This is a genomic window from Streptomyces pyxinicus (assembly GCF_024753135.1).
Classification (GTDB): Bacteria; Actinomycetota; Actinomycetes; order Streptomycetales; family Streptomycetaceae; genus Streptomyces; species Streptomyces pyxinicus.
Genome location: NZ_JANUGP010000017.1, coordinates 110713 through 165759, shown reverse-complemented (window position 1 = coordinate 165759; position 55047 = coordinate 110713). Strand labels below are relative to the sequence as shown.

Sequence of the window (55047 nt, the reverse complement as noted above, 5' to 3'; positions counted from 1 at the left end):
CCAGCCGGGCGATCTCCGCGACCGCCTCGTCGTGGAACGAGGACACCTCCACGCGCCCGACCAGGTCCCGCCCGCGCATCACCTCCGCCAGCGCCCGGGCCGCCGCGACGTCCTTGATCTCGGCCTGGAGCGGTGTGTCCACCGCGTCCAGCACCTCCTCGAACACCGGCACCCGCTCCCCGCGTCCCGCGTCGAGTCCGCGCAGCTCGGCGAGGGTCTTCTCGGCGATGGGCCCGGAGCCGTCCGTCGTCCGGTCCACCTCCGTGTCGTGCATGACGACCAGGGCACCGTCCTTGCTCATGTGCAGGTCGAGTTCGATGAGATCGAGGCCGGCGTGCTGCGCGGCGATGAAGGAACGAAGGGTGTTCTCGGGCTCGACACCCATGACCCCGCGGTGACCGATGGTAAGGAAGTTCAAGGTTCGACTCGCTTCCGTCGACGGCGGACCGGCACGCGCGTGACGGGCGAACGCCGTCGTCCGCGCGGGCAGGCTCGCAGCCTAATGGCCGGGACCCGTGATGAACCCGCATGTGCGCGGGTGATAACGCAGCGTCACGATGGACGGATGGCCGGTATCCGACCCGGCCATCGCCCTCGCCCTCGTCCCTGGTCACTCCTTTTCGTGCGCTATGCCCCCTTTCCTTCATGCTTGCGCACAAACAAAGTGAGCGTCGTCACGGTTTCTGACAGGAAAAACATCGGTGACCAAGCGGCTGGGCAGAATAATTTCCCGAGACACCTCTTGCTGGGAGAAACGGGGTATGCATACGGTGTCCATACGCGAGGTTCTCCCGTGGAGGATGGGATCATGACGGAAATTCTTGTGCAGGCGGGCGCGGAGGAGCGGGTTTCTTCGCCGACCAGGGTGATCGAGCACCCGGCCTGGCCCGTGCTCAAGGATGCCGTCGAGCGCATCCGGCCGTGGCAGTCGAAGGACGGCTCGATCGACTTCGAGGGCGAGGGCGCCCCCGAGCGTGCCGAGGCGACGGCCGCCGTCGAGCGTGTCGCCGACGCCGTCGAGCGGCTCGCCCCGCTGCTGCCGCACGACGCCGCCTACCACGAGGCCCTCGTGAAGGATCTGCGTCACTGGGCGGAGGGCGGCTTCGCGGTGCCGGACTTCCTCGACTCGCTGCTGGCCTTCCAGCCCGCCGCGCGCCGCGAGGACGGCCTCCAGCACCTGGTCGTCTTCCCGATGTACACGCAGAACGGCAACCCGGACCGCAACCTGGAGGCGGTCGTGCTGCGCATGGTCTGGCCGGACTGGCTGGCCGAGTTGGAGCGCACCCGCTACGACAACCCGCTGTTCTGCGGCATCACCTTCGAGGACTTCACCTCGGGCTACGACACCAACTCCGCGGTGCTCTTCCCGGAGACCATCGCTGTACGCGAGGCGCCGGAACGTTTCTCCTGGGGTGGCATCTTCTGCGACCGCGAGGCCGCCCGCTTCCGCCGGGTGACCGAGGCGGCCGTCGGCCTGCTGGGGCTGGAACTGCCCGAGGACATCGCCGCGATGGTGCACGACCAGAAGCGCTGCGAAGAGGCCTTCGTGCTGTGGGACATGGTCCACGACCGCACCCACAGCCACGGCGACCTGCCGTTCGACCCGTTCATGATCAAGCAGCGCCAGCCGTTCTGGATGTACGGTCTGGAAGAGCTGCGCTGCGACCTGACCGCCTTCAAGGAGGCCGTCAAGCTCCAGGCCGACGGCGTCCCGCAGGCCCGTGACGTGCAGTACGCGGTGCTCTTCGACCGGATGTTCCGCTTCCCGGTCACCGGCGACCGCGTCCGCAACTACGACGGCCTCGGCGGCCAGCTCCTCTTCGCCTACCTGCACAAGCACGACGTCGTCCGCTGGACCGACAACAAGCTCGCCATCGACTGGGAGCGCGCCCCGCAGGTCACCAACCAGCTGTGCGCCGAGATAGAGAAGCTCTACCGCGACGGCATCGACCGCCCCAAGCTCGTGCACTGGTTCGCCGGCTACGAGCTGGTCTCCGGCTACCTCGCCCCGCACCCCGGCTCCAAGTGGGCCAAGGGTCCCGGCGCCCTGGACCTGGACCAGCCGCCGCGCAAGCTCGTGGACGACGTGCTTCCGGACGAGTTTCCGCTGAGCATGTTCTATGAGGCCCTGTCCAAGAAGCTGAAGAACGTGATCGCCTCGACCAAGGGCATCACGGCGGACGGCGCCGACCGGCTCGCCGCGTGAGCGACGACCGCCGGACGAACACTGCTCAAGCTGCTCAAGAGGGGAAGAACATGGTGGGGAACGGGTCTCTCAGTGGTGCGGTGATCGCGGTGGCCGGCGCGGGCGGTCCCGCCGGGCACGCGACGCTGGTCCGGCTCGCGGAGGCGGGCGCGGTCGTCGTCGGCGCCGACAACAACGCCGAACGCCTGGCGGAGGCCGTGGACGCGGCCCGCTACGCCCGCGGCGGTGCCACCGTCACCGGGGAGACGGTCGACCTGCTCGACCTGGACGACACCCGGGCCTGGGCCGCCCGCATCGAGAAGGACCACGGCCGCGTCGACGGCTTGGTGCACCTCGTGGGCGGCTGGCGCGGCAGCGCGAAGTTCGCCGAGACCGACCTCGCCGACTGGGACCTGCTGGAGAAGCTGCTGATCCGCACCGTCCAGCACACCTCCCTCGCGTTCTTCGACGCCCTCCAGCGCAGCGACCGCGGCCGGTACGTGCTCACCAGCGCCGCCGGCACCCAGAAGCCGACGGCGGGCAACGCGGCGTACGCCGCCGCCAAGGCCGCGGCCGAGGCCTGGACACTCGCCATGGCCGACGGCTTCCGCAAGGCGGGGGGTGAGCAGGGCCCCCGCTCGGCGGCTGCCATCCTGGTGGTGAAGGCGCTGGTGCACGACGCGATGCGCGCCGAACGACCCAACGCGAAGTTCGCGGGCTTCACGGACGTCAAGGACCTGGCCGAGGCCATCGAGGGCGTCTGGAGCAAGCCCGCCGCAGAAGTGAACGGAAACCGTCTGTGGCTGACCGAGAAGCCGTGAACCCTCCCAGGACCGACGCCCGTCGCCATCACGACCCGCAGGTCCGCGGTTTCGCCAGTGACAACTACGCCGGAGCCCACCCGGAGGTGCTGGCCGCCCTGGCCCTGGCCAACGGCGGCCACCAGGTGGCCTACGGCGAGGACGAGTACACCGAGAACCTCCAGCGGGTCATCCGGGGTCACTTCGGGGCCACCGCGGAGGCGTTCCCGGTCTTCAACGGCACCGGCGCCAACGTGGTCGCGCTCCAGGCGGTCACCGACCGCTGGGGTGCGGTGATCTGCGCCGACAGCGCCCACATCAACGTGGACGAGGGCGGCGCGCCCGAGCGCATGGCCGGTCTGAAACTGCTGACGGTGCCCACGCCCGACGGCAAGCTGACGCCCGAGCTGATCGACCGGCAGGCCTGGGGCTGGGAGGACGAGCACCGCGCGATGCCGCAGGTCGTCTCGATCACCCAGAGCACCGAGCTGGGCACCCTCTACACGCCGGACGAGGTGCGCGCGATCTGCGAGCACGCCCACGCGCACGGCATGCGGGTGCACCTGGACGGTTCCCGGATAGCCAACGCCGCCGCCTCCCTGGACGTGCCCCTGCGGACGTTCACCAACGCGGCGGGCGTCGACCTGCTGTCGCTGGGCGGCACCAAGAACGGCGCGGTGTTCGGCGAGGCGGTCGTCGTCATCAACCAGGACGCCGTGCGCCACATGAAGCACATTCGCAAGATGAGCATGCAGCTGGCGTCGAAGATGCGTTTCGTCTCGGTGCAGTTGGAGGCGCTGCTCGCCAAGGACCTGTGGCTGCGCAACGCCCGGCACGCCAACGAGATGGCCCAGCGGCTGGCCGAGGGCGTCCGCGCGGTGCACGGCGTGGAGATCCTCTACCCGGTGCAGGCCAACGGCGTCTTCGCCCAGCTGCCGAACGACGTGAGCGAGCGGCTCCAGAAGCGGTTCCGGTTCTACTTCTGGGACGAGGCCGCCGGGGTGGTGCGCTGGATGTGCTCCTACGACACCACCGAGGACGACGTCGACTCGTTCGTGGCCGCCCTCAAGGAGGAGATGGCCCGCTGACGGCCCCTGCATGGGTATGCGGCCATCCGAAAAGTCATTGACGCTCGGGTGGCCGCGTTCCTCTGCTCTGCGCGCATGCGGCCGATCCGGCGCAGCGCCGGCCTCTCCGCCTACCTGGCCACCGGTCCGGCCGTCGATCACCACCACCCGCTGGTCCGGGAGACCGCCGCCCGGCCGGCCCGCGATGCCACCGACCCGTACGACTACGCGCGGGCCGCCTACGAGTTCGTCCGGGACGCCGTTCCGCACTCCCAGGGCTCCGGCGACCTCCGCGTCACCTGGCGCGCCTCCGACGTCCCCACCCTGCGCACCGGCGTCTACCACGCCGAGAGCCACGCGCTGGCGGCCCTGCTGCGGGCGGAGGACATCCCCGCCGCCCTCTGCTGTCAGCGCCTCACCGACGACGCCGGCGGCCATCTCGTCCGCGGTCTGGTCGCCGTCCGCTGCCACGGCGCCTGGCACCGCCAGGAGCCCGGCGGCACCAAGCCGGGCGTGGACGCGCGGTTCTCCCTCGACGGCGAGCGGCCGGCCTGGGTTCCCGATCCCGCCGCCGGCGAACTGGACCCTCCCGAGTCGTACGCCGCACCGCACCCGGCCGTCCTCGACGCGCCGCGGACCGGCCGGCGCTGTGGAAGAACGCTGACGACCGCTCTGCCCGGGTGACCGGCGAGCCGACGTACCGTCAGTGCACCTCGGCCGTGCGCAGTTGCTCCGCCGTCGGGGCCGAGCCGCCGAGGTGGGACGGGAGCCACCAGGAGTCCTCCGGGCCCTTGGGGCGGCCGGGGTAGGCGCGCTGGGCCGCTTCCAGCAGTTCCTGGACGCGCTCGCGCAGCCGGCGCGTGATGGCGCCCGCGTACTGGTCACGGGGCGCCTCGACGGCCTCGCCGACCCGGATGGTGACGGGCAGGTGGTCGCGTCTGAAGTTGCGCGGGTGCCCCTTCGTCCACAGCCGCTGGGTGCCCCACACCGCCATCGGCACCAGCGGTACGCCCGCCTCCTGGGCCAGCCGGGCGGCCCCGGACTTGAAGCTCTTCAGCGTGAAGGACTCGGAGATCGTGGCCTCCGGGAACACCCCGATGACCTCGCCGGAGCGCAGCGAGTCCAGCGCGTGCGCGTAGGCCGCCTCACCCTGCTTGCGGTCCACCGGGATGTGCTTCATGCCGCGCATCAGCGGCCCGGAGACCTTGTGCCGGAAGACGGACTCCTTCGCCATGAAGCGCACGAGACGCTTCTGCGGCAGAGCGGCGAGACCGTTGAAGACGAAGTCCAGATAACTGATGTGATTGCTCACCAGCACGGCACCGCCCGAGCGCGGGATGTTCTCCGAACCCTTGCAGTCGATCTTCAGATCCCAGGCCTTGAACAAGGTCTTGGCGAAACCGATGACGGGACGGTAGACCAACTCTGCCATGGGGGGACGGGCCCTTTCTGCTCTGCTCGGGAAAGGGGGCTCCCGGCGGGGAAGTTACGCGGCCGTAGGTTTTACGGTGTCTCGCAGATCGTGCCCGAAGAACGGACGGGTAGCCAGCCCTGGTGCCCGGCTGCGGCGAGATCCTCGTCACGTCGGCCTACATCCCGCCTTGGGTCCTTACGTCCCCTTCACTCCACCGGAAACAGTGACCCTCTTCGGAAGCAGGAACATCTCGCAGCCCGGCCGGCGGCCCCGAGCCGCCGCCCGGAATCGCCCTCGGGAGTCGGGAATCTTTGCGGTGCGCTGAATGCTTGTGCTGGTGATGACCGGAGTGGTGGTGTGCGCGGCGGTGCTCGCCGCGCGGGCGCCCACGGAGTGCCGCGCAGGCGGCGGAGCGGGAGGGTGCGGGTGGGCGGGCGGGACGACGGCAAGCGGCTCGGTGCGGCCGAACTGGGCGGCGAACTCGGCGAGCGGGCCACCCTCGTGCAGTTCTCCAGCGCCTTCTGCGCGCCCTGCCGGGCCACCCGGCGCGTCCTCGGCGAGGTCGCCGGGATCGTCCCCGGGGTCACCCACGTCGAGATCGACGCCGAGGCGCGCCTGGACCTCGTACGCGAACTGGAGATCTTGAAGACCCCCACCGTGCTGGTCCTCGACGCCGAGGGCCGCGTGGTGCGCCGCGCCGCCGGGCAGCCCCGGAAGGCCGACGTCATCGCGGCGCTGGGGGAGGCGGTGTGAGAGGGCATCAGCACGCCGCAGGGCCGCTGTCGGCCTCAGGGCCGCACTTGACCGCGCGCACCACCTGTCGTCAGCCTGACCCCATGCCGACCGAACTCCTTCTCTATGGGCGCGCGCACGTCGACCTCGCCCGCAACGCGAGCGCGCGCTGTCCGGGCCGGTGAGCACCGACGGCCCCGCCAGTGACCTACGGCAGAAGGACCCCTCCATGACGGCCACGCCCGATCTCCGCACCCCCCGGCTCGCCTCCCCCGACCTGCTCCGCTCCACCTTCCGCCGGCACGCCGCCGGGGTCGCGGTGGTCACCGCCCGCGGCGAGGGCGGCCCGGTCGGCTTCACCGCCACCTCCCTCACCTCCGTCTCGGCCGAACCGCCCCTGCTCTCCTTCGGCATCGGCACCGGCGCCTCCAGCTGGCCCGCCGTCTCCGAGGCCGGCCATGTCGGCGTGCACATACTCGGCGAGCACCAGAGCGAGCTGGCGGCCACCTTCGCGCGCAGCGGCGCCGACCGGTTCGGCGCGCCGACCGCCTGGCGCGAGGGCCCGGAAGGCGTTCCGGTGCTCGACGACGTGCTGGCCTGGCTGGTGTGCCGGGTCGTGGGCCGGGTACCGGCCGGCGACCACCGGATCGTGCTGGCCGAGGTGGTGCTCGGGGACCCCTCGGGCTCCGGCCGCCCGCTCCTCTACCACCAGGGCCGCTTCAACGGCCTGCGGGATTGATCACGCCGGCCGGCTCTGCACGGTGGTCGGGTTCCGGTTACGCTGCGTTGCGAAGGTCACAGTTCAAAGCGCTTGCTTAGCGGGCATGAACTGAGTGTACTGGCGAGTAATATTTCGGTCGGAGCGCGCGGACGCCCCGACCGGGATCGGCCGCTTCAGGCGCCTATGCTGCCTGCAAGAGGCAGCCCGGAAATGACGATGCAGTAGGAGAGCCGGCGTGAGCTTGAGGATCGTTGTCACTGTGAAGTACGTGCCCGACGCCACTGGCGACCGGCACTTCGCCGATGACCTGACCGTCGACCGCGACGACGTGGACGGTCTGCTCTCCGAACTGGACGAGTACGCGGTCGAACAGGCCCTCCAGATCGCGGAGAACGCGGACGACGCCGAGGTCACCGTGCTGACGGTCGGCCCCGAGGACGCCAAGGACGCGCTCCGCAAGGCCCTGTCGATGGGCGCCGACAAGGCGATCCACGTCGAGGACGACGACCTGCACGGCACCGACGCCATCGGCACCTCCCTGGTCCTGGCCAAGGCGATCGAGAAGGCGGGCTACGACCTCGTCATCTCCGGCATGGCCTCCACCGACGGCACCATGGGCGTCGTACCGGCGCTGGTCGCCGAGCGCCTCGGCGTCCCGCAGGTCACCCTGCTCTCCGAGGTCTCCGTCGAGGACGGCGTCGTGACCGGCCGCCGGGACGGCGACGCCGCTTCCGAGCAGCTCCAGGCGCAGCTCCCCGCGATCGTGTCGGTCACCGACCAGTCCGGCGAGGCCCGCTACCCGTCCTTCAAGGGCATCATGGCGGCCAAGAAGAAGCCGGTGGAGTCCTGGGACCTGTCCGACCTGGACATCGAGGCCGAGGAGGTCGGTCTCGACGGCGCGTTCACCAAGGTCGAGACCGCGACCGAGCGTCCGGCCCGCACGGCCGGCACCATCGTCAAGGACGAGGGCGAGGGCGGCAAGCAGCTCGCCGAGTTCCTCGCGGGCCAGAAGTTCATCTGAGCCCGCAGCCGCCGACCGCACCTCACCCTCTTTTAGCAGGAGAGCAATCCCATGGCTGAAGTCCTCGTCTACGTCGACCACGTGGACGGCGCCGTCCGCAAGCCCACCCTGGAGCTGCTGACCCTGGCCCGCCGCCTCGGCGAGCCCGTCGCCGTCGCGCTCGGCAACGGCGCCGCCGACACCGCCGCCGCCCTCGCCGAGCACGGCGCGGTGAAGGTCCTCACCCACGACGCGTCCGAGTACGCCGACTACCTGGTCGTCCCGAAGGTGGACGCCCTCCAGGCCGCCCACGAGGCCGTCTCCCCGGCCGCCGTGCTGGTCCCGTCCTCCGCCGAGGGCAAGGAGATCGCCGCCCGCCTCGCGCTGCGCATCGGTTCCGGCATCATCACCGACGCCGTCGACCTGGAGGCCGGCGACGAGGGCCCGGTGGCCACCCAGTCGGTGTTCGCCGCGTCCTACTCCACCAAGACCCGTGTCATCAAGGGCACCCCGGTCATCACGGTCAAGCCGAACTCGGCCGCCGTCGAGGCCGCCCCGGCCGCCGGCGCGGTCGAGGCGCTGTCCGTCTCCTTCTCCGCCCAGGCGACCGGCACCAAGGTCACCGGCCGCACGCCGCGCGAGTCGACGGGCCGCCCGGAGCTGACCGAGGCCGCGATCGTGGTCTCCGGCGGCCGCGGTGTCAACGGCGCCGACAACTTCGCGATCATCGAGGCCCTCGCCGACTCGCTCGGCGCGGCCGTCGGCGCCTCGCGTGCCGCCGTCGACGCCGGCTGGTACCCGCACACCAACCAGGTCGGCCAGACCGGCAAGTCGGTCTCGCCGCAGCTCTACATCGCCAACGGCATCTCCGGCGCGATCCAGCACCGCGCCGGCATGCAGACCTCCAAGACGATCGTGGCCGTCAACAAGGACGCCGAGGCCCCGATCTTCGAGCTGGTCGACTTCGGCGTGGTCGGTGACCTCTTCGACGTCGTCCCGCAGTTGACCGACGAGGTCAAGGCCCGCAAGGGCTGAGCCCCCGCCCGCCCGCCGAGGCCCCCGTGACCCGCCCGGTCGCGGGGGCCTCGGCGCATCCTGAAGACGGCGCCCGCCCGCACTCCGAGAGGGTGTTGACCGGCGGGAACCACCCCGGATAACTTCATTCTACGGATTGTTGATTCCGTACAGCGGAAAACTGGAGGGTGTGGGATGGGTCAGCAGGAGAAGGTGGCGACGAGCCTCGCGGGCGCCGTCAGCGAGGAGATCAGCGCCTCCCTCGCACCGGTCGACGCGGAACTGGAGCGCCGCTACCCCGGGGACCCCGGCACCCGCCAGCCCGTCCACACCGTCTACGTCCCCGGCGACGCCTTCGCCGCCGACACCCTGCGCGCCTGGGGCGACCGGGCCCTCGCCGCACTCGACGAACACGCCCCGGACGCAGCCTCCTTCGCCGCCGTCCTCGGGCTCCCCGACGACCTCGCCGAACCGGTGTACTCCCGCGTCCGCGCCAAACTGGAGCGCGAACCGATCGAAGACCTGCGCGTCGACTTCGAGGACGGCTACGGCCCCCGCCCCGACGCCGAGGAGGACGAGACCGCGGCCCGCGCGGCCCGCCTGATCGCCGAGGCCCACCGCGACGGCACGGCGGCGCCGTACATGGGCATCCGCATGAAGTGCATGGAAGCCGGCGTACGCGACCGGGGTATCCGCACCCTCGATGTCTTCCTCACCGGCCTGACGCGGGCCGGCGGTCTGCCCGAGGGCCTGGTGCTGACCCTGCCCAAGGTCACCTACCCCGAGCAGGTGAGCGCCTTCGTCCGGCTCCTGGAGGCCTTCGAGAAGGCGCACGGACTCGACGCCGGCCGGCTCGGCTTCGAGATCCAGATCGAGACCAGCCAGTCCATCCTCGCCACCGACGGCACCGCCGCCGTCGCCCGGATGATCCAGGCCGCCGAGGGCCGCGCCACCGGCCTGCACTACGGCACCTTCGACTACAGCGCCTGCCTCGGCGTCTCCGCCGCCCACCAGGCCGGCGACCATCCGGCCGCCGACCACGCCAAGGCGGTCATGCAGGTCGCCGCGGCCGGCACCGGCGTACGCGTCTCGGACGGCTCCACCAACGTGCTGCCCGTCGGCCCCACCGCCAAGGTCCACGACGCCTGGCGCCTGCACTACGGCCTCACCCGCCGCGCCCTCGCCCGCGCCTACTACCAGGGCTGGGACATGCACCCCGGCCACATCCCCACCCGCTACGCGGCCGTCTTCGCCTTCTACCGCGAGGGCTTCGAGCAGGCCGCCGGCCGCCTCGCCCGCTACGCCCACCACACCGCCGGCGACGTCATGGACGAGCCCGCCACCGCCAAGGCCCTCAGCGGCTACCTGCTGCGCGGCCTGGACTGCGGCGCCCTCGACATCGCCGAGGTCGCCCGCCTCAGCGGCCTGACCCGCGCCGACCTGGCGGCCTTCGCGGCACCCCGCCGCGGCGACCTGACGGCCTCGGCCCGGTAGTCCCCGTCGTCGGACCCGGGTGTGCTTACGGGTTCGGCGCGGCGTCGATGACGGCCGGCCGGCGCAACCGCTCCAGCCGCCCGCACCACAGCCCCCATTCGCCGTTCGACCGCGGCGGGTGGGGGCTGTGGTCGCGCTTGACGGGACGCTCAGGGGCCTCCATATAATGAACACCGTTCACGTGAACGTTGTTCACTAAATAGAGGAGGACATCTCCGATGAACGCCGATGTGATCGTCGTAGGCGCCGGCCCGACCGGGCTGATGCTCGCCTGCGAGCTGGCTCTGGCAGGCGTACGGACCCGCGTCCTGGAGCGCCGCACCGAACCGCAGCGCAATTCGCGGGCGCTGAGCCTGCACCCGCGCAGCGCGGAACTGATGGACCAGCGAGGGCTGCTCGACCGCTTCCTCCCGCTCGGGCGGACCGTGCCGGGCTGGCACTTCGCGGGGCTGCCCACCCAGCTGGACTTCAGCGCCCTCGACTCCCGGCACGGCTACACCCTCTTCCTGGCCCAGGCGCGCACCGAGGCGATCCTTGAGGAGCGGGCACACGAGCTGGGCGTGGAGATCAGCCGGGGATGCGAGACCCTCACCGTGCGCCAGGACGCCGACGGGGTCGAGATGGAGACCCGCGTCCCCGGCGGCGGCACCGAGACCGTACGCGGCCGCTACGCGGTCGGGTGCGACGGCGGGCGCAGCGTCGTACGGCAGGCCGCACGGATCGACTTCCCCGGCACCGACGAGACCCTGACCGGGGTGCTCGGGGACTTCGCGGTCGTCGACCCGCGGCCCGGCGCCCTCGACGCGGCACGCGCCCGCGGCGTGATCGTCGCCCCGCTGGAGGACGGGCTCACCCGGTTCGTCTACCTGGATCCGGAGCGGATCAGGGTGCCGGCCCGGGAACCCGTGACCCTGGAGGAGTTCCGCACGTCGCTCACCCGGATCACCGGCTCCGACTGCGGGATCGCCGAGCCCCGCTGGCTGTCGCGGTTCGGCAACGCCACCCGGCTCGCGGCAAGCTACCGTTCGGGACGCGTCCTGCTGGCGGGCGACGCCGCCCACATCCACTTCCCCGCGGCGGGCCAGGGGCTCAACACCGGGCTCCAGGACGCCGTGAACCTGGGATGGAAGCTGGCCGCCGCGGTCGGCGGCTGGGCCCCGCCCGGGCTGCTGGACAGTTACGACGGGGAACGCCGGCCGGTCGGCCGGTCGATGACCGAGAACACCGAGGTGCAGACCCTGCTGGCGGAGCTGACGCTGGTCCCGCAGTACCAGCGTCCGGCCGCGGCCCTGCGCGAGCTCCTCGACCAACTGCTGGGTATGCCGCAGGTCAACCGTCGGCTCGCCGATCAGGTCTCCGCGCTCGGCACCCACTATCCGCCGGCCGACCCGGACGCCGATCCGCTGGTGGGGCGGCGCATGCCCGATGTCGGGCTGACCGCCGCCGGTTCGGAGGCGACACGGGTGTACGAACTGCTCACCCGGGGCCGCTTCATCCTGCTCGGCCTGGCCGGGGACCCGGCCCTTCGCGAGGCCGTCGACCTGGGCTGGGGCTCGCGGGTCACGGCCGTCACCGTGGACAAGTACGACGAGCACGCGGCCCTCGACGGGGTGACCGAGGTTCTCGTACGCCCCGACGGCCACGTCGCGTGGGCCACCCGTACCACCGACGCCGACGCGCGCGCCGCCGAGCGGGTCCACGCGCTGACAGCTTGGGCGGGCACGCCCTCCTCAAGGAGCTGACCATGCCCGTGAACCGCGTCAGCCCACCCTCCGTGCACAACCCGTCCGACCAGATCAGCCAGATCGTCACCGTCGACGGAACCCGCCTCGCGCATCTCTCCGGACAGGTCGCCTGGGACGCGCAAGGACAGCCCGTGGGGCTCGGCGACCACGAGGCACAGGCGGCACAGATCGCCCGTAACCTCGACGCCGCACTCGCCGCGGTCGGCGCCACCCGCGACGACATCATCGAAGAGACCGTCTACGTCGTCGACTACACCCCCAAGCTGCTGCCCGCGATCTTCGGACCGCTGCGGGCCGGTGTCTCGGAAGCACCCGCGAGCACGCTGGTGGGCGTGCCCGCACTCTTCGCACCGGAATACCTCCTGGAGGTCCAGGTGGTCGCCGCGCTCCCCGGACGAGGCGGCCGCGAGACACCCCCCGCGGGCGAGGACCAAGATCTCGAAACGGCACTCACCCGCCGCGCCTGGGAAGACCCGTCCTTCGCCGCGCGCCTGGAGCGCGAGCCCCTGGAGGCGCTGGCGTCGCTGGGCGTGAGCGTGGCTCCGGGGACCAAGGTGCAGGTCAGGATGCAGAAACGCGACACGCTGTACTACGTCGTCCCACCGGCGAAGCGGCCGGACGAGCCGGACCGCCGCGAGCCCGTGAACCTCATGGACCTGTGGCGCAGCGGGGACAATTTCGTCTGGCTGCTGCCCGAACGGCTCAAGACCGAGCTGCTGGCCATGCGCCGGAGTTTCCACGAGGCCCGGACCGGCACCGATACCACGCGGAGCAGCCATGCATCATGACGCCGGGACCCTCCACACCCTTCGGCTCGTCAACGACAGCGCCTACCGGGAGAGGCTCCTCGCCGACCCGAAAGCAGTGCTGTGCGAGGAGTCGGGCCACCGTCCGCGCGAGGACTTCGCCATCGAGGCGGTGGAACAGCGGGACGACACCATCGTCATCCTGCTCCCCGCGAAACCGGAGGACGGCGAGGACGTCGCGGAGCGGCTCACCGAGGCGTCGCAGCGCGTGTACGACGTACTGTTCTCGTCCGGAGTCGGCGGCTTCCTGATCCCCGACGACCGGCTGAAGTGGATCCTGCGGGACATCCGCTCCTCCTGGGCGGCCAGGACCGAGCCGGAGCGCTGATGGCCACCTTCGTTCTCGTGCACGGTTCGTGGCTGGGCGGCTGGGCGTGGGAGCGGGTCGCCCCCGTGCTGCGGGCGTCCGGTCACACCGTCCTGTGCCCCTCACTCGCCCCGGCCGCTCCCGGCGTCGGACTGAGCACCCACATCGCCGAGGTGGTCGCGCTGATCGACCGGCACGATCTCACCGACGTGGTCCTCGTGGGCCACAGCTACGGGGGCATGGTCATCACCGGTGCCGGATACGAGCGACCGCACCGCATCCAGCACCTCGTGTACCTGGATGCCTACCTGCCCGCGCCGGGCCAGTCCGCCTTCGACCTCCAACCCGTTCTGCGCGACGCGTGTGATGCCGCTGCCGCTCTGCGACCGGCGCGGGAGGCATGGCTGATCCCGCCCTTCGGCTTCGAGGCCATGGGGCTCACATCAGCCGACCTGAAGTGGGTGACCGCGAGGGCCCGGCCGCTGAGCCGCGCCACCCACGAGGAGCCCCTGCCCGGCACCGTCCCCGGCCATCCGCACCCGCCGACGACGTACATCAGGTTCGGAGCGTCGCCCTTCTTCGCCGACGCGGCCCACACGGCGCTACGGCGCGGAGCCCGGGTCCTGACCATCGAAGGCGCCGCCCATCTGGCGCCCATCACCGACCACGAGCGCGTCCGCGCGGCCCTCGTCCGGACCGGCTGAGCGGTCGGGCGTCGCCGCTTCGGCGCGCAGGCAACAGGTCACCGGCTTCCTACGGCCGGCGCTCAGAGGGCGACGGTGTACGGCTCCAGGCCGGACTCCGTCACCCACGCGTGCTCGGCGAACAGCCGCGTACCCCGCGCACACAGCTCGGCGTCCCCGCGCGACCGGGCGCTGAACGTCTCCGGGGTCGTCCCGAACAGCTCCCGCAGCGGCGCCGACTCCCGCAGCAGCCCGGCCAGCAGCTCGCGCTGCCCGGGATGCCGGCGGGGCGCGCCGAGGTCCCCGCGCAGTACGCCGTGCCGGTTGACGTAGCAGAACACCCCGGGCAGCACCCCGCCGTCGGCGAGTTCGACCCGCACGTCCGGCGCGGGCAGCCACGCCCGGCGGAAGTTGCCGTGCGGCAGCGGCACACCCTCGCTGGCGTCGATCACCTCCAGCTGCGCGGGGTCGAGCCAGATCACGAACAGCCGTGTCGTCGTCCGCGGCGCCCTGACGGGCGAGGCCGACACATAGCCCATGCGGCTGACGTGCGCGGAGACCCCCACCTCGACCCCGCTCACCTGAGCCAGTGTCATCGGCACCGGCCCGTCGGTCCCGAACTCGGCCATCTTGTGGCGGAGCTGGGCGGGCGAGGCGTTCGAACCGACGGCGAGCACCGGGGTCCGCCCCGCGCGCGCCAGCTCCTCCAGGGGCAGCAGCCGGTCGCCGTGCAGGAGGACGGAGTCGTCGGGCCAGGCGCCGGGGTACGTCAGCGGATGGTCACGGGGCGCCGCGGCGAGCCCGAGCTCCTCCAGGGTGCGGCCGGTCATACGCGGCTCAGCCGGCCGGCGGCAGCTCGCCCGAGCCGCGGGTGATCAGCCGGGTCGGCAGCTCGATCCGCTCCGGGGCGAGGAGAGAGCCGTCCAGCTGGCGGAAGAGCCGCTCGGCGGCGGTCCGGCCGAGAGCGGCGGCGTCCTGCGCGACGACCGTGACGCCCGGCTGGAGCAGATCGGCCAGCTCGATGTCGTCGAAGCCGACGAGGGCGACCGGCCGGGACCGCTCGGCCAGCACCCGGATCACGGTCACCGTCACCCGGTTGTTGCCGGTGAAGACCGCCGTGACCGGATCCGGGCCGTCGAGCATGTCCTCGGCCGCCCGACGCACCCGCTCGGGACTCGTCGCCCCCAGCGACATCCAGCGGTCCGCGACGGATATCCCCGCGTCCTCCATGGCCGTCCGGTAGCCCCGCAGCCGCTCGGCCGCGGTGTGGATGCGCGGCATGTCACCGATGAAACCGATCCGCCGGTGCCCCCGCGCGATCAGATGGGCGACACCGTCCCGGGCCCCGCCGAAGTTGTCCGACAGCACCACGTCGGCGTCGATCCGCCCGGCCGGACGGTCCACGAACACGGTGGCCACACCCGCCCTGATCTCCGGCTCCAGATACCGGTGGTCGTCGCCGGCCGGGATCACCACCAGACCGTCCACCCGCCGCGCGCACAGGGCCAGCGCCAGCTCCTGCTCGCGGTCCGGGTCCTCCGCGCTGGAACCGTTGATCAGCAGCGCCCCGTGCGCCCGGGCCACCTCCTCCACGGCGCGGCTGAGCGGGCCGTAGAACGGGTCCGCGAGATCCTCCAGGACCAGGCCGATGCTGGCCGTACGGCCCTTGCGCAGCACCCGGGCGCTGTCGTTGCGGCGGAAGCCCAGGGCCTCGATCGCCTCCTGCACGCGGCGCTCGGTGTCCGGGGTGACCCCGGCCTCGCCGTTGACCACGCGGGACACCGTCTTCAGGCCGACCCCGGCGCGCGCGGCCACGTCCTTCATCGTGGGACGGTTGCCGTACCGGCTCGTGAGGTGCTGGTCCGCGCGGCGGGTGGTCTCTGGCACGATGCGCTGTCCTGTCCTGTCGTACGTGCCGCCCAGGAGGGGTACTGCGGCCCTCTCCGGGCGGGTATGAGGATGTGGCGTCGAGCATAGAGCCTGGACAACGTTGTCAGATGCGAGAGAGACTGTCCACCGCTGTCCGCCGGCCCGCGCCCCCACCGCCCGGCCGGTCCGCCTGTCACTGGTTACCGAGCCTTCCCCGGGGAGATCTGACTCTGATGCACACCGACCTCGTCGCGGCCCTGGACATCGGCGGCACCAAGATCGCCGGCGCGCTGGTGGACGACGGCGGACGGATCCAGGCCCGCGCCCAGCGTGCCACGCCCGCCCAGCAGGACGGCGAAACGGTCATGCGGGCCGTCGAGGAGGTGCTCGGCGAACTCGCCGGATCGCCGCTGTGGGGACGCGCCGGCGTGGTCGGCATCGGCAGCGCGGGACCGGTGGACGCCTCGGCGGGCACCGTCAGCCCGGTCAACGTCCCCGGCTGGCGCGACTTCCCGCTGGTCGAGCGGGTCCGCGCGGCCACCGACGGACGCCCCGTCGAGCTGATCGGCGACGGCGTGGCCATCACCGCCGCCGAGCACTGGCAGGGCGCGGCCCGCGGCCACGACAACGCGCTGTGCATGGTCGTCTCGACCGGGGTCGGCGGCGGCCTGGTCCTGAACGGGCAACTGCACCCCGGCCCCACCGGCAACGCCGGGCACATCGGGCACATCAGCGTCGACCTCGACGGCGACCCCTGCCCATGCGGCGCCCGCGGCTGCGTCGAGCGCATCGCCAGCGGCCCCAACATCGCCCGGCGCGCCCTGGAACGGGGCTGGCGACCGGGCCCCGACGGCGACACCTCGGCCGCCGCGGTGGCCGCCGCCGCCCGCGAGGGCGACCCGCTCGCCGTGGCCTCCTTCGAACGGGCCGCCCAGGCCCTGGCCGCCGGCATCGCCGCCACCGCCACCCTGGTCGAGATCGACATCGCCGTGATCGGCGGCGGCGTGGGCAAGGCCGGCGACATCCTCCTCACACCGCTGCGCAAGGCCCTCACCGACTACGCGACCCTGTCCTTCGTCCAGCGGCTGACCGTCGTACCCGCCCAGATGGGCACGGACGCGGGCCTCGTCGGCGCCGCGGCGGCGGCACTGGCCCGTCAGCCGGACGCCACGGCGGCGAGTCTGTGACGGGGCGGCGAGCCTGTGACGGTGGTGAGCGCGTGACCGCCGGTGGCTCGGCATCGCACAGCAGCGGGCGGTAACCGGCGGGCGGCTGTTCGCCGTTGCCGGGTTCGTCACCAGGCACAAGGCGCCAGGCACCACGCGCCGGGCATCGGCCGCCGGCCGCCCGGCTCGCGCAGCCGGAGTCCGCGCCGGCCCGCGCGGTGGTCGCCGCCTCACCGGAACTCGTGGACGACCTCGATCCGGCCGACGATGTGCGCGTTGAACTCGTCCAGCTCCTCGGCCGGCACCCACAGTTCGAGGATCGTCCGCCCGCCGGCCTGCCGCACCGGATAACGGCCGGCGAACTCCGCGTCGATCTCGAAGCCGGCGCCGTCGTGCCGCACGTTCCAGTCCCGGGCGATCCGGATCGCGTAGTCCTCGTTCAGGACGGGATAGAAGATCGGCTGCTCCGGGAGCCGGGGCGGCCACGCGCGCCAGTCCAGTGCGCGCACCAGCTCCAGCTCGACGGAGCCACGCCACAACGGTGCCCGGCAGCCGGTGCGCCGCATGGTCCCACCTCCGCCGGGAACCGTGACCCCCCGGCCGCTTCCGCAGTTGCTCAGGCCATGAAGAAGCGCAGCATGCTCGCCATCGCCAGCCTCGCCACCGGATTCGTCGTGGCCGCCATCACCCCGTCCCACGCCGCCGACAGCGGCCCCCTCGGCGACCTCAACGTCTCGGACACCCTGGACACCGCCGGCAACCTCGTCAGCCACGACAGCTTCTCCATCGACGACCCCGCCCTGGGCCCCGCCCTCGGCCAGGAGTAGCCCCCGGCGTACGGCGTGCGTGCCGGCGTCCCCGCCGCAGGGGCCGCCGGCACTCCCGTGCGGGCACCCTCACCGGTGCGGGGTTTCCATGGCAGGGTGGAGCGGGCAAGCCACAGGGGCCGAACACAAGAGGGGGAGTCCGTGACCGTCGTCTGGATCAACGGCGCGTTCGGTGCGGGGAAGACCACCACCGCACGGGAGCTGATCGAGCTGATCCCGAACAGCACGCTCTTCGACCCCGAGGTCGTCGGCGCGGCGCTCACGCAGCTGCTGCCGGCCAAGCGACTGGCCGAGGCCGGCGACTTCCAGGACCTGCCGGTCTGGCGGCGGCTCGTGGTGGACACCGCGGCCGGCCTGCTCGCCGAACTGGGCGGCACCCTCGTGGTCCCCATGACCCTGCTCCGCCAGGAATACCGCGACGAGATCTTCGGCGGCCTCGCCGCCCGCCGGATCGCCGTCCACCATCTGCTGCTGGCCCCGGCCGAAACGATCCTGCGCGAGCGAATAGCGGGGCGCGAGGTGCCCCCCGACCTCCCCGACGGGGAGATGCGGGTACGCCAGTGGTCCTACGACCGCATCGAGCCCTACCGCACCGCCCTCGCCTCCTGGCTCGCCGCCGACGCGCACCTCGTGGACACCAGCGCCCTCACCCCGTACGAGACCGCCGTGCACATCGCCGAGTCGGTGGGCCGCGGTGCCGCCCCGGTCTGCGACATCGTGCAGACCCCCGAACCGACCGCCGAGACCCTGGCCGCCGGGGTCCTGCTCTTCGACGACCGGGACCGGGTCCTCCTCGTGGACCCCACCTACAAGCCCGGCTGGGAGTTCCCCGGCGGCGTCGTCGAGCGCGGCGAGGCCCCGGCACGGGCCGGCATGCGCGAGGTCGCCGAGGAGACCGGGATAGAGCTGCGGGAGGTGCCCCGGCTGCTCGTGGTCGACTGGGAACGGCCGGTGCCGCCCGGCTTCGGGGGACTGCGGCTCCTCTTCGACGGCGGCCGGCTGGAGTCCGGACAGGCGTCCCGCGTGCTGCTGCCGGGACCCGAACTGCGCGCCTGGCGCTTCGCGACGGAACAGGAGGCCGCCGAGATGCTGCCACCGGTGCGCTACGAGCGGCTGCGGTGGGCCCTGCGGGCGCGCGAGCGCGGGACAGCGCTGTATCTGGAGGCGGGCGTACCGCTCGGCTGACCGCGAGCGCGTCCCGCGTTCTGCGTCCCGCGTCCCGCGTCAGGTGGCGGCCGCGACCTCACGCAGCGCGGCCGAGGCGCCGCCCACCACCGGGTCGCCGTGACCGAAGCAGGCGACCTCGGCACCGAGTCCGGCCAGCCGGCGGATCGAGGCGAGGAGCCGGGGCCGGTCCAGGTTGAACACTCCCGGGATCACCGTGCCGTCCAGCGGAGAGACGGCCACCGTGTCGCCGGTGAACAGCACCCCGTCCTCGGGCAGGAACAGCGCGATGCTGCCGTCCGTGTGCCCGGGGACGTGCAGCACCCGGGCACCCCCGCCGAAGTCCAGCACGTCACCGTCCGACAGCTCCGTGACGGCGTCCGGGCGGACGGGGACGCCCTCGGGCAGATTCCGGACGGCCTCCGCGAAGACCGGCAGCTCCCAGTCCTCGAACCGGGGCGCGGGACCGGGGAGTTCACCGCGCACGAACGGCGCGTCGAGCCGGTGCGCCAGCACCTCGGCCCCGCTCAGCGCGGCGAACTCCCCGGCCCCGCCGACATGGTCCTCGTGGAAGTGCGTCAGCACGATCCGCCGTACGTCCGCGGGTACGTGCCCGAGCGCCGCGACCGCGTCGGCGATCACCGCACCGGCCCCGACCGTGCCCGCGTCGACCAGCGTCAACCCGTCGTCGTCCCGCCAGAGATAGGCCTGACCGACGGCGAAGCGGAGGAGATGAAGACGGGGGAGCAGAGAAATGACGTCCATGCACCGACCGTAGACACGCCGCACGCCCGGGGCGAGGGGACTCTGCCGGGGGCAGAAGGGGCCGCCCAGGAGCCCGGGTGTCACCCCGGTCACCCGTGCCCTGTCCTGCCCTGTCCTGCCCGATGCCCTCGCCCACCGCGACCTGGCGGACCAGGAAGTCGGGATGGCCGGCGGTCGAGGGCGCCGTCCCGAGGCAGGCCGCCGGCGGCGAGCGGCACAACCAGCGCCGCGCGCCCCCGCGTTCAGCTCACGGCCATTCCCGTGAGCGAGGGCCGGATGCCGCCCCGCCTCGGCCGGGACCGACCGAGGAACCGCCCCGCTCAGCTCCCCGCGTAGTTCCGCAGGAACAGCGCCTCCGCCACCGAGAGCCGCTCCAGTTCCTGCGGGGACACGCTCTCGTTGACCGCGTGGATCTGGGCCTCCGGCTCGCTCAGCCCGATGAGGAGGATCTCCGCCTGCGGGTAGAGGCCGGCGAGGGTGTTGCACAGCGGGATGGAGCCGCCCTGGCCGGCGTACTGCATCGTCTCGCCCGGATAGGCGACCGCCATCGCGTCGGCCATCGCCTGGTACGCCGGACTGGTGGTGTCGGCGCGGAAGGCCTGGCCCCGGCCGATCTGCTCGGTGCCGACCCGGGCGCCCCACGGCGTGTGCGCCTCCAGGTGGGCCTGGAGCAGCTTGGTAGCCGCCGCCGCGTCCACACCCGGCGGCACCCGCAGGCTGATCAGGGCCCGCGCGGTGGACTGCACCGAGGGCGTCGCGCCGACGACCGGCGGGCAGTCGATACCGAGGACGGTGACGGCGGGACGCGCCCAGATCCGGTCGGCGACCGAACCGTCACCGATCAGACCGACCCCGTCCAGCACCTTGGCGTCCTGGCGGAACTGGTCCTCCGAGTACTCCAGGCCGTCCCACCCGGCCGCCGCGTCCAGCCCGTCGACCGTGGTCGAGCCGTCCTCGGCACGCAGCGAGTCCAGCACCCGGATCAGCGCCGCGAGCGCGTCCGGAGCGGCACCGCCGAACTGGCCCGAGTGCAGGTTCCCGGCCAGCGTGTCGATCCGTACCCGCACCAGCGTCATACCGCGCAGCGTGGTGGTGACGGTCGGCAGCCCCACCCGGAAGTTGCCCGTGTCGCCGATGACGATGGTGTCCGCCGTCAGCAGCTCGGGGTGGTCCTCGGCGTACCGCTCCAGACCCCCCGTACCCTGCTCCTCCGAGCCTTCCACGATCACCTTGACGTTGACCGGCACACCGCCGTTCGCCTTCAGGGCGCGCAGCGCGAGCAGGTGCATGATCAGACCGCCCTTGCAGTCGGCGGCCCCGCGCCCGTACCAGCGGCCGTCGCGCTCGGTCAGCTCGAACGGCGGGGAGATCCAGCCCGCCTCGTCGAGCGGCGGCTGCACGTCGTAGTGCGCGTACAGAAGGACCGTTTTGGCGCCCGCGGGGCCCGGCAGATAGCCGTACACCGACTGGGTGCCGTCCGGGGTGTCCAGGACGGCCACGTCCACGAAGTCCTCGGCGCGCAGCGCGTCCACGATCCAGCGGGCGGCGGCCTCGCTCTCGCTCTTCGGGAACTGCGCGAAGTCCGCCACCGATTCGAAGGCGACCAGTTCGGCCAGCTCCGCCTTCGCCCGGGGCAGCAGCGAGGCGACGGTCTCGGCGACCGGATTCGACGACATGGGCACGCTCCTCGTGGGTGCGACGTTGAACAGCTGAACAGGGTGAGTACTCCCGATACTCCCACAGTGGCCTGCGAGGACGGCCGCCGTAGGATGCGAGGGACACTACGGCAGCGGCTGGATCGGAGCGGCAGACCATCGTGAGCGGCGAGAACTCTTCGGCGGACGACGTACAGCGGGTGTGGGACGTCGTCGTGGTGGGCGCGGGACCCGCAGGGGCCTCGGCGGCCTACGCGGCGGCGGTCGCGGGACGGCGCGTCCTGTTGCTGGAGAAAGCCGAGCTGCCCCGCTACAAAACATGCGGCGGCGGCATCATCGGCCCGTCCCGCGACGCGCTGCCACCCGGCTTCGAACTGCCGTTCCAGGACCGCGTGCACGCGGTCACCTTCTCCAACAACGGCCGCTTCACCCGCACCCGCCGCTCCCGGCAGATGCTCTTCGGCCTCGTCAATCGGCCCGAGTTCGACCAGCAGTTGGTCGAACACGCCCAGAAGGCCGGCGCCGAGCTGCGTACGGGCGTCACAGTGCAGCGCGTCGAGCAGCACGGCTCGGCGGTCCCCGACCGGCGCACGGTCGCCGTCGTCCTGGCGGGCGGCGAGACGGTGCTGGCCCGCGCGGTCGTCGGCGCCGACGGCAGCGCCAGCCGCATAGGCGCCCACGTCGGCGTGAAGCTCGACCAGGTGGACCTCGGCCTGGAGGCGGAGATCCCGGTGCCGGAGCCGGTCGCCGAGGACTGGAAGGGCCGGGTGCTCATCGACTGGGGCCCGCTGCCGGGGAGTTACGGCTGGGTGTTCCCCAAGGGCGACACGCTCACGGTCGGCGTGATCTCTGCGCGCGGCGAGGGCGCGGCCACCAAGCGGTATCTGGAGGACTTCGTCGCCCGCCTGGGCCTGGCCGGTTTCGAACCGGCCGTCTCCTCCGGCCACCTGACCCGCTGCCGCGCCGACGACTCACCGCTCTCGCGCGGCCGGGTGCTGGTCTGCGGCGACGCGGCCGGCCTGCTGGAGCCCTGGACCCGGGAGGGCATCTCGTTCGCGCTGCGCTCGGGCCGGCTCGCGGGGGAGTGGGCGGTCCGCATCGCCGAGGCCCACGACGCCGTCGACGCCCGGCGCCAGGCGCTGAACTACGCGTTCGCCGTCAAGGCCGGGCTCGGTGTCGAGATGAGCGTCGGCAAGCGGATGCTGGCCCTGTTCGAGAAGCGTCCCGGCCTGTTCCACGCGGCCCTCACCGGCTTCCGCCCGGCGTGGAAGTCGTTCAAGGAGATCACCCAGGGCTCGACCTCGCTCGGTGAACTGGTCCGCGCCCACCCGCTCGCCCAGCGCGCCCTGTCCGTGCTGGACCGCGGCCAGGCCGCCCCGGCCGAGCACGCGGCTTCGGCCGGGGACGCCTCGTCCGGAGACACCTCGGCGGAGGAGCCTGCCACTCCGTGAAGCACGCCGCGAAGTACGCCCCGATGCACGTCAGTTCGTCACGGTGATCCGGAAGACGGGGTGGTCGCCGGCGCAGGCGGTGATCTCCTCGTCCGAGGACCTGGCAGTCACCCCGGCGAAGTACTGGTCGACCTCCCAGCCCCACTTCTCCAGATAGGTCCGCAGGATCGGGAGCTTCTCGGCGTCGGGAAGCTCCACCGCGGTGAAGGCGCGCACCCGGCGGCCGACCCGCAGCTCACCGCCGCCCGCCGCGCGCATGTTCCGCACCCACTGCGAGTGACCGCGCGCCGAGACCAGGTACTGCCCGCCGTCGTGGGTGTGCGGATTGACCGGGATACGCTGCATCTCGCCGCTCTTGCGCCCGCGCACCGACATCTCGGCGGTGCCGGCGAGGCTGAGTCCCTGCCGGGCGAGCCAGCCGATCACCCTGTTCAGACGGACGTTGAGCGGGCTGCCCTTGAGGTAGTACGGCGTGGCGGACGACGGCATGGTGACCCCCAGGTCTTCGTGAGAGCGGTGCTCTCGATGAGTGTCAGTGTGGGGCGGACTGGTGCTCCATAGCAAGAGCGCCGCTCTCATTTTTCCCGCTGCTCTCGCACGCGTGCGCCGATCTCGTGCATGTGCGGTGCTCTCGGCACGTGGCACACTGCCGGTATGACCACCGCTCAGGGCGCCCGCGCACGGGCCAGGGCCGAGATCACCGCCGCCATCAAGGAAGCCGCCCGCAGGCAACTGGCGGACGAGGGCGCGGCCAAGCTCTCGCTGCGCGCCGTCGCCCGCGAGGTGGGCATGGTCTCCTCGGCTGTCTACCGCTACTTTCCCAGCCGCGACGAACTGCTCACCGAGCTGATCATCGACGCGTACGACTCCCTCGGCGAGGCCGCCGAACAGGCGCGGGACACCGCCGAAGACGCCACGCCCCTGGCGCGCTGGACGGCCGTCTGCGAGGCGGCGCGCTCCTGGGCGCTCGCCCACCCGCACGAGTACGCGCTGATCTACGGCTCGCCCGTCCCCGGCTACTCCGCCCCGCAGACCACCGTCCGGGCCGCCGCCCGGGTCGGCCTGGCGCTCATCGGCATCGTCGGCGACGCCCGCGAGGGCACCGGCCTGGCACTGCCCACGCTCCCCGCCGAACTGCGCCCCGAGGCCGAGCGGATGGCCGCCGACTTCGCCCCCGGCCTGCCCGTCGAGGCGGTGCCGGCGATGGCGGCGGCCTGGGCGCAGCTGTTCGGGCTGATCGGGTTCGAGGTGTTCGGGCAGTTCCACCGGGTGGTGGAGGACCGGGAGCCGTTCTTCCGGCACGCGGTACGGGAGCTGGCCCGGAGCGTCGGCATCGAGGAGTGAGAGCGGCCGTACTCCCTGGGGGTTCGGGCTTGAGGTGGGAGACCGGTCGTACTCCAGGGGGAGTACGACCGGTCGCGCCGCCCGACGGACGCCCGCACCGCCCGCCGCCGTCTGGCGTGGCGTACATGGAAGCGGAACACGGGGGCGGCCCCGCGCAAGGGGGGCGGTATGGGCCTCCGCGGTGGACCGGGTTCCCGTGGCGGTACAGATCCCCGGGGCGGTACGGACCTCCGTCGCGCTACGGGCCGCTGTCGCGCTACCGGCCCCCGTGGTGGAACCACCCGGACGACCCCGAGGCGCGGCGCGCCCGGCTGCCCTGGCGCTCCACGCTGGTCGTCACCGCGTTCGTCCTGGGCGGCACCGCCTTCGCAGCCCAGGAGCAGCAGCGCGTTCCACTCGACGGCTGGGGCCATGCGCTGCTGCTGCTCGCCTCGCTCCCGCTGCTGTGGCGCGTGCGGTACCCGGCCGCAGTGGCCCTCGGCACGGCGGCGGTGACCCTCGCCTACCTGGCCCTGGGCTACCCCTACGGGCCCGTCCTCCTCGCCGTCGCCGAACTGGCCCGGGTGCGGCGCGAGCAGTGGTTCCGCGAGCGCGCGGACCGCGCCGCGGCGGCGAAACGGCGCGCGGACGAGGAACGCCTGCGCATCGTCCGCGAGGTGCACGACGTCCTCGCCCACGGCATCTCCGTCATCAACGCCCAGGCGGGCATGGGCCTCGCCCTGCACGACAGCGACCCCGGGACCGGCTCCCCGAACTGGTGGAACAGGCGGCGGCGACCGGCCTGACGGTTGAGACCGAGGGCGAGCCGCCGCAGCTGCCGGCCGGCGCCGATCTGGCCGTCTTACGCATCGCGCAGAAGGCCCTCACCAACGTCGTACGGCACTCCGGGGCAGGGCACGTGCGCGTACGCCTCACCCACGACGGCACCGCCCTGCGCCTGCGCGTCGACGACGACGGCCCCCCGACCGGCGCGGATGCCGGGGGCGGCGGCAACGGGCCGCCGCGCTGGGTGGCACCAACGGGGCGGGCCCGCGCCCCGACTGCGGCTTCCGGGTGCTCGCCGTACTGCCCACGCCGCTCAAGGAGGACCGGTGATCCGGGTACTGCTCGCCGACGACCAGTCGCTGGTGCGGGCCGGCTTCCGGGCGCTGCTCGACGTCTAGCCGGACATCGAGGTGGTCGGCGAGGCGGCCGACGGCGAGGGGACGCTGCGACTCGTAGGCCAACTGGGCCCGGACGTCGTCCTGATGGACATCCGCATGCCGTTGCTGGACGGCCTGGCAGCGACTCGGCGTATCACCGGGGGCCCGGAGCTGAGGGACGTGAAGGTGGTCATGCTGACCACCTTCGAACTCGACGAATACGTCTTCGAGGCCCTGCGCGCCGGTGCCTCGGGGTTCCGCGTCAAGGACACCGAGCCGGACGAACTCCTGCGCGCCGTAAGGGCGGTGGTCGAGGGAGACGCGCTGCTCCCACCCGGTGTCACGCGCAGGCTCATCGCGGAGTTCGCGGCCCGCTCCAAGGAACCGGCCGCCGCGGACGCGCTCTTCCGGCCGGCGCCTGGTGGTCAGCCCGCTCACCGCCAACACCCACGTGAGCCGCACCATGGTGAAACCGGGTGCCCGGGACCGCGCCCAACTCGTGGTCCTGGCCTACGAGTCGGGGCTGGTCCGGCCGGGCTGGCTCGGCTGAGGCTCCCGCTGGAAGCGCACCAGCACGCTCACCACCCGGGCGAAGAAGAGCACCACGGCGAACGCGGTGCCCAGCCACAGCAGGACTCGCGTCGGCAGCGGCGGGAGATCGAGGAACAGTGCCGGCCCGACGACGGCTCCAAACACCACGGCCGCCGCGAAGCCCGCGCTGAGCAGCGCGTATCCGATCTCGACCGTCGCCGCGTCCTGTTGGGCCCTCGTCCGCCGTCCCCCGTATGTGTCCATTCCGCCAGTCTCACAGGCGCGCACCCGACGGAACAAGCCGACTTCCGCAACGGTAGATGTAGGCGCATTTAATGCGAATGCAGCAAATTCGGTTTCTCTGCTACGGTGCGCTCATGGCGGCGGACCGGGCCGAGCAGGCACTAGTGGAGCAGTGGCGCGACATCCTCGCGCGGCACGCCCGCACCCAGTGCGAGCTGGACCGGGTGCTGCACGGACACGGCCTGTGCGCCAGCGACTTCGAGGTGCTCGACCTGCTGGCCGAGGCGGGCGCCGCGGACGGTGGCTGCGCCTACCGGGTGCAGGAGATCTCCGACCGGGTCCACCTCAGTCAGAGCGCCCTGTCCCGCCTGATCGGCCGGCTGGAGAAGGACGGCCTCGTACGGCGGGCCATGTGCCCCGAGGACCGGCGCGGGGTCCGTGTCGCGCTCACCGCGAAGGGGCGCGCGCTGCACGGCGACGTGCGGCCGGTGCAGCGCGCGGTCCTGGCACGGATGCTGGACGGGACGGACTGAATCCGGGCCGGCGGCGCGTCAGCCGATGCCGGACGCCTCCCGCCACAGCTCGGCCAGCGACCGGTCCCCGAGCACCCCGGGCGGCTCCGCGCGGTTCCACAACGCCAGGTACAACTCCTCGGCGGTCCCGTACAGTTCGGCGTCGGCCTCCCCGACCGCGCCCCGCACCGTGGCGGGCGGCCCGGTCGTCAGGCGTACGGTCCACACGGCGCCCGTGCCCGCGTCGGTGGCCCGTACCCGTAGCACGCGGGGCTCCGCGGTGCGCACCCGGCTCCTGGAGCGGGCATGGAAGCCGCACAGCAACTCGTCGATGCCGTCGGCCGCGAAGTCCGGCGCGACCGGGGTCACCGGGCCGCCCCGGGCGGCCTCCGCGTCGTAGCGGTGCACGGTCGTCTCGTGCGCCTGCCGCCGGGCCCAGAACGCGAGCGGCGACGGGCCGGACGAGGGCAGGAACGTCCAGCACCCGACGTCGGCGGGTGCGGCGGCCAGGGTGTCCAGCAGCAGCCGGTGGCTGTCCCGGTACCAGTCCACCAGCGCGGCACCGTCCAGGTCCGGCGGATCGCCCATCGGCCGGGGCGCGGTGTGCGCGTCGGCGACGAAACCGGCGGCCCAGCGGTGCACCACGCCGGTGTGCCGCAGCAGATCACGCACCTGCCAGCCGGGACAGCCCGGCACCTTCGCCGAGGGACCCGCCCCGGCGGCGGCAGCGGCCAGCGCCCGGCCCTCCCGCTCCAACACCTCACAGAACTCGGCAGTCTCCATGCGGTGAGTGTGCCGGACGGGCCGCGCGCACGGTGCCGTGGGCTCAAACTGTGCGTGGAGGGACGGGGCGTTGGTGAGACGGTGCACGTCAACGGCTTGTACCGCCTGGTAACTTCTGCTGGTGATCATTTCGCTTCGTTTAGGCCGTCCGGCCCGTGCCACCCTGATATCCGCGCTCGCCCTGGCCGTCCTGCCCGCCGCGCCCGCCACCGCCGCCGATACGCCGACCCCGCACCTCGACGCCGTCGAACGCACCCTGCGGGAGGTCTCCCCGGGACTCGACGGGGAGGTGTGGGAGCGGACGAGCGGCAACCGGCTCGACTCCGCGCCCGGCGACCCCGCCGGCTGGCTTCTCCAGACGCCCGGCTGCTGGGGCGACGCGAGCTGCACGGACCGGGCCGGCACTCGCAAGCTGCTGGCCCGGATGACCGACAGCATCTCCCGAGCCACCCGGACCGTCGACATCTCCACCCTCGCCCCGTTCCCGGACGGCGCCTTTCAGGACGCCATCGCCACGGGACTGCGCTCCGCCGTGGCCGCCGGACACCGGATCAAGGTCCGGGTCCTCGTCGGCGCCGCGCCCGTCTACCACCTGAACGTGCTGCCCTCGAAGTACCGGGACGACCTGCGCGGCAGGCTGGGCGCGGCGGCCGACGACGTCACGCTGAACGTCGCCTCGATGACGACGTCGAAGACCGCCTTCTCCTGGAACCACTCGAAACTCCTGGTCGTCGACGGGGCGTCTGCGATGACCGGCGGGATCAACGACTGGAAGGGCGACTACCTCGACACCGCCCACCCCGTCACCGACGTCGACCTCGCCCTCACCGGCCCCGCCGCCGGCACAGCCGGCCGCTACCTGGACCGGCTGTGGGCGTGGACCTGCGACAACAAGGCCAACCCCGCCTACGTCTGGTACGCCGCGTCCGGCGGAGCCGACTGCATGGCGGCCATGGAGCGCGACACCAACCCCCGCGCCGTCCCGGCCACCGGGGACGTGCCGGTGATCGCCGTGGGCGGCCTGGGCGTGGGCATCCAGGACACCGACCCGGCCTCCACCTGGCGACCTGCCCTGCCGGCCACGTCCGACACCCGGTGCGGGATCGGTCTGCACGACAACACCAACGGCGACCGTGACTACGACACGGTCAACCCCGAGGAGAGCGCGCTGCGTTCGCTCATTTCGAGCGCGACCGACCACATCGAGATCTCGCAGCAGGACCTCAACGCCACCTGCCCGCCGCTGCCCCGTTACGACACCCGGGTCTACGACGCCCTCGCCGCGAAGCTCGCCGCGGGGGTCAAGGTCCGCATCGTCGTCAGCGACCCCGCCAACCGCGGCGCCGTCGGCAGCGGCGGCTACTCGCAGATCAAGTCGCTCTCCGAGATCAGCGACGTGCTCCGCGCCCGGCTCACCCGCCTCACCGGCGACGACGCCCGTGCCACCGGCGCCCTCTGCGGCAACCTCCAGCTCGCGTCCTTCCGCGCCGCGCCGAGCGCGCGGTGGGCCGACGGCCACCCCTACGCCCAGCACCACAAGCTGATCTCGGTCGACGGCTCCGCCTTCTACATCGGCTCCAAGAACCTCTACCCGGCGTGGCTCCAGGACTTCGGCTACATCGTGGAGAGCCCGGCCGCCGCGAAGCAGCTCGACACGGAGCTGCTGACCCCGCAGTGGACCCACTCGAAGGAGACGGCCACGGTCGACTACACGAGAGGACTCTGCGACCTCTGACCCACCCGCCCCTGTCAGTTCCCCATGACCCGCCGCGTGGACACCCCGATGCCGGCGGCGACGGCGGCCAGTACCGCCACGCTGGTCAGCGCGGCGGGCAGGGAGAACCAGTCGGCCATGAAGCCGATGGCGGGCGGGCCGAGCAGCATGCCGCCGTAGCCCAGGGTGGAGGCGACGGCGACACCGGACGGGCCGGCCAGCGCGCCGGCCCGCTCCACGGCGACCGGGAACAGGTTGGCGAGTCCGAGCCCGGTGACGGCGAAACCCAGCAGCGCCGCCCACACGGACGGGGCGAGCGAGCCGAGCAGCATGCCGGCCGCGGCGACCGTACCGCCGGCGATCACCGTACGGGCCCGCCCGAACCGGGCGAGCAGAGCCGCACCGGTCAGCCGGCCGACGGTCATGGCCAGCGCGAAACACGCGTACCCGGCGGCGGCCGTGCCCGCGGACGCGGCCAGGTCCTGCTGGAGGTGGAGCGCGCTCCAGTCGGCCATGGCGCCCTCCCCGTACGCCGTGCACAGGGCGACGAGCCCGAAGACCACGACCAGCCCCCGTCCGCCCTCACCCGCACCGGAGTCCGCGTGCGGCGAAGGGGTCCGGCGGGCCGGCACCGGCGGCTCGTGCCGCAGCAGGGTGCGCCCGGCGACCGCCGTGACGAGCAGCCCGACCAGCGTGAGCCCGAACAGATGCCGGGCCGGGGACAGCACCCCGGCGACGAGGCCGCCGAACCCGGCGCCGATCATCCCGCCCAGACTGAACGCGGCATGGAAACTGGGCATGACCGGCCTGCGCAGGGCGGCCACGAGGTCGACGGCGGCACTGTTGAAAGCGACGTTCACGCCACCGTAGGCAGCGCCGAAGAGCAGCAGCACCGTGCCCAGCGCCGCTGCCGAGTGGGTCAGCGGCGGCAACGAGACACTCAGCGCGAGCACCACCATGCACACCACGGTCACCAGGTGACTCCCGTAGCGCCGGCACAGCCGCCCGGTCATCGTCATCGTGAGCACGGCCCCGGCCGACACCCCGAGCAGAGCCATCCCGAGCGCCCCGGCGGAGGCCTGCGTCTGTTCCTTGATGTCGGGAATCCGCACGACCCATCCGGCGAAGATGAAGCCGTCCAGCGCGAAGAACGCGGTGATCGCCACCCGCAGCCCGGCCAGACCCTGTCCTCGCCCCGGCACGACACTGTGCGATCGGGTTTTGTTTATCAGCGACACAAACTCAGGGTAGGCCGGGGCGGGGGAGACGGACAAGTGCCCGCGGGAAACCCCGTTCGACAAGCGCCCCCCTGTACGACCCACCGCACGTTGGCCGATACCGGACGGTTAATCCTTGCTCACGAGCTGGTTGCGGGCAGGTGAGCGCGCCATGATGGGCCCATGACGTTGGCCTCGCGCGCATTGGCGCAACTGGCGACCTGGCCGGACCTGAGACAGGCCGTCCCGAGCTGTGGACTGGGGCAGGGGGTGAGTTCGGCGCAGGGCGAGATCGCCCACTTCCACTCGGACCGGGACGTCGACCTGCGGCTGACCGACCGGGCCGTCCGCAGGTTCGCCAAGGACCTGAGGGGCTCGGGGGCGATCAGGATCGTGCCCGGCTCGCAGTGGGTGACCCTGCGGCTGGACGCCGCGAGTGACGTGGACCTGTTGCTGACCCTGGTGAGCGTGGCGCTCCAGGCCCAGCAGGCGTGGCCCGACCCGGCGGACCGGCCGTCGTACGGCTGCAACGACCAGCGCGGCGCCGGGTTCGTGAAGGTCGACCTCGGGGCCTTCTGAGCCTGGTCATACCGTCAGTACCTGGACGCCCGCCTCCTCGAAGGCGCGTACCGTCTCCTGGTCCGCCGCCGTGTCCGTCACGAGCGTGTCGACCAGGTCGGCCCCGCAGATCCGGGCGAACGCGCGCCGGCCCAGCTTGCTGGAGTCGGCGGCGACGACCACCCGCTCGGCGCGCTCGCACAGCAGCCGGTTGATCGCGGCCTCCGCCTCGTCGTGCGCCGCCGCCCCGTGCCCGGCGTCGAAGGCGACCACGCCGAGCACCGCCACGTCCAGGGTGATCTGGCCGAGCACCCCGTCCGCGAGCGGGCCGATCAGCTCGTAGGACTGGGGGCGTGCCACCCCGCCGGTCACCACGATCTTGAACTGGGGGCGCACCGCCAGCTCGTTGGCGATGTTCAGGGCGTTGGTGACCACCGTCAGCGCCGGCGCCCCGGTGGAGAGGTCGCCACGTACGGCGAGGGCGCGGGCCACCTCCGTGGTGGTCGTCCCGCCCGTCAGTCCCACCGCCTCGCCCGGCGCGACGAGATCCGCCACCGCCTTGGCGACCCGCTGCTTCTCGGAGGCGCGGCGGGCGGTCTTGTAGCGCAGCGGGAGTTCGTACGACACCCCGTGCACGACCGCGCCGCCCCGGGTGCGCACCAGCATCTGCTGCTCGGCGAGCTGGTCGAAGTCCCGGCGGATCGTCGCCGCCGAGACCCCCAGGTCGGCCGCCGCCTCCTCGACCTCCAGCCGGCCGTGCTCCACGAGCAGTTCCAGCAGCGCCTTCCAGCGGGCGTCCCGCGACATCCGCGGCCTCCGTTTCCCGGTTCCTCTCCGCGTCTCGGTGGTGATCCGCGTTCCTGGTGACCCTAGCGCACCCATCTCTGCGCACGAATGCTTGATTGTGCTCGAAAGCTCGCTATATCTTGCAGGAACAATCAGCAAGGGGAGGGTGTGGGCATGACCCATGTCGAGGACGAGCTGAACAGCCAGCCGGAGTGCTGGATACGGGCCGCCGAGGAGGCGATACGGCACCGAGCGGCGCTGCCGCGGCCGGGGGAGCGGGTCGCCGTCGTCGGGTGCGGGACCTCGTACTTCATGGCGCAGGCGGTGGCCGCCCTGCGCGAGGGCGACGGGCAGGGCGAGACGGACGCCTTCGCCGCCTCCGAGTTCCCGCGGGGACGGTCGTACGACCGGGTGATAGCCCTCACCCGCTCCGGCACCACCACCGAAGTACTGGAAGTACTCGGTGAGTTGAAGGGGCGTACGCGCACCACGGCGGTCACCGCCGACCCCGCGACGCCCGTCATGTCCGCCGCCGACGACCTCGTCGTGCTGGACTTCGCCGACGAACGCTCCGTGGTCCAGACCCGGTTCGCCACCACCGCCCTCACCCTGCTGCGCGCCCACCTCGGCCTGCACACCGACGCCGTCGTGGCCGACGCGCGCACCGCCCTCGCCACCGCTCTCCCTCAAGGGCTGCTCGGCTGCGCCCAGTTCACCTTCCTCGGACGCGGCTGGACGGTCGGGCTCGCCAACGAGGCCGGGCTGAAGATGCGCGAGGCCTCGCTGTCCTGGACCGAGGCCTACCCGGCGATGGAGTACCGGCACGGCCCGATCAGCGTCACCACCGAGGGCACCGCCACCTGGATGCTCGGCGCGGCCCCCGACGGACTCGCCGCGCAGGTCACCGCCACCGGCGCCCACTGGATCGAGGGCCGGCTCGACCCGCTCGCCGAACTCGTCCGCGTCCAGCGGCTCGCCGTCGCCGTCGCCGCCGCCCGAGGCCTCGACCCCGACCAGCCCCGTCACCTCACCCGCTCGGTGATCCTCGCCCCCTGAGCCCGCCGCCCCGCGCACCGGAAGGACACCTCACGTGCCCCTCGCGACCACCGGCGAGCTGGTCACCCGGGCGGCCCAAGTCCGCTCGGCCGTCGCCGCGTTCAACGTCATCACCCTGGAACACATCGAAGCCGTCATCGCGGGTGCCGAGTCGGCCGGCACCCCCGTCGTGCTCCAAGTCAGCGAGAACGCCGTCAAGTTCCGCTACGGACGGCTGCTCCCGCTGGCCCGCGCCGCCGTCGCCGCCGCCGAAGGGGCCGCCGTACCCGTCGCGTTGCACCTGGACCACGTCCAGAGCGACGACCTGCTGCGGCAGGCCGCCGGTGCCGGCTTCGGCTCCGTCATGTACGACGCGGCCCGGCTGCCCTACGCCGAGAACCTCGCCGCGACCCGCGCCGCCGCCGACTGGGCGCACGCCCAAGGTCTCTGGATCGAGGCCGAGTTGGGGCAGGTCGGCGGCAAGGACGGCCGACGCCCGCTGGACGCGCACGCGCCCGGCGCCCGTACCGACCCCGACCAGGCACGCGACTTCGTCGCCCGTACCGGCGTCGACGCCCTCGCCGTCGCCATCGGCAGCGTGCACGCCATGACCACCCGCACCGCGGCTCTCGACCACGGCCTGCTCAAACGCCTCTCGGCCGCGCTCACCGTCCCGCTCGTCCTGCACGGCTCCTCCGGCGTGCCGGACGACGGACTGGTCGCGGCCGTTACCGGCGGCATCGCCAAGGTCAACGTCGGCACCGCCCTGAACATCGCCATGACCCGGGCGATCCGGGACTTCCTGGCCGCCCACCCGGAGGCCGTCGACTCCCGCAAGTACCTGAGCGTGGGCCGGGAGGCGATGATCCAGGAGGTCGTCCGGATCATCGGCGTGCTGGGCGGGGCGCCGGGATAACCGCACGGCGGGGAGAGGGGGAGGCGGGGGTCCCGGAGGTTCGGAGGTCCCTGCTCCCGGGGACTTCGCCGCGCAGCCGGCCTCGGCTTCCGCCGCCCCCGCCTCCCACCGTCCTACCCCTCCCTGACCGCCCGCAGCACCACGAACTTCGGGTTGCCGGCCACCACTTCGCTGTTCCCGAAGAGCCGCTTCAGCTTCACGTGGTAGCCCAGGTGCCGGTTTCCGATCACCCACAGCTCGCCACCCGGGCGCAGCGCGCGCTTCGCCCCGGTGAACATCCGCCAGGCCGTCGCGTCGGTCGTCGCCTGGTGCGAGTGGAAGGGCGGGTTGTTCAGCACCAGGTCGACGCTGCCCGCCGCGACCCCGGCCAGCCCGTCCCCGACCCGGAACTCGGCGTGCCCCGGCACCCCGTTCGCCCGGTACGTGGCCTCCGCCGAGGCCACCGCCTGGTAGGACTCGTCCACGAAGAGCACCTCGGCCGCCGGATCGGCCAGCGCCACCGCCGTACCGACTACGCCGTTGCCGCACCCCAGGTCCACCACCCGTGCCGCACCCGGCGCGGGCAGGTGCCGGAGCAGGAAACGGGTGCCGACGTCCAGGCGGTCGGCGCAGAAGACGCCCGCGTGGTTGACGACCGTGCGCCCCGAGGCGGCACCGATGCCGTCCGGGAGCGGATACCGGTACGGCCACGGGTTGGCGGGCCGCTCCAGTGCCGGGTCGGGGGTGCTGAAGATCAGCCGGGCCTTCTGCTCGGCGAGCGAGGTGCGGGTCGGGCCGATGATCCGCTCGAACAACCGGAGCGTGGAGGTGTGGATCTCCTTCACCATGCCGGTGCCCACGACGACCGTCCCGGCGTGCACGGCGGGCGCCAGCCGCAGCAACTGGTCCTCCAGCAGGGCCAGACTCTTGGGCACCCGCACGAGCAGCACGTCCACCCGCTCGGGCGGCGTGTCCCGGGTGGTGAGGAGCTGCACGGTGCCGGGTCCGACGCCGGCCCGCGCCAGGTTCGCCCGGGTCGCCTCCTGGCTGAGGAAGGAGTCGGTGATCTGCGTCGGCCCGTGCTCGGCCAGCGCCGTGACCAGCGCGCCCCAGCGGTCGCCGACCACCACGACCGTCCCGGTGAGCGGCACCCGCTGCTCGGCCAGATGACGCAGCAGATAGGCATCGGAGGCGTCCCAGGCACGCAGCCGGTCGCGGGGATCCTCGGGGAAGCGGGTCAGCTCGACCTCGCCCCACGGTGTCGTCATACGGTCGCTCATCGCGCTCCAGGCTAGCGGAGCCGCAGATCAGAGGTGGTGGGGCGGGCCTGGGGCAGTATGGAGCGTATGGATGCGGAGTTGTTCCCCAGGGAGCGCGCGGAGATCGCGCCGGGCGCCGTTCACGCCCCGGACTGGCTGGACCAGGAGCGGCAGCGCGACCTGGTCGCCGCCTGCCGTGAGTGGGCGCGGCCCCCGGCCGGCCTGCGCACCGTCCACACCCCGGGCGGCGGCACCATGACCGCACGCCAGGTATGCCTCGGCTGGCACTGGTACCCCTACGCGTACGCGCGCACCGCCGTCGACGGCGACCTGGCGCCCGTGAAACCCTTCCCCGCCTGGCTCGACGAGCTGGGCCGGCACGCCGTCACCGACACGCTCGGGCCCGCCGCCGTCCCGTCCCGCCCGTACGACATCGCGCTGATCAACTTCTACGACGGCGACGCCCGGATGGGCATGCACCGCGACGGCGACGAACGCGCCGACGCCCCGGTCGTCTCGCTGAGCCTCGGCGACACCTGCGCCTTCCGCTTCGGCAACGCCGAGACCCGGACGCGGCCGTACACCGACGTGGAGCTGCGCAGCGGAGACCTGTTCGTCTTCGGCGGCCCCTCCCGGCTCGCCTACCACGGCGTACCCCGCGTCCAGCCGGACACCGCGCCGCCCTGGCTCGGTCTCACCGGCCGGCTGAACATCACCCTGCGCGTGAGCGGGCTGTAGGCCACGGCAGCCCACGGCACCGGCCACCCCCGGGTGCGGATCATGGGAGACTCGCCCTCATGAGCGGCAAGGCGGATCCCCGGACGGCGGGGGAGAGGACCCCCACGAGGGCACGGCTGGACCGGGGACGCGGCGCGCTCGGCCCCGCGCTGGAGCTGGTGCACACCGGCCGGGCCCCGACCAGGGCCGTGCTCACCGCCGAACTCGGCGTCACCCGCGCCACGGCCGGCGCCGTCGCCGCCGAACTGGAGGCGCTGGGCCTGATCCGGGTGGACGCCCGCCCGGCAGCAGCGGCCGGTTCCCAGGGCCGCCCCTCGCACCGGCTGGAGATCGCCGAGGACGGACCTGTGGCCCTCGCCGCACAGGTGCACGCCGACGGCTTCCGGGCCGCACTGGTCGGTCTCGGCGGCCGGATCGTGGCGACGGCCCCCGGCTGCGAGACCGTCGACGCCGACCCGGCGAAGGTGCTCGGCTCGGTGGTCGAGGCGGGCGCGGAACTGCTGCGCGCCACCGGCCGCCGCTGCGTCGGCGCCGGACTCGCCGTCCCGTCCGCCGTCGCCGAACCCGACGGCCTGGCCCTCAACCCGCTGCACCTGGCCTGGCCGGTCGGCGCGCCGGTCCGCCGGATCTTCGCCGAGTGCGTCCGCGCCGCCGGCCTCACCGGCCCCGCCTTCGCGGCCAACGACGTCAACCTCGCCGCCCTCGCCGAACACCGGCACGGCGCCGGCCGGGGCGCCCGGGACCTGCTGTGCGTGGCCACCGGACACCGGGGCGTCGGCGGTGCCCTGGTCCTGGACGGCCGCCTGCACACCGGCAGTTCGGGCCTCGCCCTGGAGGTCGGCCACCTCACCGTGAACCCCGAGGGGCGGCCCTGCCACTGCGGCAGCCGGGGCTGCCTGGACGTCGAGGCCGACCCGCTGGCGCTGCTCGTCGAGGCCGGCCGGGACCCCGGTCCGGAGGTGTCCCTGCTCCAGCAGGCCAACGACCTGCTCCGCACCCAGTACGCCGACCCGGCCGTCCGCAGGGCCGCCGAGGCCCTGATCGACCGGCTCGGCCTCGGGCTCGCCGGACTGGTCAACATCCTCAACCCGGACCGCATCATCCTCGGCGGACTGCACCGCACCCTGCTGGACGCCGACCCCGGCCGACTGCGCGCCGTCGTCGCCGACCGCAGTCTGTGGGGACAGAGCGGCGGCGTGCCGATCCTGCCCTGCACACTCGACCACAACAGTCTGGTCGGCGCCGCGGAGCTGGCCTGGCAGCCGGTGCTGGACGACCCGCCGGCCGCCCTGCGATGACGGCCGAGCGCAAGGCCCCCACGGCCGTGGACCTCCTGCCGGCCACCCGCGTCCGGCTGGCGGAGACGGCCGCCCCCGCACTGTCACGCCGGCAGCGCGCGGCGATGGACCGGGTCTGGGAGGCGGCCGTCCGGCGCAACCCGGCCCTGTTCGACGGCCCGACGGCGGTACTGACCGGCCTGTGCGCAGACGGCGACGGCGGACTGCTGCTGTCCTGGGCGAGGGCCACCTACCGGTATCTCGCACTGCGCGAGGTACCCGGCGCCCCCGCCTGCGCGTCCCTGTTCGTCTCCGTGCTCCAGCCGTCCGACGACGGGCGTCCGCTGGTCGGCCGCATGTCACCGTCCACCGCCGCTCCCGGTCGCTGGCAACTACCCGGCGGAACCGTCGAACCCCCGGCAGGGAAAGGTGAGTTGGACCTGGCCGGCCTGCGCGCGCACGCCGCCCGGGAACTGGCCGAGGAGACCGGCTCGGACACCCTGGCGACCGCCCTCACTCCTTGGCTGACCACCCGGGGCGCCCACGGCAACGTCGGTCTCCTCTTCACGGCCCCGCCCCGCTCGTGAACTCTGTGAGCGGTACGAGGCGTTGCGGGCCGAGGAGTCCGCCCGCGGCACCGATACCGAGTTCGACCGCATCGAGCTGGTCCACCCGCCGACCGGCCTCGCGGCGCTCGACGGACCGCACGTCGACTACCTCGAACCGGTCCTCCGGCGCCACACCGTCCGCACCTGAGCCTGGTCCTCCGGCGCCGCACCGTCCGCACCTGAGCCCGGTCCTCCGGCGCCGCACCGTCCGCACCTGACCCCGGTCCTCCGGTCCTTTCCGGCCAGCCGGGGGCTGCGCAGGAAGAGGTGGTCGTGCGCGTCCGTGACGCCCAGTTCACCCGGGTCGATGTCACCGAGCACCGTACGGACGGCGCTCACCACTGCCGGCCCCGGGGGAGCCGGTCACGGCCCGGCGCGGACAGGTGCAGCACCTCGAAGACGTCACCCTCGGCCTGCGGCGCGTCGTGCTCCCAGAGGGAGAAGTGGACCAGTTCCCAGCGGTGCGGGTCCACGGCCGCCGCCGCCAGGACGGCACCGTCCGCACCTGCCAGCCGCTCGGTCGCGGCGACCGCCTCCGCCATCAGCTCCGACAGGTCGCGCCGGTCGGGCACCGGCACCCGGCGCCGTACGGCGAACGCGGCGTCCGTGCCCCGGCCCTCGGCGTGGGCGAGCCCGGTCCACTGCCGCACCTCGGGCCTGCCGAAGTCGTCCACCAGCCCCTGGAAGGCGCCGCCCCACAGGAAACGGTTCATGCCCGCCACGGTGTTCCACAGGTAGAACGGCGCGTACTGGTTGACCGGCGAGCCGTACCGGCCGCGTTCGCGCAGCAGGTACGCCTTGATACCCAGGCCGTCCCAGTCGTCCAGACGGCGGCCGACGTGCTCGACCCGGGCACGGATCACGGCGGTGTCGTAGTCGGCGGGGAGTGTCACCTCGTACTGCATGGCGTGCATCAGATGGTCCTTCCGGAAACTCGGGGTGCGAGCAGGGCGAGCAGGCCTCGGACGCCGGCGTCGAAGGCGGCGGGCGAACCGGAGGCGCGGGCCAGGACATAGCCGCCCTGCACGGTCGCGAGGACGGCGGCGGCGATCTCCTGCCCGTCCAGTTCCGGCGCGAACTGCCCCTGCCGCTTGCCCGTTTCGACGATCTCCGCGATCAGCTCCCGGATCCGCGCGATCGTCTCGGCCACCGGAGCCCGCAGCTCCTCGCTCGCGATCACGTCCGGGTCCATGGTGAGGCGCCCGACCGGGCAGCCGCGCAACACGTCGCGTTCACGCAGGAGATACGCCTCGATCCGCTCGTACGGCGTGCCCGGTCCGTTCAGCACGGCCTCGGCGGTGGCCCGCAGTTCCTCGGCGGTGCGCCGGATCGCCGCCAGGGCGAGGTCCGGCTTGCCCGTGAAGTGGTGGTACATGCTGCCCTGCCCGGCGTCCGCGCGCTCCAGGATCGCCTTGGGGCTGGTGCCCACGTATCCGCGCTCCCACAGCAGCTCCCGGGTGGACTCGATCAGACGCTCCGAGGTGTTCACACGATCACTGTACATACTAGTAGTTACAGTTGGCATCAGAGACGTCGAAGTCTTCGCGGTCTCCCGTACTCCCGACGTCGTACGCCCGGTGCCGTCGCCCGCACGACGCCACGCGGGCCCTCCCGGCGGCAGGCTCGACCTGTCACCGAAGACCGCGGCCGACGAGGGAGACGACCCGAGACGCAGACCCTGGCGAACCGGCACGGCGGACCCGGCCCGTGAAGCCTGTTCCTCCCGCTGATCTGGGCGGCCGTCGTGACCGGCGCCGTCACCTTCCTGCGCCGTACCGGCCCGCGCGGACGCGGCGCGCCCTGGCGGCCGGTGGCCGGTGGCCGCCCGGCCGGCGACTCCCCGCTCGCCGTCCTCGGCCGCCACTTCGCCTCCGGCGAGACCGACGAGGAGGAGTACTGGCGCCGGCTCTCCCCGCTGGAAGAGCACTTCGGCCGCCTGGGCAAGGGCGGTACGGCGCGACGGCGACGGCGCCTCGCGTCGTCGCGCGGGCAGGGCGGGGCCGCGCCCTGCGTGCGCCGGCCCGCCTCGCCGCCGTACGCCCGCCATGGTCTCGCTGTACCTTGTCTGCGCCGGCCCGCCTCACCGCCGTACGTCCGCCACGGTCCCGCTCCGCTCCGGCCCCGGCTCACGACCGGCGGCCGGTCCTGCCGGACGCCGGCCCGCGCGCCGTCGGTCAGGCGGGCCCCCGGGTCCGGCCACCGGCCGCCCCGGCGTGGGCCAGCGCACCGGCGCCCAGCGGTGCCGTCGCGCCGACCGGAGCCGCCGCCCTCCCGGGAGCCCCCGCTCCGACCGGAGTCCCGCCGCCCACCGGAGCCCCCGCGTCGAGCGGTACGACGAGGTCGACGGCCGTGCCCGCGCCGACCGTGTCGCCGACCGGCGCTGCGGCGGGGACCTGCGTCGGACGGCGTGTCGGCGCCCGGTGCGGCGCGTACGACACCCGGGCCGGGGCCTGGAGGGACGTGGCCGGCAGGGTGAACCACACCACCTTGCCGTCCTCGCCGACCGGCCGCGCGCCCCAGCTCTCGCTCATCGCGGCGACCATCGCCAGCCCCCGCCCGCACGTGGCCAGCGGGCCGGCGTCCGGCACGTCGGCGGCGTCGGTCAGGACGGGCAGCCGGGGGTCGTGGTCGCGCACGGACACGGTGAGCCGGTCGGGCAGCAGCTCCAGCTCGACGGTGCACGACTTGTCGGGCCTCGCGTGCCGGTGGACGTTGCTGAGCAGCTCCGTCACACCGAGCGCGGCCCGGTCGATCAAGGGGTCCATATGCCAGTAGCGCAACTGCGCAGATACGATTCTGCGGACCTGGCCGATCCGCGACGGCAGGGCTTGCAGCTCCACCGTGCAGTGCCTGCTTGGGTGACTGGTCACGGCTGCGACTCCCCGATGTGAGGTCCGGAGGAACCGGAAGAACACGGAGAACAACGGATCCAGCAGGACTGCACCAGTTCAGACGGCCGCCTGCTGTCGTGGCCGGCGGGCTGGTTCGCAGCGTTATCGCCGGTAAACCCAGAGTGACGTGAGACCAGCGTGGCGCAGTGGACGCGCTCCCGCAACTCGCCGCGACGCACGGCCACGCGGGGTGCGCGCGGGACGCCATCCGTCATGCGCCGCGCCCGGCAGCGCGGCGCACCGCCTCGATGAACCGCCGCGCGGCGGGCGGCCCCGGTTCACCCGGAGCGGGATCGTGCTGGCCGAGCGTCAGCAGGTACCGGTTGCCGTCGAGGTCGGCGAGGGCCCGGTCCTCCGGCGCGAACCACGGCCTGGAGGCCCGTACCGCCCGCAGCGGAGCGCTGTCGATCTCGCTGCCGTAGCTGGTGAGCAACTCCAGCCTGCCGTCGCTGATCCGGACCTGCCCCGCGCGGGTGAGTGAGCGCAGCCGCTTGCCGATCCGCACGCCCGTGGCCGTGAACTCGGGCTCCGCCATCCTTCGCCGCCCCCTCGCGCCTGTTCCCGCGGTTCCGCTGTTCCCGTGAGACATGGTGTGCGCCCCCGTACGGGACGATCGTCCCGCCGCGTGCAGTCTGCCCCGACGCGGCCGTGAGCACCAGTACGCGCGGGGCGGACGCGACGAGCGCCCGGAGCACTCCCGCCAATGCGCCCCCCGCGACCCGGCACACCTGTTCCCCAGGGTGCCTTTGGGTGGCTCAAAGATGCGTTTATGCAGGTGGGAAGCGGTCTGAAAGGTGCCTATGCTCGAAGTGCCGGCCGCGTGCGGCGTCGCCGGCGTCCAGCGTAAGGAGCACCGCCGTGAGCACCATCCCGCAGGCCCGGACCGGCGCCACCCTCGACATCGACCGCAGCGACGCCCACTACCGTGACTGGCTGAAAGAAGCCGTCCGCAAGGTCCAGGCCGATGCCAACCGCTCGGCGGACACGCACCTGCTGCGCTTCCCGCTGCCCGAGCGGTGGGGCATCGACCTCTACCTCAAGGACGAGTCGACCCACCCCACCGGCAGCCTCAAGCACCGGCTCGCCCGCTCCCTGTTCCTCTACGGCCTCTGCAACGGCTGGATCCGCCCGGACCGGCCGGTGATCGAGGCCTCCAGCGGCTCCACCGCCGTCTCCGAGGCCTACTTCGCCAAGCTGATCGGCGTGCCGTTCATCGCGGTCATGCCCCGCACGACCAGCGCCGAGAAGTGCCGTCTGATCGAGTTCCACGGCGGACGCTGCCACTTCGTGGACGACTCCCGGAAGATGTACGAGGAGTCCGCCCGCCTCGCCGCGGAGACCGGCGGCCACTACATGGACCAGTTCACCTACGCCGAACGGGCCACCGACTGGCGGGGCAACAACAACATCGCCGAATCGATCTTCCGCCAGCTGGAGTTGGAGCGGTTCCCGCACCCGGCGTGGATCGTCGCCACGGCCGGCACCGGCGGCACCTCCGCGACCCTGGCGCGCTATGTGCACTACATGCAGTACGACACCCGTATCTGTGTGGCCGACCCGGAGAACTCCTGCTTCTTCGAGGGCTGGACCACCGGCGACACGGACGTCACCTGCGACTGCGGCTCCCGTATCGAGGGCATCGGCCGGCCGCGCATGGAGCCGAGCTTCGTGCCCGGCGCGATCGACCGGATGATGAAGGTCCCGGACGCCGCCAGCGTGGCCGCCGTACGCGCCCTGGAGCGGGCCATCGGCCGCAAGGCGGGCGGCTCGACGGGCACCGGGCTGTGGAGCGCGCTGAAGATCGTCTCGGAGATGGTCGCCGAGGGGCGCACCGGCAGCGTGGTCACCCTGCTCTGCGACCCCGGCGACCGGTACCTGGACAAGTACTACTCCGATGCCTGGCTCGCCGGCCAGGGCCTGGACATCACGCCGTACGCGGCGGCGATCGACACGCTGCTGCTGACCGGCGCCTGGCCCGGCTGAGTCGCGGCGAGGCCGCTCGGCGTCAGCCGCCCGCCCGCTCGCCGACGTGGCGTCAGATGTCGTCGTCCGGGCCGGGCTCCGGCTCCGGTTCGCCCGTCACGATCAGGCGCGCCAGGTGCTCGGAGACCTCCGAGCGGGCCTCGGCGGGCAGTCCCGCGTCGGTGACCAGGGTGTCGACCTGCGCCAGCGTGGCGAACGAACTCAGGCCCACCGTGCCCCACTTGGTGTGGTCGGCGACCACCACGACCCGGCGCGCGGAGTGCACCAGGCGGCGGTTGGTCTCCGCCTCCGCCAGGTTCGGCGTGGACAGCCCGGCCTCCACGGATATGCCGTGCACCCCGAGGAAGAGCAGGTCGAAGTGGAGCGCGGCGATCGCCTGGTCCGCCACCGGGCCCACCAGCGAGTCCGAGGGGGTGCGCACTCCGCCGGTCAGCACGACCGTGGCCGCGCCCTGCCGCTGCCCCGAGGTGCGCTGCGCCGCGTGGAAGACGTCCGCGACCCGCACCGAGTTCGTCACCACGGTCAGGTCGGGCACCTCCAGCAGCTGCTGCGCGAGCGCGTAGGTCGTCGTACCGCCCGACAGCGCGATCGCCGTGCCCGGGGACACCAGGTCGGCGGCGGCGCGCGCGATGTCCTCCTTGGCGGACAGTTCGAGAGTCGACTTCGCCTCGAACCCCGGCTCGTGGGTGCTGGGCTCGACCACCGGCACCGCCCCGCCGTGCACCTTCTCCAGGACCCCCTGGCGGGCGAGGGCGTCCAGATCGCGGCGCACCGTCATGTCCGACACCCCGAGCCTGCGCGTCAGTTCGTTGACCCGCACCCCGCCCCGGCGCCGGACCTCGTCGAGGATCAGGGCACGGCGCTGCTCGGCGAGGAGGTTCTGATTCTCGCTCACGTACGCTCCGGTCCTTTCGCCGCCAACCGTCCGACCCGCCCGCCGCACCGGCTCCGACCAGGATGTTCCGGCGGTCCGACGGCGCGCGGGCGTCCCATCCTTTCACGGGTGGGCACCGCTCGCGCCACCACCCGAGCCGACGCGGACATGCCGTCCGGGCCGTCGCGGTCCCGGCCGCCGTCACCCGGATCGGGGAGATTCCGTGACGGCGCGTGTACACCGGCGCGGAAGCGGAGATGAAGCGCGCACCCGCACAGGCCATCAGGGCGGCACCGGGTGAAGGGCCAGAGCAGTGGACAGCGCGCAGCGACACCCCCACGGACAGCACACCACCGAGCCGGCACACCAGCCGCCGGAAACCGGACCGCCGGACCACGAACCGGACACCGATCTCGAACTCCTCGTGCACGGCGTCGGCGGCACCACCCCCGAGAAGATGCTCGGCGATCCGCGGACCGTCCGGATCACCGGCGACGACACGGCCGCCGTGTTCCGGCGCGCCGCGGACGCCGGACCCGGCCGCCGCCCGGGCCCCGGGCCGGTCCGGGAGGCGTACGTCTGGTGCAACCTGACCTCGGGCGACGGCAGCCGCGCCCTGTGGCTGTTGCTGCTGCCGTTCATGGTGGTCAACCTCGCCCACTGGATGCGGCCCGCCGCGGCCGGCCGCCACCGCACCGTCCGCCTCTACGGCCTCCTCGTCCGGCTCGTCGCCCTCACCCTCACCGCGTTACTCGTGGCCGGGGCCTGCGAGGTCGCCCTGGACCTGGTGGCCTGGCAGTGCGCCGGCGCCGAGCGCTGCGCCCGCCGCCACACCTGGCTCGGCTTCCTCGCCCCCGGCGTGCACGGTGGCTGGTGGAGCGCCCCCGGCCGCCGGCTCGCCCTGGCCGCCCTCATCCCGACCGCGCTCACCGGCCTGCTCTGGTATCTCTCCCACCGCACCTGGAGCGCCTACGAGTCCCACCAGCCGCTCACCCGCGACCCCGAACCGGCCGACGACAGCGCCCTGTCCCGGCCCGGCTTCTGGTACGGCCGCCGCCTGGTGGCCCGGCTGCGTGCCGCGCACACCGCGACCGGGCTGCTCACCGTGGCCGCCGCCGTCGCCACCCCCGCGATCCGCTTCGACCACCGCCCGGGCGGGCCCCCGGCCTTGGACACGCTGGGCCGGCTGCTGACCGCCGGCCTGCTGCTCGCCGCCGGCACCGCCGTCGGCGTGGTCTGCCGCCGGGGCCGCAGCGAGCGGTGCCCCGACCGGCACCTCGACGCGCACCTCGTCCGCGGCCTGCCCCTCGGCGCGCTCGCGCTGCTGCTCCTCACGCTGGTCTACGCCGGCTGGTCCCGGCCCGGCTGGCGGTCCGGCGGCCGGCTGCCCGGCGACCCCGCCTTCGGCGCGCTGATGTCGGCCCAGGGTGTCCTCGTCATCGCCCTCGCCGTCGTCGCCTTGGACCTGCACCGCCGCCGTCCCGACCCGCGTGCCGGGATGCGCGGCCTCGGCGGCCCGGCCGTCGCGCTGCTCGCCTGCGCACTGGGCGGCGTGATGTCCGGCGGGGTCGCCCAGCGCGTCGCCGACTGGCTGGACGGCACCCGCGCCCTGCTGCCGGGGCCGCCCGTCCTGCTCACCTGGCAGGCGTCCACCATCCCCGCCGTCCTCGTCGTCCTGCTCCTGCTGGCCGCCCGGCTCGGCCTGCGCGCCGCGCGCCTGGCCCGCGCCGAACGCGCTCGCATCCGCCACGAGCACCCCGGCGAACCCGAGGACCCGGCCCGCACCCGCGCCATCGCCCACGCCCGGGCCATGGCCACCCTCACCGACCGGGCCCCGCTCGCCCTCGCCGTGCTCACCGCCACCACCCTGGTGCTGGGCGCGGCCGCCCTGACCGGCGCCCTGGCCACCGGCACCACACCGGACGGCGCGGCCGCCCGCGCCGACGGCGTCGTGCGGGGCCTCGCCGGGACCTCGCAGGCGGTGGGCTCCTGGCTGATAGGGGCCGGCTTCCTGCTGTTCGTCACCTGGGGCCGGCGCGCCTACAAGGACGCCTCGGCCCGCCGCACCATCGGCATCCTCTGGGACGTCGGCACCTTCTGGCCCCGCGCCGCCCACCCCTTCGCCCCGCCCTGCTACGCCGAGCGCGCGGTACCCGACCTGACCTGGCGGATGGACACCTGGACCCGGCGCACCGGGGGCCGGCTGGTGCTGTCCGGGCACTCCCAGGGCAGTGTCCTCGCCGCCGCCGCGGCCTGGCAGCTCGCCCCGTCGGTGCGCGGGCGCGTCGCCCTGCTGACCTACGGCTGCCCGCTGGAGCGCCTCTACGGCCGCTGGTTCCCGGCGCACTTCGGGCCGCCGGCGCTCGCCGGGCTGCACCGGGACGTCGCCTGCTGGCGCAACCTCTACCGCCCGACCGACCCCATCGGCGGCCCCGTCCGGGTGCCCGACGACACCGCCCCGGACGTGGACCACGAGCCGCTGCGCGACCCGCTCGCCTACGGCCGTACCGCCGCCCACCCGCTGCCCGCCCCCATCCTCGGGCACTCCGACTACCAGGCGGACCCCGCCTTCACCCGCGAACGCGCTCGCCTGCTGGCCCGGCTGCGCCCGGACCTGCCGGGCCAGCGCCCGGAACCGGGTCCCGGCGAGTGAGCCCCGGGTCACGACCGGCGATGTCACAAGGCGCCGGGCTGCCCCGTCCACAGGGGTGTATCCCGCACGCCGACGAAGGAGCGCACCCCATGGCAGCCCGACTGAACGTCTTCGCCAGCCCGGTCACCGGCGAGTTCTGGAAGCACCTCATCGCCGCGGACCAGGTGCTCGCGGACTCGACACTGCCCCTCGCGACCCGGGAACTGGTGAAGCTGCGGGCCAGCCAGGTCAACGGCTGCGGTTTCTGCGTCGACATGCACTTCAAGGACGCCGTACACGCGGGCGAGAGCGCCACCCGGCTCAACCTGGTCGCCGCTTGGCGGGAGGCCACCGTGTTCACCGAGGCCGAGCGCGCCGCCCTGGAACTCGCGGAGCAGGGCACCCGCATCGCCGACGCGGCCGGGGGCGTCACCGACGAGGCCTGGACGAACGCCGCCCAACACTACGACGAGGAGCAGCTGGCCGCCCTGGTGTGCACCATCGCCCTCATCAACGCCTTCAACCGGGGCAACGTCATCATCCAGCAGCCGGCCGGCGACTACCAGGCCGGCCGGCCGCACGGCCACGCCTGACCGGCGCCCCGCACGACCGCCCCGGCCCGCCGGGGCGGTCCCGGCTCACGGCAGCGGCGGCAGGTCCTCCGCGTACAGCAGGGTCAGCTCGTCGGTCGTCGGGTCGAGGACCTGGGCGACCCGGCTCGCGTGCCGCTCCACCATCGCCTCGAAGGTGCCCCGGGCGGTACGGCCGTTGCCGAACGCCGGGCCCTTCGGCAGCTCGGTGAAGTACTTCAGCAGCGCCTCCGACGCGCCCGGCGTCAGCCGGTACTCGTGCTCGTCGGCCTGCTGCTCCACGATCCGCAGCAACTCCTCGGAGCCGTAGTCGCCGAAGGTGATGGTGCGCGAGAACCGGGAGGCGACACCGGGGTTCACGGACAGGAAGCGCTCCATCTCCGCGGTGTACCCGGCGACGATCACCACCACCGCGTCCCGGTGGTCCTCCATCAGCTTCACCAGGGTGTCGATGGCCTCCTTGCCGAAGTCGCGCCCGGCGTCCTCGGGGGACAGCGCGTACGCCTCGTCGATGAACAGCACCCCGCCGCGCGCCCGTTCGAACGCCTCCTGCGTGCGGATCGCCGTGGACCCGATGTGCTCGCCGACCAGGTCGACCCGGGACACCTCGACCAGGTGGCCCTTCTCCAGCACGCCGAGCGAGGCGAGGATCTCGCCGTAGAGCCGGGCGACCGTCGTCTTGCCGGTGCCGGGGGAGCCGGTGAACACCAGATGCCGTTTGACGGAGGCCGCCTTGAGGCCCGCCCGCTGCCGGCGCCGGCCCACCTCGATCATGTCGGTCAGCGCCCGCACCTCGCGCTTGACGCTCTCCAGGCCCACCAGCGCGTCGAGTTCACCGAGCACGTCCTTCGACGTCCGCACCGGCGCGGCCGGTTCGGCGGCGGCCGGCGGCTCGGCGGCGGTGCCGGGCGGGCCGGGGACCGGGCCGAGCAGACCGGCGGACGCCGGCGCCGTCTGCACGGCCGGTTCCCGGGGCGCCGGCGGGCGCGGACCGCCGCTCTCGTCGCCGGTGCAGTCCTCCACCACCGGGCCCGTCCCGGAACCCGTGTCCGGTCCGGCTTCCGCGAACTCGTAACCGCCGCGCGCGCAGCGCTCCGTACGGCACCTGCGCAGCGTCGCGCGGCAGCCGTCGATCACATGGAAGCCGTAGCCGCCGCTGCCGCTGACCCGGCAGTTCAGGAAGCTGCCCCGGCCGCCCGCCGAGACGTAGAACCCGGCCTCGGCGGGGGAGTCGACCACGCACCGCTCGACGGTGGGGTCGGCGCCCTTGGTGACGATCACACCGGTCTGGGTGCCGGCCAGCGTGCAGTTGTTCAGGGTGCCGCCGCTGCCGTGGTCGCGGAACCAGGCACCGGTGGCGGCCTCCCTGATCCGGCAGTCGTCCAACTGGGCGGTGGCTCCGTCGCTCACCGACACGGCGGTGTTGCGCACCTGGGACAGGTCGCTGTCCACGACGTCGACGCGCGAACCCCGGTCCAGCACGAACAGCGCGTCGGGCACGTCGTGCACCCGGCACGAGTCCAGCACCGCGGTGGCGCCGTCGCTCACCCACACCGCCGGATAGTCGCCGGTGCTGTCGAAGATCTCGCACTGGTTGGCGTCCACCCGGGTGCCCGGGTCCCACACCGACAGGCCGTTGCGCCCGAACTGGCGGACCGTCGTCCGGGTCAGGGTGAGCACCGAGCGCGAGCGCAGGTCGACCGCGTTCTCCGGGATGTCGTGGATACGGCAGTCGGCGAGCGTGAGCACCGCGTCCGTGTCCAGCGTGACGCCGTCCGCGGTGGTGCGGTGCACATCGCAGTCGGTCAGCTGCGCCGTGGCCCGCTGGGTGACCTGCACCCCGGAGCCGCGCACCTCGTAGATCTCGCAGCCGACCGCCTCCAGCGCGGAGTTCTCCCCGGTGGCGGTGAGCCCGGTGCCGGAGGCGTGGTGCACCCGGCAGCGCACCAGGCGGGGACGCGCGCCGCCCCGCACCGCCACGCCCGCCTGCCCGGCCGCGACGATCTCGCACTCCTCGAACACCCCGGCCCCGCCGTCCAGTACGGCGATGCCGATGCCGGCCGGGTTGTCCACGGTGCAGCGGCGCACGGTCGGCCGGGCGCCGCCGCGCACCTCGATGCCGCTGGCGGACCGGGTGACGATCCGTATGTCCGCCAGCTCGGGCGTCCCCTCCTCGACCAGCAGCGCGGGCGCCGCCGCGTCCTGGCCCTCCACGTGCAGGTCCTGCACCACGGCGGAGGCGCGCACGGTCAGCGGCACGCCGTCCACGGGCGCGATCCGCACCGAGCCGGGGGAGCCCTCGGGCCCGCGGAGCGTCACCGCCCGCTCGACGACGAGGTTCTCCCGGTAGGTGCCGGGGGCGATCGTGAGGACGTCGCCCTCGGCGGCGGCCTCCAGGGCGGCGGCGAGCGACGCGTACTCACCCGTGCGGCGCCGCCACCGCGAAGTACCGGTGTGCGTCACCTGGACCGTGCCCTGTGCCATGGCGTTGCTGTGCCCCCACCTCGTCGTACTGATGGCTCGCCCCCGAGGGGCGTGGCCGCGGGTGCCGCGACCGCGAGCGTGCCCGGCCCCTGGGACCCGGGCGCGTTCGCGCTCCCGGGGACCCGCGCCCCGGTCGCGTTCGCGTACCTGTGGGCCGTCGCCGGAAGCGCTCCGGCCGGTCCACCGTAGCGTGTGCGTGCGGGCCGGGTTGACCAGAGCCGCAAGGCCGTCAACTGCCGGTGCCCGCCTTGCCCCAGTCCGGGCCCGCCCGGTCCCAGGCCTGGTCCCAGCGCGTGTACCGCCGGCGGACCAGGCGCCAGACGGCCAGGCGCCGGCCGCCCTCGACCAGGGCCGCGGTCACCAGGGCCGCGCCGATCCCGGCGAGCACCGCGTGCGCCGTCGCCGTGGGGGAGTCCATCGGCCGGGTCGTTATTCGGCCGTGCGGGTCCGTCCAGACCCTGAACCGGGTCCCGGGGTGCGGGGACTTGAGGTCGGCGAGCACCTGGCCGTGCCGCGGGGTGCCGTCGGGCGCGGTCCAGTCGGCGAGGACACGGCTGCGGGACGTGTGCGCGGTGGTGGTCTCGGGATCGGTGTCCAGCGGGGCCTCGCCCAGATCCCGCGTCACGGTGGCGGTGACGAGGTACCGGGTGTGCCGCTGCTCCCGCGCGGAGCGCTGGAGGGAGTCCTGCGCGGCGAACCCGACCAGACAGCCGGCGACGGGCGCGGCCACGGCGACGAGCAGCAGCGCCGTGAGGGCCACCCACGCCTCGGCGACATCGGTCGCACGGCGCAGCGGATTGTTCCGCCAACGCCACAGCCCCGTCAGTGTCCGCATCTCCCCACCCCCCGACGCTCCCGGCCCCCCGGTCCTCATGAATTTCTCATGCCGGCTCAACGATCGGGACGCGACCCGGGTTCCCGGTCCCGCTCCCGTACCCGGACCGGGTCCCCGACCCTGACGGTGCCGGTCGTGAGCGGGACCAGGTTCTGTCCGAAGACGAGCTTGCCGTCGATCCTTCGATGACGGCCCAGGGTACGCAGCGGTTCCCGGCCGCGTACGGCCGTGTCCTGGTCGGTGGTGGTCACCACGCACCGTCCGCAGGGCTTGGCGACCCGGAAGAGCACCGCGCCGACGCGGAGCCGGATCCAGTGGTCCTCGGCCCAGGGCGCGGTGCCGGCGACGACGAGGTTGGGGCGGAAGCGGTTCATGGGCAGCGGGCCCTCGTCGGCGCGGTCGCCCCGCGCGATCAGGGAGTTGAGGGCGTCGAGGGAGGCCACCGTGGTGACCAGCAGGGGGTAGCCGTCGGCGAGGCTCACCGTCTCACCGGGCCGGGCGTACTCCGGGTCGAGGGGACGGCGGGTGGCCGGGTCGTCCATGTGCACCAGCCGGACCCCGGCCCCCAGGTAGGCGCCGCACCAGGCGTGCGCCTCGGGCGCCGCCGGGACGGCCTCGACCTTCGTGCCGAAGACGCTCACCGGCACCGTCGTACCGTGCCGCGGTACCGCGACCGTGAGGGGCTCCCGGCCGGGCGCCGACAGACGGATGCCGCCGCCGGCCTCGGGCTCGGCGGCGGCGGACGCGAGCCGCGGCTGCTCGCGCTGGGTGACGACCTTTCCCCCGTCGTCGATCAGTGCCCAGCGCCGGTCACCGGCCAGACCCCAGGGCTCCACGACGGCCTCGCGGGGCGAGACACCCCGGAACGCCTTGACCGGATGGATGTGGATCGACAGCACCTCGGCGCTTCCCATGACGCCATCGTGCCAGGTGGCGGCGGTGGCGCCGGGGAGCGTCGGTCAGTAGCCGCGGTACTGCTGGCTGTTGTACGGGTCCTGGTAGGACGCCTGCGCGGGTCGCGGGGCGGCCGGACGCATGGCCTCGTAGCCCGCGCTCGGCGCCATCGGGCGCTGCGGCTGCGGAGCCCCCGGGCCGGGATAGCCGCGCGGGGCGCTCGCCTGCTGCGGGATGTACGCCGTCGGCGCCTGCTGCAGCGGTGCGGGCTGCTGCGCCTGCGGGTAGCCGTAGGAGGGGAACTGCGGGGAGGGGGCCGCCGGGAGGGCGGGCAGCGCCGACGGCAGGGCGGGGAGGCTGCTGCCCATGTCGTAGGCGGCGGGGACCCGGATCGGAGCGATCTGCGGGGTGCCCCGCTCGGCCACGAGCGAGTCGTAGATCGGGGTGTCCGGGAAGGAGGCGGAGTAGTAGCCGCCGCCATAAGTGGAGCGGGGGGAGGTCATGGCACATAAGTTAAGCCCACGATGTGCTGGTTGGGGAGACCGATAAGAGGGTTGTTTTCCGTGTCGAGGGTGGCCTGGGATCCCCAATGCGAGCGAACTCGGCAAAAAAGGACGGCGATCGACGTTTGAATCGTGTAAAGGCCGCGTTACCGGCGGTTGGCCGGCGATCTCGTGTCCTGGTCATGGGCGTTCACCGCGCCCGGGAATAGGTTGTCGGGCAGGCCGGGAACGGACCGGCGGAGACACCCGTGAACGACATGCGAGGGGGGCGGACATGAACATGTCCAAGGGATCGAACACGGCGGTGCCGACCACGGCCCTGCGCGTCGAAGTGGGCTGGCGCCCCGGACCCGGCGTACCCGACGCCGACGCCTCGGCGCTGCTGCTCGCCGGCGGAAAGGTCCGCTCCGACGGGGACTTCGTCTTCTACAACCAGCCCGCCCACTCCTCCGGCGCGGTGCGGCACGAGGGCAAGCGGACGGACGGCGGACGCGTCACCGACACCCTCGGCGTCGACCTCGCGCGCGTGGAGAGCGCCGTCGAGCGGATCGTCCTCGCCGCCTCCACGGACGGCGGCACCTTCGGACAGGTCCCCGGCCTCTCCATCGAGGTGACCGACACCGCGACCGGCCAGGTGGTCGCCCGCTTCGACGACCCCGGCGCCACCGTCGAGACCGCCTTCGTGCTCGGCGAGCTCTACCGCCGCCAGGGCGCCTGGAAGTTCCGCGCCGTCGGCCAGGGCTACGGCAGCGGACTCGAAGGACTGGCAACGGACTTCGGCATCACCGTGGACCAGCCACAGCACCCGGCACCGGGCCGCGGCAGCACGCCCCCGCCGCCGCCCGTGACCGCACCGCCGCCCCCGCCGCCGCCCGTGACCGCACCGCCGCCCCCGGTCGTGCCACCCGTGACCGCACCGCCGCCGCCCGCCGCCCCGCCCGCACCCGCGCCCCGGCCGGTCCGGCTGTCCAAGGTCACCCTCACCAAGGCGGCCCCCGCCGTCTCGCTCGCCAAACAGGGCGCGACCTCCGGCGCCCTGCGGGTGAACCTCAACTGGCAGACCACCCAGCAGCCTTCGGGCCGTGGCGGGCTGTGGGGCGCCCGCCGCTTTGAGCTGGACCTCGACCTGTGCGCCCTGTACGAACTCGCCGACGGCCGCAAGGGAGTCGTCCAGGCGCTCGGCAACGCCTTCGGATCGCTGAACCGGCCGCCGTACATCCACCTCGACGGCGACGACCGCACCGGTGCCACGGCCAGTGGCGAGAACCTCACCGTCAACCTCGACCACCTCCACGACCTGCGGCGCGTCCTCGTCTTCGTCACGGTCTACGAGGGCGCCAGCTCCTTCGCCGGCCTGCACGCCACCGTCACCCTCCAGCCGCAGCACGGCGCCCCGGTCGACTTCTCGCTCGACGAGTGCACCGTGCCGTCCACGGTGTGCGCGCTGGCCCTGCTCACCAACACCGGCGGGGACCTCGTCGTCCAGCGCGAGGCCCGGTACCTGGTGCCGGAGCGCGGCGTGAGCCCGCAGCGGACCGTGGACCGCGCCTACGGCTGGGGCATGAACTGGACCCCCGGCCGCAAGTGACCGGGCTCAGGCCTCGTCCGTGACGGCGCCGGGACGGGCGTAGGTGCGGCCCTTCCAGGCCGCCCCGCGCCCCCGGTAGTGCTGCACGGCCGAGTCGACCGTCATCAGCAGGTACAGGAAGGCGGTGAACGGCAGCAGCGGGGCGAGCCACAGCGGCTGACGGTAGTACCGCAGCATCGGCACGTACGTCCCCGTCATCACCGCCCACGCCAGAGTGCCGAGCACCGCCGTCGCCGGGCCGCCCGCGGCCACGCCCGCCACCAGGGCGGCCGGCGGCACCAGGTACACCAGCACGAGCCCCGCGACCGTGCCCACCAGCAGCGGCGGACTGTGCCGCAACTGCGCGTAGGCGCTGCGCGACACCATCCGCCACAGGTCGTGCAGCCGCGGATAGGGCCGCACGCTGTCCACCTTGTCGGCCAGCCCCAGCCACACCCGGCCCCCGGCGCCCTTGACCGCGCGGGCCAGCGCCACGTCGTCGATGACCGCGTGCCGGATGGCGTCGGGGAGCCGCGCCCGCTCCGCCATGGCGGCGCGCAGCAGGACGCAGCCACCCGCCGCCGCGGCCGTACGCGCACCCGCGCGGCCGATCCGGCGGAACGGGTACAACTGCGCGAAGAAGTAGACGAACGCCGGCACCACGAGCCGTTCCCAGAGGCTGTCCACCCGCAGCCGCGCCATCTGCGACACCACGTCGAAGCCGCCGGTGCCGGCCGCCGCCACCAGCTCACGGAGGCTGTCCGGCGTGTGCGCGATGTCCGCGTCGGTCAGCAGCAGGAACTCGGGCTCCCGCGCGCGGGCCAGCGCGATCCCGTGCCGCACCGCCCACAGCTTGCCCGTCCAGCCCGCCGGCGGCTCACCCGGCGACCCCACCGTGAGCGGCAGCCCCCCGTGCCGCCGGGACAGCTCGCGGGCCAGCTCCCCGGTGCCGTCCGTGCTCCCGTCGTCCACGAGGAAGACCTCCGCCCGCCCCGGATAGTCCTGCGCCAGCAGCGACGGCAGGCTCGCCGGCAGTACGGCGGCCTCGTCGCGCGCGGGGACGACCACACAGACGGACGGCCACGCGGCCGGCTCCCGGCGCGACGGCAGCCGCACGTCCGTGCGCCAGAAGAAGCCCTGGCACAGCAGCAGCCAGACCCAGGCGGCCAGGGACACGGCGGTGATCCACAGGAAGGCGCTCACGGCCGCAGTCTGCCCCACCCGGGCGGGCGGCAGCGGGCGATCGTCTATCGTGGCCGGGTGAAGATCGCGCTCATGGACTCCGGAATCGGCCTGCTGGCGGCCACCGCCGCGGTACGGCGCCTGCGCCCCGACGCGGATCTCGTGCTCTCCCTCGACCCCGACGGCATGCCCTGGGGACCGCGCACCCCCGAGGACCTCACCCGGCGCGCGCTGGCCGTCGCCGAGGCCGCCGCCGCGCACCGGCCCGACGCGCTGATCGTCGGCTGCAACACCGCCACCGTGCACGCGCTGCCCGCGCTGCGCGCCCGCCTGGAACCCGGCGTCCCGGTCGTCGGCACCGTACCGGCGATCAAGCCGGCCGCGGCCGGCGGCGGCCGGATCGCGATCTGGGCGACCCCCGCCACCACCGGCAGCGCCTACCAGCGCGGACTCATCCGCGACTTCGCCGACGGCGTGCCGGTGACCGAGGTGCCCTGCTGGGGCCTGGCCGAAGCGGTCGAACACGCGGACGAGGTGGCCATCGCCGCCGCCCTCACCGCCGCCGCCGCGCTGACACCGGCCGACGTGACCACCGTCGTCCTCGGCTGCACCCACTACGAACTCGTCTCGGAACGCATCCGCGCCATGCTCCAGCGTCCCGACGACGGCCTCCTCGTCCTGCACGGCTCGGCCGGCGCGGTCGCCGCCCAGGCCCTGCGCCGCATCGGCGAGCTGCCCGCCCCCGACGCACCGGCCGAGGGCACGCTCACCGTGCTGCTCAGCGGTCGCGAGGGCGAGCTGCCCCCGGCCGCCCTGCACTACGCCGAAGGACGTCTGCTGCCCGCCACCGTCCCGCTCGCCGACCGAGGCTGACCCGGCCCGCCGCCGTTCCCTGGGCCGCACGGGGCAGTCACCGTCCGCCACCGGCTACCCGCGCGGCGAAACCTGAGTAACCTCGTAGGCATGAGGGAGCACCCCCACGCCGTCGACGGCCCGCCCCCGGACGTGTGGACCGGACGCGCCACCAACCGCGTCCAGTGGCTGCTCGCGCTGGCCGGCGCGGCCTGCATGGCGCTCGGCGTCGAACTGGCCGTCGACTCCGCCT

Annotated in this window: 54 protein-coding genes and 6 pseudogenes (2 of these 60 cut by a window edge); 36 read left to right on the top strand and 24 right to left on the bottom strand. The window is 73.4% G+C overall.

Going from position 1 to position 55047, the window contains the following annotated elements:
• Window positions 1–418, bottom strand: partial view of a glycerophosphodiester phosphodiesterase gene (locus tag NX794_RS22260; RefSeq protein ID WP_258780463.1) — the 5' portion only. It extends 266 nt beyond the left edge of the window; only the first 418 of its 684 coding nucleotides appear in the window; its start codon is at window positions 416–418; its stop codon lies beyond the left edge, outside the window.
• A gap of 390 nt (window positions 419–808) precedes the next feature.
• Between NX794_RS22260 and NX794_RS22255 the strand changes: the two genes are divergently transcribed.
• The 4 genes from NX794_RS22255 (at window position 809) to NX794_RS22240 (ending at window position 4736) form a co-directional block, all read left to right on the top strand.
• Window positions 809–2206 carry a DUF6421 family protein gene (locus NX794_RS22255; RefSeq protein ID WP_258780462.1) on the top strand — a complete coding sequence of 466 codons (1398 nt, stop codon included), beginning with the start codon at window positions 809–811 and terminating at the stop codon, window positions 2204–2206.
• Between the two features lie 53 nt (window positions 2207–2259).
• Complete coding sequence (locus NX794_RS22250) at window positions 2260–3006, top strand: SDR family NAD(P)-dependent oxidoreductase (protein WP_258780477.1); 747 nt, start codon at window positions 2260–2262, stop codon at window positions 3004–3006.
• A complete protein-coding gene (locus NX794_RS22245; protein WP_258780461.1) occupies window positions 3003–4073 on the top strand; it encodes a threonine aldolase family protein in 1071 nt (356 codons plus the stop codon). Before NX794_RS22250 ends, NX794_RS22245 begins: the two co-directional genes overlap by 4 nt.
• Window positions 4074–4148: 75 nt before the next feature.
• Window positions 4149–4736, top strand: a complete 588-nt coding sequence (locus tag NX794_RS22240) for a transglutaminase-like domain-containing protein (RefSeq protein ID WP_258780460.1) — start codon at window positions 4149–4151, stop codon at window positions 4734–4736.
• A 19-nt stretch (window positions 4737–4755) separates the two neighbouring features.
• On the opposite strand, the gene NX794_RS22235 is transcribed toward NX794_RS22240, so the two are convergent.
• Complete coding sequence (locus NX794_RS22235) at window positions 4756–5484, bottom strand: lysophospholipid acyltransferase family protein (protein WP_258780459.1); 729 nt, start codon at window positions 5482–5484, stop codon at window positions 4756–4758.
• 322 nt (window positions 5485–5806) lie between these two features.
• On the opposite strand from NX794_RS22235, the pseudogene NX794_RS22230 reads away from it, so the two are divergent.
• From NX794_RS22230 to NX794_RS22190, 9 genes and pseudogenes are all read left to right on the top strand, one after another.
• A pseudogene (locus NX794_RS22230) lies at window positions 5807–6219 on the top strand (TlpA family protein disulfide reductase).
• Between the two features lie 208 nt (window positions 6220–6427).
• A complete protein-coding gene (locus tag NX794_RS22225) occupies window positions 6428–6937 on the top strand; it encodes a flavin reductase family protein (protein WP_258780457.1) in 510 nt (169 codons plus the stop codon).
• 217 nt (window positions 6938–7154) lie between these two features.
• Window positions 7155–7940 (top strand): electron transfer flavoprotein subunit beta/FixA family protein, encoded by a 786-nt coding sequence (locus NX794_RS22220; protein ID WP_258780456.1) that lies wholly within the window; start codon window positions 7155–7157, stop codon window positions 7938–7940.
• Window positions 7941–7991: 51 nt separating this feature from the next.
• Window positions 7992–8954: an electron transfer flavoprotein subunit alpha/FixB family protein gene (locus NX794_RS22215; protein WP_258780454.1), complete on the top strand. Its 963-nt coding sequence runs from the start codon at window positions 7992–7994 to the stop codon at window positions 8952–8954.
• Between the two features lie 174 nt (window positions 8955–9128).
• Window positions 9129–10427: an HpcH/HpaI aldolase/citrate lyase family protein gene (locus NX794_RS22210; RefSeq protein ID WP_258780453.1), complete on the top strand. Its 1299-nt coding sequence runs from the start codon at window positions 9129–9131 to the stop codon at window positions 10425–10427.
• A 218-nt stretch (window positions 10428–10645) separates the two neighbouring features.
• Window positions 10646–12169: a monooxygenase gene (locus NX794_RS22205; protein ID WP_258780451.1), complete on the top strand. Its 1524-nt coding sequence runs from the start codon at window positions 10646–10648 to the stop codon at window positions 12167–12169.
• A gap of 2 nt (window positions 12170–12171) precedes the next feature.
• A complete protein-coding gene (locus NX794_RS22200; protein WP_258780449.1) occupies window positions 12172–12960 on the top strand; it encodes a Rid family hydrolase in 789 nt (262 codons plus the stop codon).
• A complete protein-coding gene (locus NX794_RS22195) occupies window positions 12950–13306 on the top strand; it encodes a hypothetical protein (RefSeq protein WP_258780447.1) in 357 nt (118 codons plus the stop codon). The genes NX794_RS22200 and NX794_RS22195 overlap by 11 nt, the downstream gene beginning before the upstream one ends.
• Window positions 13306–13989, top strand: coding sequence for an alpha/beta fold hydrolase (locus tag NX794_RS22190; RefSeq protein WP_258780445.1), 684 nt, complete (start codon window positions 13306–13308; stop codon window positions 13987–13989). Before NX794_RS22195 ends, NX794_RS22190 begins: the two co-directional genes overlap by 1 nt.
• 62 nt (window positions 13990–14051) lie before the next feature.
• Here NX794_RS22190 and NX794_RS22185 read toward each other — a convergent pair whose 3' ends face one another.
• On the bottom strand, window positions 14052–14798 hold the full coding sequence (locus tag NX794_RS22185; RefSeq protein WP_258780443.1) for a hypothetical protein: 747 nt from the start codon (window positions 14796–14798) through the stop codon (window positions 14052–14054).
• A 7-nt stretch (window positions 14799–14805) separates the two neighbouring features.
• Window positions 14806–15855: a LacI family DNA-binding transcriptional regulator gene (locus NX794_RS22180; RefSeq protein ID WP_258780441.1), complete on the bottom strand. Its 1050-nt coding sequence runs from the start codon at window positions 15853–15855 to the stop codon at window positions 14806–14808.
• Between the two features lie 215 nt (window positions 15856–16070).
• On the opposite strand from NX794_RS22180, the gene NX794_RS22175 reads away from it, so the two are divergent.
• Window positions 16071–17024, top strand: a complete 954-nt coding sequence (locus NX794_RS22175; protein WP_258780440.1) for an ROK family protein — start codon at window positions 16071–16073, stop codon at window positions 17022–17024.
• Window positions 17025–17233: 209 nt separating this feature from the next.
• Here the strand turns inward: NX794_RS22175 and NX794_RS22170 are convergent, their stop codons facing one another.
• The gene (locus tag NX794_RS22170; RefSeq protein ID WP_258780439.1) at window positions 17234–17569 is read right to left on the bottom strand and encodes a hypothetical protein; all 336 of its coding nucleotides are present in this window, start codon (window positions 17567–17569) and stop codon (window positions 17234–17236) included.
• Between the two features lie 57 nt (window positions 17570–17626).
• On the opposite strand from NX794_RS22170, the gene NX794_RS22165 reads away from it, so the two are divergent.
• Together NX794_RS22165 and NX794_RS22160 are read left to right on the top strand one after the other, a co-directional pair.
• Window positions 17627–17830, top strand: a complete 204-nt coding sequence (locus tag NX794_RS22165; protein ID WP_258780437.1) for a hypothetical protein — start codon at window positions 17627–17629, stop codon at window positions 17828–17830.
• A gap of 141 nt (window positions 17831–17971) precedes the next feature.
• Complete coding sequence (locus tag NX794_RS22160; RefSeq protein ID WP_258780436.1) at window positions 17972–19015, top strand: NUDIX hydrolase; 1044 nt, start codon at window positions 17972–17974, stop codon at window positions 19013–19015.
• 39 nt (window positions 19016–19054) lie between these two features.
• Here NX794_RS22160 and NX794_RS22155 read toward each other — a convergent pair whose 3' ends face one another.
• A complete protein-coding gene (locus tag NX794_RS22155; protein ID WP_258780435.1) occupies window positions 19055–19759 on the bottom strand; it encodes an MBL fold metallo-hydrolase in 705 nt (234 codons plus the stop codon).
• A gap of 320 nt (window positions 19760–20079) precedes the next feature.
• The gene (locus tag NX794_RS22150) at window positions 20080–21435 is read right to left on the bottom strand and encodes a dipeptidase (protein WP_258780433.1); all 1356 of its coding nucleotides are present in this window, start codon (window positions 21433–21435) and stop codon (window positions 20080–20082) included.
• A gap of 140 nt (window positions 21436–21575) precedes the next feature.
• Here NX794_RS22150 and NX794_RS22145 point away from each other — a divergent pair, with 140 nt between their 5' ends.
• The gene (locus NX794_RS22145; RefSeq protein WP_258780432.1) at window positions 21576–22865 is read left to right on the top strand and encodes a geranylgeranyl reductase family protein; all 1290 of its coding nucleotides are present in this window, start codon (window positions 21576–21578) and stop codon (window positions 22863–22865) included.
• Between the two features lie 30 nt (window positions 22866–22895).
• Here NX794_RS22145 and NX794_RS22140 read toward each other — a convergent pair whose 3' ends face one another.
• Window positions 22896–23354: a nitroreductase family deazaflavin-dependent oxidoreductase gene (locus tag NX794_RS22140; RefSeq protein ID WP_258780430.1), complete on the bottom strand. Its 459-nt coding sequence runs from the start codon at window positions 23352–23354 to the stop codon at window positions 22896–22898.
• 165 nt (window positions 23355–23519) lie between these two features.
• On the opposite strand from NX794_RS22140, the gene NX794_RS22135 reads away from it, so the two are divergent.
• The 3 genes and pseudogenes from NX794_RS22135 (at window position 23520) to NX794_RS22125 (ending at window position 25901) form a co-directional block, all read left to right on the top strand.
• Window positions 23520–24209: a TetR/AcrR family transcriptional regulator gene (locus tag NX794_RS22135; RefSeq protein ID WP_258780429.1), complete on the top strand. Its 690-nt coding sequence runs from the start codon at window positions 23520–23522 to the stop codon at window positions 24207–24209.
• 125 nt (window positions 24210–24334) lie between these two features.
• Window positions 24335–25304, top strand: a pseudogene (locus NX794_RS22130) (sensor histidine kinase).
• A pseudogene (locus tag NX794_RS22125) lies at window positions 25301–25901 on the top strand (response regulator). Before NX794_RS22130 ends, NX794_RS22125 begins: the two co-directional pseudogenes overlap by 4 nt.
• On the opposite strand, the gene NX794_RS22120 reads toward NX794_RS22125, so the two are convergent.
• Window positions 25862–26146 carry a DUF6332 family protein gene (locus NX794_RS22120; RefSeq protein WP_258780428.1) on the bottom strand — a complete coding sequence of 95 codons (285 nt, stop codon included), beginning with the start codon at window positions 26144–26146 and terminating at the stop codon, window positions 25862–25864. The pseudogene NX794_RS22125 and the gene NX794_RS22120 overlap by 40 nt on opposite strands.
• Window positions 26147–26259: 113 nt before the next feature.
• On the opposite strand from NX794_RS22120, the gene NX794_RS22115 reads away from it, so the two are divergent.
• Window positions 26260–26658: a MarR family winged helix-turn-helix transcriptional regulator gene (locus NX794_RS22115; RefSeq protein WP_258780427.1), complete on the top strand. Its 399-nt coding sequence runs from the start codon at window positions 26260–26262 to the stop codon at window positions 26656–26658.
• A gap of 18 nt (window positions 26659–26676) precedes the next feature.
• Here the strand turns inward: NX794_RS22115 and NX794_RS22110 are convergent, their stop codons facing one another.
• On the bottom strand, window positions 26677–27420 hold the full coding sequence (locus NX794_RS22110) for a maleylpyruvate isomerase family mycothiol-dependent enzyme (RefSeq protein ID WP_258780426.1): 744 nt from the start codon (window positions 27418–27420) through the stop codon (window positions 26677–26679).
• A gap of 121 nt (window positions 27421–27541) precedes the next feature.
• On the opposite strand from NX794_RS22110, the gene NX794_RS22105 reads away from it, so the two are divergent.
• Window positions 27542–29155: a phospholipase D-like domain-containing protein gene (locus NX794_RS22105; RefSeq protein WP_258780425.1), complete on the top strand. Its 1614-nt coding sequence runs from the start codon at window positions 27542–27544 to the stop codon at window positions 29153–29155.
• Window positions 29156–29169: 14 nt separating this feature from the next.
• On the opposite strand, the gene NX794_RS22100 is transcribed toward NX794_RS22105, so the two are convergent.
• Window positions 29170–30336 carry an MFS transporter gene (locus NX794_RS22100; protein ID WP_258780423.1) on the bottom strand — a complete coding sequence of 389 codons (1167 nt, stop codon included), beginning with the start codon at window positions 30334–30336 and terminating at the stop codon, window positions 29170–29172.
• 198 nt (window positions 30337–30534) lie between these two features.
• Between NX794_RS22100 and NX794_RS22095 the strand changes: the two genes are divergently transcribed.
• Window positions 30535–30930 (top strand): luciferase domain-containing protein, encoded by a 396-nt coding sequence (locus NX794_RS22095; RefSeq protein WP_258780421.1) that lies wholly within the window; start codon window positions 30535–30537, stop codon window positions 30928–30930.
• 6 nt (window positions 30931–30936) lie between these two features.
• Here NX794_RS22095 and NX794_RS22090 read toward each other — a convergent pair whose 3' ends face one another.
• A complete protein-coding gene (locus tag NX794_RS22090; protein ID WP_258780420.1) occupies window positions 30937–31716 on the bottom strand; it encodes a DeoR/GlpR family DNA-binding transcription regulator in 780 nt (259 codons plus the stop codon).
• 153 nt (window positions 31717–31869) lie between these two features.
• Here NX794_RS22090 and NX794_RS22085 point away from each other — a divergent pair, with 153 nt between their 5' ends.
• Entirely contained in the window at window positions 31870–32751 is an 882-nt protein-coding gene (locus tag NX794_RS22085; protein WP_258780419.1) for an SIS domain-containing protein, read from the top strand.
• A gap of 34 nt (window positions 32752–32785) precedes the next feature.
• Entirely contained in the window at window positions 32786–33646 is an 861-nt protein-coding gene (locus tag NX794_RS22080) for a class II fructose-bisphosphate aldolase (protein ID WP_258780417.1), read from the top strand.
• Between the two features lie 113 nt (window positions 33647–33759).
• On the opposite strand, the gene NX794_RS22075 is transcribed toward NX794_RS22080, so the two are convergent.
• Window positions 33760–34893 carry a methyltransferase gene (locus NX794_RS22075; protein ID WP_258780476.1) on the bottom strand — a complete coding sequence of 378 codons (1134 nt, stop codon included), beginning with the start codon at window positions 34891–34893 and terminating at the stop codon, window positions 33760–33762.
• 78 nt (window positions 34894–34971) lie between these two features.
• Here NX794_RS22075 and NX794_RS22070 point away from each other — a divergent pair, with 78 nt between their 5' ends.
• Genes NX794_RS22070 through NX794_RS35925 form a run of 4 tightly spaced genes read left to right on the top strand, consistent with a single transcriptional unit; the run spans window position 34972 to window position 37655 of the window.
• On the top strand, window positions 34972–35622 hold the full coding sequence (locus NX794_RS22070; RefSeq protein WP_258780415.1) for an alpha-ketoglutarate-dependent dioxygenase AlkB family protein: 651 nt from the start codon (window positions 34972–34974) through the stop codon (window positions 35620–35622).
• Between the two features lie 59 nt (window positions 35623–35681).
• Entirely contained in the window at window positions 35682–36920 is a 1239-nt protein-coding gene (locus tag NX794_RS22065) for an ROK family protein (protein WP_258780414.1), read from the top strand.
• Window positions 36917–37486, top strand: a complete 570-nt coding sequence (locus tag NX794_RS22060) for an NUDIX domain-containing protein (RefSeq protein WP_309506013.1) — start codon at window positions 36917–36919, stop codon at window positions 37484–37486. Before NX794_RS22065 ends, NX794_RS22060 begins: the two co-directional genes overlap by 4 nt.
• A 22-nt stretch (window positions 37487–37508) precedes the next feature.
• Complete coding sequence (locus NX794_RS35925) at window positions 37509–37655, top strand: hypothetical protein (protein WP_309506014.1); 147 nt, start codon at window positions 37509–37511, stop codon at window positions 37653–37655.
• Window positions 37656–37738: 83 nt separating this feature from the next.
• Here the strand turns inward: NX794_RS35925 and NX794_RS22055 are convergent.
• The 3 genes and pseudogenes from NX794_RS22055 to NX794_RS22045 form a co-directional block, all read right to left on the bottom strand.
• A pseudogene (locus NX794_RS22055) lies at window positions 37739–37849 on the bottom strand (phosphotriesterase family protein); the annotation flags it as partial.
• A complete protein-coding gene (locus NX794_RS22050; RefSeq protein ID WP_258780412.1) occupies window positions 37843–38421 on the bottom strand; it encodes a DUF4865 family protein in 579 nt (192 codons plus the stop codon). The gene NX794_RS22050 and the pseudogene NX794_RS22055, both read right to left, overlap by 7 nt.
• On the bottom strand, window positions 38421–39011 hold the full coding sequence (locus NX794_RS22045) for a TetR/AcrR family transcriptional regulator (protein ID WP_258780411.1): 591 nt from the start codon (window positions 39009–39011) through the stop codon (window positions 38421–38423). Before NX794_RS22045 ends, NX794_RS22050 begins: the two co-directional genes overlap by 1 nt.
• 210 nt (window positions 39012–39221) lie before the next feature.
• Between NX794_RS22045 and NX794_RS22040 the strand changes: the two are divergent.
• Window positions 39222–39464 (top strand): annotated as a pseudogene (locus NX794_RS22040) (SHOCT domain-containing protein); the annotation flags it as partial.
• Between the two features lie 415 nt (window positions 39465–39879).
• On the opposite strand, the pseudogene NX794_RS22035 reads toward NX794_RS22040, so the two are convergent.
• Both NX794_RS22035 and NX794_RS22030 read right to left on the bottom strand, forming a co-directional pair.
• Window positions 39880–40347: pseudogene (locus NX794_RS22035) on the bottom strand (ATP-binding protein); the annotation flags it as partial.
• 262 nt (window positions 40348–40609) lie between these two features.
• The gene (locus NX794_RS22030) at window positions 40610–40933 is read right to left on the bottom strand and encodes a hypothetical protein (protein ID WP_258780410.1); all 324 of its coding nucleotides are present in this window, start codon (window positions 40931–40933) and stop codon (window positions 40610–40612) included.
• A gap of 323 nt (window positions 40934–41256) precedes the next feature.
• On the opposite strand from NX794_RS22030, the gene cds1 reads away from it, so the two are divergent.
• On the top strand, window positions 41257–42381 hold the full coding sequence (cds1, locus tag NX794_RS22025) for an L-cysteine desulfhydrase Cds1 (RefSeq protein WP_258780409.1): 1125 nt from the start codon (window positions 41257–41259) through the stop codon (window positions 42379–42381).
• A gap of 52 nt (window positions 42382–42433) precedes the next feature.
• On the opposite strand, the gene NX794_RS22020 is transcribed toward cds1, so the two are convergent.
• Entirely contained in the window at window positions 42434–43276 is an 843-nt protein-coding gene (locus NX794_RS22020; RefSeq protein WP_258780408.1) for a DeoR/GlpR family DNA-binding transcription regulator, read from the bottom strand.
• A 403-nt stretch (window positions 43277–43679) separates the two neighbouring features.
• Between NX794_RS22020 and NX794_RS22015 the strand changes: the two genes are divergently transcribed.
• Together NX794_RS22015 and NX794_RS22010 are read left to right on the top strand one after the other, a co-directional pair.
• Window positions 43680–45908, top strand: coding sequence for a hypothetical protein (locus NX794_RS22015; RefSeq protein ID WP_428985944.1), 2229 nt, complete (start codon window positions 43680–43682; stop codon window positions 45906–45908).
• 89 nt (window positions 45909–45997) lie between these two features.
• Entirely contained in the window at window positions 45998–46480 is a 483-nt protein-coding gene (locus NX794_RS22010) for a carboxymuconolactone decarboxylase family protein (protein ID WP_258780406.1), read from the top strand.
• 45 nt (window positions 46481–46525) lie between these two features.
• On the opposite strand, the gene NX794_RS22005 is transcribed toward NX794_RS22010, so the two are convergent.
• The 4 genes from NX794_RS22005 to NX794_RS21990 form a co-directional block, all read right to left on the bottom strand.
• Window positions 46526–48961: a right-handed parallel beta-helix repeat-containing protein gene (locus NX794_RS22005; RefSeq protein WP_258780404.1), complete on the bottom strand. Its 2436-nt coding sequence runs from the start codon at window positions 48959–48961 to the stop codon at window positions 46526–46528.
• 229 nt (window positions 48962–49190) lie between these two features.
• The gene (locus tag NX794_RS22000; protein WP_258780403.1) at window positions 49191–49796 is read right to left on the bottom strand and encodes an Rv1733c family protein; all 606 of its coding nucleotides are present in this window, start codon (window positions 49794–49796) and stop codon (window positions 49191–49193) included.
• 56 nt (window positions 49797–49852) lie between these two features.
• A complete protein-coding gene (locus NX794_RS21995; RefSeq protein WP_258780401.1) occupies window positions 49853–50710 on the bottom strand; it encodes an MOSC domain-containing protein in 858 nt (285 codons plus the stop codon).
• A gap of 45 nt (window positions 50711–50755) precedes the next feature.
• Window positions 50756–51193 carry a DUF6643 family protein gene (locus NX794_RS21990; RefSeq protein WP_258780399.1) on the bottom strand — a complete coding sequence of 146 codons (438 nt, stop codon included), beginning with the start codon at window positions 51191–51193 and terminating at the stop codon, window positions 50756–50758.
• A gap of 280 nt (window positions 51194–51473) precedes the next feature.
• On the opposite strand from NX794_RS21990, the gene NX794_RS21985 reads away from it, so the two are divergent.
• On the top strand, window positions 51474–52781 hold the full coding sequence (locus NX794_RS21985; RefSeq protein ID WP_487416679.1) for a TerD family protein: 1308 nt from the start codon (window positions 51474–51476) through the stop codon (window positions 52779–52781).
• A gap of 6 nt (window positions 52782–52787) precedes the next feature.
• Here NX794_RS21985 and NX794_RS21980 read toward each other — a convergent pair whose 3' ends face one another.
• A complete protein-coding gene (locus tag NX794_RS21980; protein ID WP_258780396.1) occupies window positions 52788–53981 on the bottom strand; it encodes a glycosyltransferase in 1194 nt (397 codons plus the stop codon).
• A gap of 39 nt (window positions 53982–54020) precedes the next feature.
• Between NX794_RS21980 and NX794_RS21975 the strand changes: the two genes are divergently transcribed.
• Together NX794_RS21975 and NX794_RS21970 are read left to right on the top strand one after the other, a co-directional pair.
• Window positions 54021–54815, top strand: a complete 795-nt coding sequence (locus NX794_RS21975) for a glutamate racemase (protein WP_258780394.1) — start codon at window positions 54021–54023, stop codon at window positions 54813–54815.
• Between the two features lie 90 nt (window positions 54816–54905).
• Window positions 54906–55047: the 5' end (the start) of a hypothetical protein gene (locus NX794_RS21970; protein ID WP_258780393.1), read on the top strand. It continues 401 nt past the right edge of the window; 142 of the gene's 543 nt are visible here — the first part of the coding sequence; its start codon is at window positions 54906–54908; the stop codon falls past the right edge of the window.

Bases quoted from the DNA above. Each gene is read 5' to 3' on its own strand.
- NX794_RS22005 (WP_258780404.1), bottom strand. From the start codon at position 48,961: ATGGCACAGGGCACGGTCCAGGTGACGCACACCGGTACTTCGCGGTGG.
- NX794_RS21995 (WP_258780401.1), bottom strand. From the start codon at position 50,710: ATGGGAAGCGCCGAGGTGCTGTCGATCCACATCCATCCGGTCAAGGCG.
- NX794_RS22185 (WP_258780443.1), bottom strand. From the start codon at position 14,798: ATGACCGGCCGCACCCTGGAGGAGCTCGGGCTCGCCGCGGCGCCCCGT.
- NX794_RS22010 (WP_258780406.1), top strand. From the start codon at position 45,998: ATGGCAGCCCGACTGAACGTCTTCGCCAGCCCGGTCACCGGCGAGTTC.
- NX794_RS22060 (WP_309506013.1), top strand. From the start codon at position 36,917: ATGACGGCCGAGCGCAAGGCCCCCACGGCCGTGGACCTCCTGCCGGCC.
- NX794_RS22070 (WP_258780415.1), top strand. From the start codon at position 34,972: ATGGATGCGGAGTTGTTCCCCAGGGAGCGCGCGGAGATCGCGCCGGGC.
- NX794_RS22155 (WP_258780435.1), bottom strand. From the start codon at position 19,759: ATGGACGTCATTTCTCTGCTCCCCCGTCTTCATCTCCTCCGCTTCGCC.
- NX794_RS22085 (WP_258780419.1), top strand. From the start codon at position 31,870: ATGACCCATGTCGAGGACGAGCTGAACAGCCAGCCGGAGTGCTGGATA.
- NX794_RS22065 (WP_258780414.1), top strand. From the start codon at position 35,682: ATGAGCGGCAAGGCGGATCCCCGGACGGCGGGGGAGAGGACCCCCACG.
- NX794_RS22140 (WP_258780430.1), bottom strand. From the start codon at position 23,354: ATGCCGTCGTCCGCCACGCCGTACTACCTCAAGGGCAGCCCGCTCAAC.
- NX794_RS22235 (WP_258780459.1), bottom strand. From the start codon at position 5,484: ATGGCAGAGTTGGTCTACCGTCCCGTCATCGGTTTCGCCAAGACCTTG.
- NX794_RS22175 (WP_258780440.1), top strand. From the start codon at position 16,071: ATGCACACCGACCTCGTCGCGGCCCTGGACATCGGCGGCACCAAGATC.
- NX794_RS22090 (WP_258780420.1), bottom strand. From the start codon at position 31,716: ATGTCGCGGGACGCCCGCTGGAAGGCGCTGCTGGAACTGCTCGTGGAG.
- NX794_RS22150 (WP_258780433.1), bottom strand. From the start codon at position 21,435: ATGTCGTCGAATCCGGTCGCCGAGACCGTCGCCTCGCTGCTGCCCCGG.
- NX794_RS22170 (WP_258780439.1), bottom strand. From the start codon at position 17,569: ATGCGGCGCACCGGCTGCCGGGCACCGTTGTGGCGTGGCTCCGTCGAG.
- NX794_RS22050 (WP_258780412.1), bottom strand. From the start codon at position 38,421: ATGCACGCCATGCAGTACGAGGTGACACTCCCCGCCGACTACGACACC.
- NX794_RS22165 (WP_258780437.1), top strand. From the start codon at position 17,627: ATGAAGAAGCGCAGCATGCTCGCCATCGCCAGCCTCGCCACCGGATTC.
- NX794_RS22255 (WP_258780462.1), top strand. From the start codon at position 809: ATGACGGAAATTCTTGTGCAGGCGGGCGCGGAGGAGCGGGTTTCTTCG.
- NX794_RS22225 (WP_258780457.1), top strand. From the start codon at position 6,428: ATGACGGCCACGCCCGATCTCCGCACCCCCCGGCTCGCCTCCCCCGAC.
- NX794_RS22200 (WP_258780449.1), top strand. From the start codon at position 12,172: ATGCCCGTGAACCGCGTCAGCCCACCCTCCGTGCACAACCCGTCCGAC.
- NX794_RS22190 (WP_258780445.1), top strand. From the start codon at position 13,306: ATGGCCACCTTCGTTCTCGTGCACGGTTCGTGGCTGGGCGGCTGGGCG.
- NX794_RS22215 (WP_258780454.1), top strand. From the start codon at position 7,992: ATGGCTGAAGTCCTCGTCTACGTCGACCACGTGGACGGCGCCGTCCGC.
- NX794_RS22240 (WP_258780460.1), top strand. From the start codon at position 4,149: ATGCGGCCGATCCGGCGCAGCGCCGGCCTCTCCGCCTACCTGGCCACC.
- NX794_RS22195 (WP_258780447.1), top strand. From the start codon at position 12,950: ATGCATCATGACGCCGGGACCCTCCACACCCTTCGGCTCGTCAACGAC.
- NX794_RS22210 (WP_258780453.1), top strand. From the start codon at position 9,129: ATGGGTCAGCAGGAGAAGGTGGCGACGAGCCTCGCGGGCGCCGTCAGC.
- NX794_RS22135 (WP_258780429.1), top strand. From the start codon at position 23,520: ATGACCACCGCTCAGGGCGCCCGCGCACGGGCCAGGGCCGAGATCACC.
- NX794_RS22205 (WP_258780451.1), top strand. From the start codon at position 10,646: ATGAACGCCGATGTGATCGTCGTAGGCGCCGGCCCGACCGGGCTGATG.
- NX794_RS22045 (WP_258780411.1), bottom strand. From the start codon at position 39,011: ATGTACAGTGATCGTGTGAACACCTCGGAGCGTCTGATCGAGTCCACC.
- NX794_RS22000 (WP_258780403.1), bottom strand. From the start codon at position 49,796: ATGCGGACACTGACGGGGCTGTGGCGTTGGCGGAACAATCCGCTGCGC.
- NX794_RS22110 (WP_258780426.1), bottom strand. From the start codon at position 27,420: ATGGAGACTGCCGAGTTCTGTGAGGTGTTGGAGCGGGAGGGCCGGGCG.
- NX794_RS21990 (WP_258780399.1), bottom strand. From the start codon at position 51,193: ATGACCTCCCCCCGCTCCACTTATGGCGGCGGCTACTACTCCGCCTCC.
- NX794_RS22075 (WP_258780476.1), bottom strand. From the start codon at position 34,893: ATGACGACACCGTGGGGCGAGGTCGAGCTGACCCGCTTCCCCGAGGAT.
- NX794_RS21985 (WP_487416679.1), top strand. From the start codon at position 51,474: ATGTCCAAGGGATCGAACACGGCGGTGCCGACCACGGCCCTGCGCGTC.
- NX794_RS22095 (WP_258780421.1), top strand. From the start codon at position 30,535: ATGACGTTGGCCTCGCGCGCATTGGCGCAACTGGCGACCTGGCCGGAC.
- NX794_RS22120 (WP_258780428.1), bottom strand. From the start codon at position 26,146: ATGGACACATACGGGGGACGGCGGACGAGGGCCCAACAGGACGCGGCG.
- NX794_RS22115 (WP_258780427.1), top strand. From the start codon at position 26,260: ATGGCGGCGGACCGGGCCGAGCAGGCACTAGTGGAGCAGTGGCGCGAC.
- NX794_RS22030 (WP_258780410.1), bottom strand. From the start codon at position 40,933: ATGGCGGAGCCCGAGTTCACGGCCACGGGCGTGCGGATCGGCAAGCGG.